We start from the raw sequence: 48043 nt of genomic DNA, 5'->3' as shown, positions 1-48043 counted from the left end.
CTATCCCATGTAAATTAAGGTGTTATAAAATAGAGTATTTGTTACTCATCGCCTTGCCATTAGATTATTTTAATACTGCATTTCACTTTCATTCTAATATTACCTTGAATTGCCAAGATAGTTTAGCTGGATATGGATAATTATGGTATATTGTAATGCGTTTTGCGTTACATTTAAATTACCTATATTCTAAGGCGCTCATGATGACCAAGCAAAAAACCGAATACCTAAATATTAGGCTTTCCCCTGATATCAAAGCTTTAATTAAAACCGCAGCTGAGTCGGAAAGACGAAGTATCTCAAATTTTATAGAATGTCTAGTCGTCGAGTATAGTGAAAAAAAACAGTTAATTAATCCAGAGTCTTCCAGTGAAAAATAATAACTCAGAAATTCAAGCATTATATAAAGCTCCTTTTCCCTCTAAAAGAACAGGTGCTTTATATAATGCCTTTTCCTATGCCACAAAAATTTCTCCGGAAGCAATTGCGTTGTTTATTGCAACTCATTCAAATCCTAACGATGAAATTCTTGATACTTTTGCAGGAAGTGGAACTACTGGCTTAGGTGCTATTTTAGCAGAAAGGCCAACGGAAGAAATGGTTCAAAAAGCTAAAGAACTTGGGCTAAATCCAAAGTGGGGGCCGAGGAAGGTAAAGTTGTATGAACTTAGTGTACTTGGATCATTCATAGCTAACGTGCTTACAAACCCGCCGAATCCAGTTGAATTTAAAAGAGCTTTTGATGATTTTTTAGAGAAGGCGCAAGAAATTGAAAGTGCCTATAAAGTTGAAGATCCTAATGGAGACCTAGGTGTAATAAGGCATGTTATTTGGAGTGATAGTTTAATTTGTTCGAATTGTAGTGAAGAAACTTTATTTTGGAAAGCTGCCGTTTCAAAAGATCCGTTAAAAATGAAGAAACACTTTACTTGTAAGAGTTGTTTTACGGAGCAAGAAATTGAGAAGTTGGAAAGAGTTACGATAAAAAAATATGACCAACTTTTGAAGACGTGCTCTATTCAAAGAAAAAGAACGCCAGTATGGATATATGGAAAAACAAAGAATACTACATGGGATAGAGAGGTAACTAATTCAGATTTATCTCTATTAAAGCAATTTGATAAAGTCAAGTTTCCAGATAATACACCAATTGAAGAACTAAATCTGGGGGATTTATACCGTTCAGGCTACCATACAGGTATCACTCATCTCCATCATTTATATACAAACAGAAATTTCTATGTTATGGCAAAATTGTGGGAACTTGCTGATTCATATACTAATAAGACAATTAAATCTGCATTGAAATTTCTTATACTAAGTTACAATGCAACTCATTCGACACTTATGACTAGAGTTGTGTTGAAAAAATCAGCAAAGGACTTTGTTTTAACAAGTGCTCAATCTGGAGTTCTATACATAAGTAGCCTTCCAGTAGAAAAGAATATTATAGAAGGAATAAAAAGAAAGTTTTCAACAATAATTAAGTCTTTTGAAATTACTTTTGGCGCTAGGACCGAAGTCCAAGTTTTTAATAAAAGTAGCACTAACATAAATCTAGCTGATGCTTCTATTGATTATGTATTCACAGATCCTCCATTTGGCGACTATATTCCTTATTCTGAAATAAATCAGATAAATGAATTTTGGTTAGGTAAAACTACTAATAACAAAAATGAAGTTATTATTAGTAAAAGCCAAAATAAATCTGTCGAACAATACAAGACCTTAATGAGTAAAGTGTTTGGAGAGATATCCAGAGTTCTTTCAAATAAAGGTAAGGCTACAGTTGTCTTTCACTCTGCAAAAGTGAATGTTTGGGATGCATTAGTTTCTTCATACTTAAAGTCAGGAATGGCAGTGGTTGAAACTAGTGTTTTAGATAAAATCCAATCGAGCTTTAAGCAAACTGTTTCGACAGTTTCAGTAAAGGGTGATCCTCTCATTTTGCTTTCAAAAAGTTGTGTTGGTCGCAATAACAGCCCAGACCTTTCTGAATGTCCTGAGCATTTTATAAAGCAAGCTAAAACTATGGAAAAAAGTGTTATTGATGCGCAATCAACGTTTTCAGCGTACATTTCTTATTGCTTGAAAAATGGTTTTTTGCCTAAAGTCGATGCCAATAAGTTTTATGAGTTAGTCTCTCGCTTTAATGAAGAGGGTATTGTCATTGAATAGCGAAGTTTATGCAAAAGTAGAAGGTTTTAGAACGAATGCACACAGGAAAAAAAGATTGGGGCAAGTGTTTTCAGGGCCCCTAGTAGCAAAGTTCTTAGCTTATTTGTCTCAAGCTGAAAGTGCATCTTCAATAATAGATCCAATGGCTGGTAGTGGAGATATGCTTGCGGCTTGCATAGAATCTTCAAATAAGGAAGTTTTAGTCAATGGCATAGAAATTGATCCGATCGCATATAATATTTTTCAAAATCGGTTTCCTTGTGTTAAAGCGGTACTAGGTAGTGCTTTTGATTTGACATCTATTTCAAAGCTAGACTCCCATGTTTATGATTTAGTCATAACTAACCCACCATATGTGCGTTATCAAGAGCTAACAAATAATGTAGGGAAGAGCAGTGTAATTAATTCTTCAGTAGAAATAAGAAAGCAACTTTTACAAATTATTGATTCCAGAAAGGAGTTAGATTCAGAAACCAAAAATGTATTTAAATTACTTGTAGAAGAATATTCGGGTCTTTCTGATCTAGCCGTTCCTTCTTGGTTATTATCATGCTTATTATGTAAAGTCTCAGGAAGAATCGCAGTTGTATTACCAGAGTCGTGGATTAGTCGGGACTATTCTGGTGTCATACATTATTTATTACTTCGTTTGTTTGATATTGAATATATTGTAGAAGATTTGAATTCCGCATGGTTTAAAAATGTACAAGTTAAAACTTCTTTACTGGTGGCAAAAAAGAAGAAAAGCATTTGTTCTTTAAGAGATTATAGTGATTACGCTTTTACAAAAATATCTCTACCAAAAGAAACGCTAACTACTGACGACTTAGTAGGAAATTTATACCCCGATAGCGACAATGCGTCAGCCGATTTTGCTTCCGATTTACATTTTAATAAAACTATTTCAAAGTTTGAAGGGCTAACAATCACACGACAAAGTATAGGGAATGAAATAGCAAAGCTATATTCAAAACATAAAAAGTCTAAGTGGTTTTTAAAGCTTGAGTCTTCAGAACCAATTGTAAATACTAAGAAATATCATTCTCAAGATATAACGTATTTGTTAGAAAATCATGCGTTAAATGAAGAGCTTATAAGTTTGGAAACGTTGGGTGTATCGATTGGACAAGGGCTTAGAACTGGAGCAAATGATTTTTTCTATGTTGATAAAATAAGTTCATCAGAAGATGGCTTCAGAGTTAAGACAAGTAAACGGTTAAATAAATTGGAATTAACGGTTCCTGAAAAGTATGTAAAGCCAGTGTTAAGGTACCAGTCAGAATTAACAGATACTTTAACCGTTAAAACTAATAACCTAAGTAGTTTATTGATTTACATACAAAATTCTGTGACCCATAAGGATTTTACCAGCTCTAACGTTGATCTTTCTGAATTCTACTCAATTTTACCTAGTGAACTTGATTGTTTTATTGAATGTGCTGAAAATACAACTTTTGGATTGGCAGACAAACCAAAGAACATAGTAGAGCTTTCTGCAGTTAAACCAAATATTAGAAAGTTTGACCTGAAGAAAAATACCCCTCCAAGATTTTGGTACATGTTGCCGGCATTAGCAAAGCGCCACCTTCCTGATATATTAATACCTCGAGTAAACAATAACTCTCCTTGTTCTTATTTATGCGAAAACGGTAATGTGGTGGTCGATGCAAATTTTTCTACTATTAAAATTAGTCGAGGTAGCTCATTTAATAAATATTCGTTGTTTGCAATACTTAACAGTAGTTGGGTAAAAGCATACTTTGAACTTAACGCTTCTGTTATGGGGGGGGGAGCACTAAAGCTTGAAGCCTCCCATATTAAAAAAGTACCTATTCCAAGGTTTACAAATGAAGAGTTAATCTCATTGACCAAAGAGGGAAAAGAGCTTGCAATCAGTGTTAGTGACTTAAAAATTAATAAGATCGATGAAATATTAATTAAAAGTCTTCAAAAACAGTTTGTTAGTGATAAATCTATTGCGCAACTGAAAAAAATAGTTTCAAATAGAAGGATGGCTAGAAAAAGAAAATAGGGATATGTATTGTCTTCAGAAATTAACCTTCTATCAGCTCAAAAGTATCTTAAAGAAGCAAAAGAACTAATTAACAATAACACTATTGAAGACGTAATTGTTAAACGATTTAACATCTATTTACCTGACATTTACCCATCCAAACCTTGGTGGGTAAACTATCATTCATTAAATGCTGAAAATAAACTCAATTTTCGTAAATCAGGCAAAAATGGCTATGGATTTGTTGATGCTTTAGTTGGGTTAACAGCAATTGAATATGAAAAGGATTTAACTAATTCTGCTATTTTTTTGCATGGACTTGAGCAAGTTAAAGATTACTGTGCCGGCTTGCTTAATGAAGGAGCGCAATCAGATTTAATTATTGGTGTTTTGTCTGATACTGTTAGGTGGTATGCATACCGTATTTCATTTATTGCTTCCCCCGAAGGAGAGGAAATATATGGTAAAGAACACATAACACTGGAAGAAGTTGACTCTGTAATTCTAGATGCGTGTGAACAAAGAGATGCAGAGAATCTTTGTCTTTTCCTATCCAAGTATTTAGGCCGTGAAGGAGCTAGAATTCTAAGTGCTAAATCTTTAGTACAGGATTTAGGATTCGATTCTTCATTTGCCGGTACTCATGTAAATACTATTACTTCTATCGTAGATGATGCATTCATTAAAAACCCCGAATATTCTGAATTAGTTAAAAATTTGTGGGCTAGATTTATCTCATATCTAGGGGACGGAAAGCAACATGGTCAATTCGATAAAGATCTCTATATAAGAGAGTTATATATACTAACTTTAGCAAAATGTATGTGTGCGAACATCCTATCGGCTGAAGCTCTTAATAGTGATGAATTAGAACTGATAGGGATTTTAGATGGTAGTTTTTTTAAAAATAGAGGCTATCAAAACCTAGTAGAGTATGATTATTTTGGGTGGATGAATGAAACACCTTATATCGAACTTTTTGTTGCACTCGCTATTGAGATTCAACGAGACCTTAGAGCATATAATTTCAGAAGTATACCTAAAGAAGATTTGTTTGGTGCACTAATGGTTCAGCTTTCATCTAAGTCCAATCGTCTATTATTGGGGCAGGAGTGGACCCCTTCTTGGTTAGCTGAAAAAATAGTTAAAAATGTTCATTCAAAGTTTTCAAGTAACAGCCACCCATACTTACTCGATATGTGTTGCGGTTCAGGAGCACTTATTGTCGAAGTTGTAAAAAACAGCATTGTTCGACTAGAGTCAGATGATTCCTTAACCGATGAGCAATTCCTACACTTATTAACGCATTGTGTAACTGGGTTTGATATTGACCCTTTGGCTGTAATGTTATCTAAGGTTGCATGGGTTATTGCCGCTAGGGATAAGATTGAGCTATTAAAAGCAAATGAAATAACAATTCCTATTTATCATGCCGATTCATTTTTTGTGACCACTCCACTTACGGAGCAAGTCATAAATGAAGACGATAGTTTCTATGATATGGCACTAGATGATAAAAACTTAAACTTACCTGTATTTCTTTTAACTCCAGAGGTACAAACATTTTTTGAACACTTATTGGATTCAATTTACTCCTTAGCAATGAGTTTTGCAAAAAAAGAAAGTAGCATTATAGCAGAGGAACAAATAGCTAAATTAGTTTATAGATTACTCTCTTCTGTAGATTTAAAGCTATCTGAGGCTCAAATAAAAGATACTATTAAATTCACTAATGATCTTATTTTGGCATTGGCAGAATTGCAGAGAAAAGGGAAAAATGGGATTTGGAACTTTATTTTAAAGAATGCGTACAGACCTGCCCTGTTAGCGGGACAGTTTGATGGAATTATTTCAAACCCTCCTTGGTTAGCATTAAGTAAAATAGCTGACAACCCTTACAAGAGCGCCCTTAAAGACAGGGCTGAGTATTATAATATAAAGCCAGTTGGTCCATCACACCTTCATGTTGAACTATCAACTCTATTCTTACTGCACTCTATTGATAAGTATCTAAAACCAAAGTTTGCATTTGCGTGCATTATACCTGATTCAGTAATGAGTGGTCATCACCAAAATAAATTTAGAGAAGGTAGATTTGACTGTAATGGTTCAGATCTTAGATTTGAAATTGATGAGCTTTGGAAAATAGAAAAAGGTACTTTTAAAAACGAAGCTGTTGTCTTTTTTGGAAATAATAGTTCCGAGGATATGTTCAAAAGTCCTGTAAATGGAGCTATTATAAATGCTTCAAGTAAAGCAAATGTTGAGTTTAACGTTGTTCAACAGGGTTCTAGGAGTGCCTGGACTGAAAATGCGTTATCTATAAAAAAGCGAAAAGGTTTTTTTATACCTGCGATATTCAACCAAGGAGCAGATATAATGCCCAGAACGGTTGTTTTTCATGAGCTTGAACAAGGAATGGCAGGTAAATGGAATGTTTCAGAAATTAATCGGCAAACGAGTCCGAATAGATATTTAGTTCAGGCACCAAAAAACAATAAAGATTTTAAAATTTCAACGGGTACGATTTCAAATGACTTTGTATTTGATGTTTTACTCTCAAATCATCTATCTCCATTTTTTGTTCATGCACCAGCCAAAGGAATATTACCAATCGAAAGAGGTTGTGATGGAAGTTGGTCGCAAGTTAGTGATTTTAATCTAGCTGCTAACGCTTCATCTAAACGTATTTTTGATTCAATTTTAGGTGAACTAGATATGAACCTAGAAAATTTCTTTAATAAAAAGGTAAATTACAGAAATAAGTTAAGTAATCAAAATATTCCTTCTAATGGGTTTCTTGTAATGACAGGAGCTGGAGGTGATGTAGTTTGTTCTGCTTATAAAAACTTAGAACACTTAGACAGCAGCAAGTTGATAATAGATCAAACTTTATATTGGACTATCGTTGAAAGCGAAGATGAAGCGATATACTTAACGGGGCTTTTCAATAGTCAGGCTATCAATGATATTATCAAAGAGTTTCAGCCAAGAGGTCAGTTTGGTGCTAGACATGTGCATACATTAGCTTTTGGTACTACCCCAAAATTTAATTCGAGTGATGAATTACATAAGAATGTAGTTAACAAGACTAAACAGTTAATGAAGCAGTTTTTTAACTTGTCCGATGAAGTATTAAATAAGTTGTTAGACACAAATTACTACATGCCAACACGACGCAGAAAAATTAGAAATGAACTTGCTTTAACTACTGTTTATTCGGATTATGAAAATGCTTGTGCTGAGCTATATGGTTTAAGGTAAATGTAAATAGTCAAAATATTGCTTAAATTGGTCATTTACTTAAATGAAAGGCACTGTCTACATTAGGCTCACTTATAAAGTATAAGTATGCCTATAAGAGATTTACCTGTAAATACAGAAAGTTAACAGGGGTGAACTGATATATGTTAGGGAAAGTATTAGCGACGTTGGCCTTTTATTAAGGCCAACTTTTAATTTTTGACTAAATGGCTATTTTAGCTCTCAAATAATTCTTTTAATAATTCATTTTCAATGAATTTAGATACTTGGCATAGATCTGGGTTAGCTTGTATCTCCTTCTGCACTAAACCTTTGAGATTACCTAGCACTTTTTTACCGTATCGATATCTTTCAACGTTTGCTTCATATAGTGCCTCTAACTCTTTAAACTTTTTACTATAGGCATCATTTTGGGGCCTTTCTCTTTTAAATGTATAGTCCACAAGCCTACTAAATGATTTATCTTTGGTTGCTATTGTAGCCTGTTCTATAAGCTCTGTTGCCCTTTCAATAGAAATTTGAGGGTGAGTATGATTTAAATGTAATGGGTATAAAAATTCAGCTTCCAAGTCTACATTTTTGGTTATAAACAAATGAAAACCGCTTTTTCGAACTTTTTCATGAATAATCGACACTTCCTCATCATTAAGGTAATCACGATCTCTATGAATTATTACAGTTAAGTTTTTATGTTTTTCCTTCAGGTATTTTCCAATTAGTATTGCCCCACTTATTTGATCTGCTCCGAAATAAGAGATGAATTCAGTTTCAGATAAATTACATCCATGTGCTTCAAAAAATATTTGTAGGTCGGCAAATTTTTCATCTTCAGTTAATACGACAGTTTTTGTACTACCTTTTAGGTTTTCACTCTGCTTTTTTAACTTTTCAATTTCTTGTTGATGTTCATATATTCTTTCGAGATATGGAGTAATTATAGGAAGTAGCCCCATACTTTCGTGTATATCGTCTGTATCGTCATGGGTTACAGGCTTTATGCTAGAACAATTATCATTCCCCCTAGAAACGTAAAATGTGCTTACTCCGTCACCATCCGTTTTATCTAAGGCGTAAAACGCTGGAGAATGCGTTGTAACCAAAATCTGGATCTCTTTTGAGTATTTTCTAAATGCTTCAGCCAATTCAAATGCATACCTCAATTCCAAATTATTTTCAGGCTCTTCGAACCCCCATATTGTGTCGGGCTTTACATACCCTCTTCTAGATATATTTCGCTCTTGTTCAGACATATACTTAAGTATTACCGGTATATGTCTAATTTTTATGCCATCACCTCTTTGTTTGAGGTGATAGGTATTACCATCTAACTTTACTCCGAAATCTAGATTTGAAAATAGTAACCTAAAGTCGGAAGGTACTTGAATAGAGTTTGATATACCAATTTGCTCAAATAATTCACTCGTAATATTTGCAGTAACACTCTGTATCCCCTCGATAAACCCTTCACCCTGTGCACTTAGCACTTCAGCATGAGCTTCGTTTAATACATCATGTAACTCGCCCATAAGGGATGTAAAGTAGCTTTGTCCTTTTATTGCCGGAATGTATCGATATCTTATCTTGTCCAACCATTTCGATACGTTATCTGTCTGCGATAGTATCTTACCAGTTTCTATATACTTTCTTTCTTCTACTACCGAGCCGTCTTTTTTCCAGCGTTTAACCCATCTAAGTGGTTTAGCGTGTTTAAATCTCTGCTTTGGTGGTTCTATCACCAAGTCTATCCTTATCTCTTGGATAGTCCCCTTACCTGTATTAGAGTGATAACAGTAATCTTCTTCAAATCTGAACCTAGACCCAATATCAGTCTCGTTGTTAAAGAACAGATTTAAAGCTCTTAGTATGTTGGACTTTCCCTGATCATTTTGACCTACGAAGATATTCAGACTTGTTAAATCCAATCCTTTGGTAACTGATTTTAAAGACCTAAATTTTCGAATCTGTACGGACTTAATAAACTCCATTTAATACTGCCTTTCCCGTGCGATAAACGCTTTTGAAATTATGATATTTGACAACATGTTATATACAGTTTGAGTGTCATGTCTAGTTAATAACTAATTCATTACCGTTAAAGCCTAGACTCTAGTATTTTTACAAAGATAGTTATTGTAAATTAACTATCTTTGAGAACAAAAATGAATAAACTTGAGTATGATTTACTGGAGAAGTACCTAGAACAACTATCTTTCAGAACCAATAACGCCATACGTGAACTTCAACAAGTCCAACGGCATGTTGAGTCATTTCAATCGCAGATATCTAAACGCTCATTTGTCTCACAATCGATGCCCAAAATTGATTCAAATGAGTTAAATACAAACGCGGATAAATTCGAAAATAAAAACCCCAGTGATCTTATTAGAATGAAAGAAGTGGCTCAAATGACAGGGCTGTCGAGATCTACCCTGTATCGTTTACAACAAATGGAAGAGTTCCCAAAAGCAGTTAAACTAGGATGCAGATTTGTTGCTTGGGTTAGAAGTGATATCAATGATTGGATTAGAGAAAAAATGCAGCAATAGCATGGTACGAGTGAGTAGTAACTTTTGAGGATAACCTCTCTAAAATAACCTTGATTAAGACGTTACCAGTAAATGTGACCACTCAACGATTCACTGGTAACGAAACTCGTAAACTAATGGTCAGAGCCAGCTTCAAAGCTGCATTAACTGAGCGATTACAAACTTGCCAACTGGGCCTCATAATCGTTAGGTCCCCAGTTCGAGTCTGGGAGGGGCCACCACTTTTCAAAGCTTCCCAAGTAAATACCTACTAACAAAAATTACCCTGTGCTACCTCTGTGCTACCTCTGTGCTACTTTAGTATAGTTAATATGATGCAATTAAAATTAGCGCTTAACTAACCAAAGATAATAAATGAAACTTATTTGGTGTCTAGCAAGCTATGGGAAGTCCATATATTAACCTACACAAATCCCATACTGAGGTAAGATATCATCGATAATTGTTAATTTATGCTTTTTTGCTGCATCATGAAAATACTTCCAGTTTGATGTCATAAAGTCTGCAGTAAATTCATATTTATCTTCATCACCATCAGATAAAGTGGTACCTAGAGCTTGATGTTTCCATGAACCTTCCCCTTTAGCGATGTAATCAAGGGTATATGCACCTAAGTTAAATCTATCGTTTTCAATTGCTTCTAGCCAAAGCTTGTGGCGAGCTTCGCCATCGTTCATATCAAACTCTGTAAAGCACATAGATATCTCAAATTTTAACTCATCAGGTAGTCCATTTTCTTCAATATCTAAGTATCTTTGATAGGTTTTACATAACTCATTTGTAGCTATTAAGAAGTCTGCAGTATTATTTCTCACTACTTCTTCTCCTAATCCATTGGTATAGCTCCACTCTTGATGGGGAAGATCTGGATTGGAAAGTGCTTGGCCATGGCCTAGGCTAGGTATATCATCTTGAAAAATACTAGAAAAGAAACCTGAAATTCGTTCCGTAAGTTCAAGCTCTGGATGTCCATTGCGATCTAAGATATTTTCAACTTTATTTACATCATGATTGACTCCTGCAAAGCCCTGATGCCCCCAAGTATCAATAAAAACATGAGAGGTAATTCCTAATCGATGTAAACCATAAGGTCTATTTTTTTCTGCAATACACTCACTAATCATATCTTTAGCAATATAAGATCCAGGTTTACACACCAGCTTTTTAATGAAGGTTCCAGATGGATTTTGACCAGCAGGTAGGCCACCGTTGCCAGGAAGAAAGTGGAATGGTACCCAGACTTTCATATTCTTCAAGCTGTCTAGATTTTTATAATCCAACATTTTATGAGCTGTAGCTATACGTTCATACGCAGCGCCGTTACTGAACTCTATATGGCCATAGTTTGTTGCATCATCCACATATTGAGAGGCGTGAGCAATAATAGTTGCTTCTTCTACCGAAAATCCAGCAGCTCTTGCTATAACCCATGTCATCCCGTGGTGTAAATCAATTTGCATTTTATAATCCTTGTTTGTTGTTTTTTTATCCACTTTTACAGTAAAACATAAATTATCTCAAAGGTTAATCAAGGACTGCCATAGCAGCTATGTTGTTTTGCTTTTACTTTCTCTTTTTTGTCCTCTGGTTGACCTTCCTCAAAGATGTTTTTACCTACCTACAGGCTTGCTCTAAGCAGGTTCAGTGGCGATTTTTGTGCACTTTAGACTTCATTCTTGAATGGGATCCTCACTCAGGCATCCGTTTAGGTAAAATGGGCAGAGGTATCGTTATTCCGTCTAAAACTATCTACTTCGCGGTAGAGGAAACTAGCGTATAGCTGCTTAAAAATTATGTATAAGTAGTTGTTAGAAATGTCACTATCGGACAGTATCACCAATGCAGCCCTTTATTCCCAGGCCCCTAGATCCCTGTTTAATGCTTTTAAATTATCAATATCTAAAATGATTTTGATAAAAATAGAACTTTAAAGTTTGCACTCTCTTGTGCAAGTACAAAACATAATTTTAAGCCAAAGAGCAAATGCAGTAAAAGAAAAAACGCGAAACGGCAGCGCAAGCGTATAAGGTATATTGTGAATTTGAATCACTTGCTAATAGGCACTTAAGTGACATAATGAATAGAGAATAATAAGGCTTTATATGACACCAGAAGAACTAGAGCGACAGGCAATTGCCTATGCTAAAAATAATAGGACTCGTATAGCTCGCGAGTTAACAGATAAAGATCAGTTTCCTCCCGATATTAGACCGGTATCTGTTTTTATGGCAGGTTCGCCTGGTGCTGGAAAAACTGAAGCTTCAAAAGCTTTTTTAGAAGAAATTGGTGCTGATAATGTACTCAGGCTTGATCCGGATGAGTTAAGAGAACTAATACCTGGTTATACAGGTGATAACTCTTATTTATTTCATCGTGCCGTCTCTTTTATTGTTGAGAGAACACTTGATCGGGCTTTTAAAAACAAGCAGTCATTTTTGTTAGATGGTACCTTGGCAAGTTATGATGTTGCAGAAAAAAATATTGAGCGTTCTATTCGTAAAGATCGAAAAGTGCTTATTTTGTTTGTGTATCAAAAGCCAGAGTATGCATGGGAATTTGTTGAAGCAAGAGAGAAGTTAGAAGGGCGTAGAATTTTACCAAATACTTTTATAGATCAATTTTTTGCATCACAAGATGTTATAAAAGAACTTAAATTAAAGTTTGGAAGTCAAATTAAAGTAGATTTATTAGTTAAGAATAATAAGGGGCGAACACGTTTTTATCATGATAACGTTCAGGCAATTGAGCATCATTTAGATGAAAAATTCACTAGAGAAGATCTACAGACCCTGATAAAATCATCTTCCAGCTCAAAAAACGAGCTTTAGGAGTATCTATGTTTTCAAACTTAATAAAGCCAAAGCAAGCTCAAAACTCTAAGCTTTCAGACTTTGTACTTGACTCAAGTTCAAGTGAGAAAAAGCGAGTTTATAATCAAGTTATTGAGCGAGCAATTTCCTCTCAAGTACAGGTAGTAAATAAAGCTCCTGTAGATCAACGGTAATTAATAAAAAGTCCCGTATAGGGACTTTTTTGATTTAGAATAAATTTATAAATATCAACCTAAAAGCACTCATCAACTCAACTTGTTTGTTACTTAGTAAGTTTACTAACAAACTTTCATTTCATTTATTTGATCATCAGGTTTTTGCTCAATCAAGCCTGCATATTTGGCATACATGTTTCAGTGTTTTATAGGATCAGGTAGGTAGCAATCTATTTTTTGTTGATACCCTCTTTTAGTTATAGGCTTAAGGTCGTTCGGGTTTATACCCTCAGCAATATCTGCCATTACTTTACGAGCCATTCGCCTTGCATCATCAAGTGAAATTGATGGGAAGTATCCAAGGATGACATTAATAGGGGTGTCTCGTCCTGGTATCTTTTTATAAACTCTAAATGACTTCTTACCTGCCACGCTCACATCTAAAATGAGCCCTGACAATAGATTGTCATAATAACGAGTGCGTTTACCGTTTGATTCTATCTTTTCAAGCGACAATTCTGTGAATCGAATTTTGGTGTCTGACATATGGTGCTACCTCTGTGCTACTTTGAACGTAAAATTTAACGTTCTGAAATACATAATGATTTATGCATCAGAGGTAGGGTTTATTCAATAACCCTATGATATAGCTATGAAAATTAGTAAATAGTTATATCAAAAAGTAACTCGTAGTAAGTCCTTGTTTTGCAACTCATAATCGTTAGGTCCCCAGTTCGAGTCTGGGAGGGGCTACCACTTTTACACGCTTTCCTAGTAAATACCTACTAAACAAAATTACCCTGTGCGACTTTTAAATTAATGGCTAGTGATATTTTTATATCAATTAGTCTTCAATTAAGGTTTCAATTCCTGTGTTTTCAGGGATGTGGTATTTTTTGTCTAGCAAGTTACCTCGCCAATGCTGTTTGGCGTGTAGGCATGCGCTAATCTCTCTTACTAATTCGAACACAGCCTCTACGGCATTATTGTCGCTGTTTATTGCTTTGATTAAACTGAGCTTTTGCTGCAAATTAGGTTGAATAATTTGTATGCCACGAATTTGCTTGTTTTGTTCTAAGTGATAGGTCGAAGATGATGGGCAAACAACTAACCCTAGCCCCTGAGTTACAAAGTGTAATGTGGTCATCATTTGCCCAAATGCATCTTTGGTTTTTAACTTTATGCCTAGACTTTCGGCGGTTTTAGTCAGTGTTTGCGATAATGCATCTTTTTGGTCGGGCATAAAAATTTTATAATTTTGTAGCTCTTCAAATGCTATATACGAATAGAAGGCAAGCTCACTATATGCTGGATTTTGCGGATGAGTGGAGATATAAAGTAATAAATCTTCGTTTATCAGATCGACTACTTTTAACGATGAAGTGGTTACTTTTTTCGCTTCATAGCATAACGCAATATCCACTTTATTTTCTTGTAACCAGGTATCGACTATATAAGATGGGCCAACACGAAAGGTGAGCTCTATGTTTGGATATCTATGTTCTAGCTGGTTGAGTAGCTCTACCGAGAGTACATTACAAGCCGATTGACTTAATCCCACCACAACTTTGCCAGAAAACTGACTTTGCTTATAGGCGATTTCGGTTTTAGCTTCTTCTATTTGCGCGAGAATTATACGGGCGTGTTTTTGAAACTTTTGCCCGGCGTCTGTTAACACGACTCCTCGAAAATTACGGTCAAATAACTTTACTTTAAGCTCGTGTTCTAAGTTGGCGAGCTGAAGGCTGACTGCGGGCTGGGCTATGTCTAATTTTTTTGCTGCTGCGGTAATGCTTTTTTTTTCAGCTGTCGCTAAAAAATAGTGTAACTGCTTAGTATTCATACGTCTGATTACCTACCTCAATAATTACAGGTAACCTGCCCCTGAGTTAACTCTCAATATATTTATCAAATCCATTATTTTATTTCAATAAAAAAATTTTTTTAATCTGTTAAAACAGCTCTTTAGGCCACGTTTTATCGGAGCTATAAAAATAATATTGTGCCCCCTCTATATTTTGTTTTGTTCTGATGAGCATAGGTTTTATATACGCTCGATTCATGGTCTTAAAGTATTAATCATTCAATTAAGGTTATTTGAGCAATATGAAGAATATCAGTAGAAGGCAATTTCTTACTTATGTAGGTGCAGTTGGCGGTACTTCGGCATTACTGAAAACAAGCATTGCAATGGGATTAATGAAAGAAGACCCATTTAAAGGTCCAGTGAAGGTGACACCAGCACCAATAAAAAATAAACCTTCAGTGCTGATTCTTGGTTCTGGTATAGCTGGGTTAGCAACCGCTTTTGAGCTAGAGCAGGCCGGTTATGATTGTACCATTTTAGAGGCATCATTTAGAGCTGGCGGGCGAAATTTAACCGTACGTAACGGTGATAAAATAGATGAAATGGGCCACACGCAAATTTGTAATTTTGATAAACAAGATAACTTGTTTTTTAATTGTGGTCCGGCACGTATACCGGGTCACCATAAACGTACTTTACATTATTGCAAAGCTCTCAATGTGCCACTTCAAATTAAAGCCAATAGCAGCAAAATGGCTTATTTCCAAGACGATAAATTTCTCGGTGGCAAGCCTAAACGTATTATTGAATACCATACCGATGCACGAGGATTAATGTCGGAATTGTTATGGAAGTCTGCCGATTCAAACACCTTTAATCAAATGTTAAATGCCGAAGATGTAGAGAAGTTAATGGATTTTTCAAAGGCATTTGGCGACTTAACTGAAAATGGCAAATACATTGGCAGTGAAAGAGCAGGTTCGATAACCGACAGAATGCTGGACTATCCACAGCCTCATGCTCCGATGGAGTTAAAAGCCTTGTTAGACAGCCGGTTTTGGTATGGCGGCTTGTTAGGCGCAGAGCTTTACGATTGGTGTGAGCCGCTGATGGAGCCTATAGGTGGAATGGATGCTGTAGTGAAAGGGTTTTTACGCCATTTAAAAAAACCACCGGTACTAAACGCGCAAGTTAAAAAAATATTTAATAAAGCCAATGGTGTTGAAGTGACATATGAACAAGGTGGCGAATTTCACACTGTGACCGCTGATTATTGCTTTAATAATATTCCGGCCTATTTTATGGCGGGAATTGAAAACAACTTTTCTAGTACTTATCAAGCTGGGTTAAACAGCGTGAAACGAGGTCATTTATTCAAAATAGCATACCAAATGAAAAGTCGCTTTTGGGAAGATGATGGGATTTATGGCGGGATTAGTTATTCGGCTGATGCTATTTCACAAATATGGTACCCATCGCACGACATCAATGCACAAAAAGGGATATTGCTTGGCGCTTATACATGGGATCCAAAGCATTCAGCCATGTTTGAGTCTCTTACTCCGCTTGAAAGGTTAAAAGTAGGAGCTATGTCGGGAGAAAAAATTCACCCCGGTTATAGCAAATACATTGAAAACGGTATCAGTATTCCTTGGGCTCGAATGAACCATCAAATGGGGTGTGGTATGCGCATGAATAAAGATGACTTTAAAACCTATTTCCATCTCTTACAAAAGCCCGAAGGTCGTCACTTTATGATAGGTGATCAAATTAGCCACCATAGCGGCTGGCAAGAAGGGGCTTTAGCATCAAGTGAGCAAGCACTTGGGCAGTTTAATCACTTAGTTGCAACAAATAGAACATAAGGGGCGTTGATATGTGGCTTAAAGTTATTTTATCGGTGGGGATGTTAATGAGTGCTGCAAATATGGCACTTGCTAATGAAGCCCATACTCCACAAGGGTTAGAGTACTGTACGGTATGTCATGGTAGTCAATTAAAAGGAAATCAAAATATAGGGGCTCCTCGACTGACTTCATTACCCGCTTGGTATCTCTCTCGCCAATTAAATAATTTTCAACAAGGGGTGCGGGGTAGTCATCCAAAAGACACCACCGGAGGCGAAATGATGTCTATGGTGTCTACATTTTCTGACGAGCAAATAGCAGAAATTGTATCTTGGATTGTTTCTACCGAATCGACAAAGCCTGCGGTGAGTTTATCGGCCGATGCGCACAAAGGAGAGCAACTTTATAAAACTTGTGCAGCATGTCATGGCGTTAATGCACAAGGTAATGAAGCAATGGGGGCACCGAATATAAGCGGCTTAAACGATTGGTATATTCTCACGCAATTAAATCACTTTCGTGATGGTATTCGAGGCGGTGACGCTGAGGATATCTATGGGCAACAAATGAAAGCAGCTAGTGCAATAGTCACTACGAAAGAAGAGGCCGAAAGCCTAGCTGTTTACATCACTCAACTTAAATAAATTTAGGAATATTATTTATGAAAAAATACATTTTACTTTCTGCACTTTCACTACTTTCGGCCAGTACATTTGCCGAAACGACACGACATGCTTTACCAAATAATAGCACTTTTCCTATTTCTCGTGCAGTTGAAGTGACGCCCGATACAACCTTAATTTTTCACAGTGGCATGGTGCCGGGTCCGGTTAATGCCGAAGCAAAAAAAGGCAGCCGTGAATATTATGGTGATACGCAAACTCAGGCACTTAATATTTTTAAGCGTTTTGAGGCGTCATTTAAAGACTTGGGCGTTGATTTTTCAGACGTTATTAAAATGCAGGTGTTTTTAGTTGGTGATCCCACTATGGATGGAAAAATGGACTTTGCCGGCTTTATGAAAGCCTACACCCAATATTTTGGCACTAAAGAGCAGCCTAATAAGCCAGCTCGTTCAGCCTTTCAAATTGCCGGGTTGGCGGGAGGACCCAATATGTTAATCGAAATTGAAATGGTTATTGCAAAGCCAAAATAACGTGTGCTGATAACCGAGTAAATTAAATAATTAAATAATCGAATAATCGAATAAGTGAATAACCGAATAAGTGAATAACCGATACGAGAATTAAACTTTATATCTTATCTAGAGGAATAATAACAATGTTAAAAGATAAACCCCTCAGTAGAGCAATAAAAACAGCACTTATGGCCTGCTCCATAAGCTCCGTTACTTTTTCTTCTGCTTATGCCGCGCAAAGTGAATCTGAAGAAGGTGAAGCTATAGAGCAAATTGTGGTTACTGGTTCACGTGGTGCGCCCCGTTCGGTCGCTGATTCTCCAGTACCTGTCGATGTGTTTAGTGAAGATGATCTTAGCTCTGTTCCTTTTTCTGATACTAATGATGTACTAAAAACCTTAGTTCCATCTTATTCACTGCAAAGGCAACCTATTTCCGATGGCGCTTCGTTTATTCGTCCTGCATCGTTACGGGGGATGCCAACCGATAAAACCTTAGTGCTAGTAAACTCAAAACGTCGTCATCGTTCTGCTTTAGTACAAATTGGGGGCTCTGGCACCCAAGGTCCTGATATTGCAACTATTCCTTCGTCAGCTTTAAAAGGCGTAGAGGTTTTACGTGATGGAGCCGCCGCTCAGTATGGTTCTGATGCTATTGCAGGGGTAATAAACTTTGTGTTAAAAGATAATACTGAAGGGGGATCTATTTCGGTAAATACTGGTCAATATTACGAAGGTGATGGCGAGCAGTTTACGGTTACCGGTAATGTGGGTTTACCGCTAGGTGATAAAGGTTTTATTAGTATTTCGGGCGAATACGCTGACTCAAACTCAACATCGCGTTCTGAGCAGTATTGTGAAAGTTGGGCGTGTGTAGATGCTAATGATCCTGACTTTTTAACCGGATTAGATACGAGCTTATCGGGTTACTCTGAAGAGGCCTTTATTGCAGGTTTGGCCGATGCTAATTTAAATGGTGAAAGTGTAGTGCAGCCATGGGGACAGCCCAATACATCGGCGGCGCGATTATTTTTTAATGCAGGGTATGAAATTAACCAAGATATGAAATTTTACGCTTTTGGTAATTACTCTAAAAGTGAAGGTGATGGCGGTTTCTATTATCGTTACCCAGGCAATGGTACCATTGAGGATATTCGCCAAGAAGATGGCTCATTATACTCACCATTAGAAGAGTTTCCAGGTGGTTTTACGCCTCGATTCTTCGGTGATATTACCGATATTTCTTTAGTAACAGGTATTGAAGGGGTATTTGCAAACGAAATGACTTACGACTTTAGTGGTCGCTTTGGGTCGAATAAAATTGAATATACGTTAAAAAATACCATAAACCCTTCTTTAGGGGCTGATTCGCCGACTTCATTTAGTCCAGGGGATTTGATTAATGAAGAGCTGCAACTCTCTGCTGATTTTACTAAATATGTCGATATGGGATTAAATGCTGATGTATTGTTGGCTTTTGGTGCAACATACATGGAAGAAAGCTATGAAATTGTAGCCGGTGATGAAGCATCGTACACGCCGGGTAGTTATGCGTCACCGGATCCTTGGGGATTTTGTGATGGCGATACTGCAAGCGCAGCGGGATTGGCTGTTATTGCTAATGGTTCAAGCTTAGATTGTGCTGACTCTAGCGATCCTGTGTATACCGCAGTTGGTGTAGGCTCAAATGGCTTCCCTGGTTATTCACCTGAATATTCGGGCACTTATGAGCGCGACATGTTTGGTGTGTACTTTGATGCCAGTACTGATTTAACCGATGCTTTATTTATTCAAGGTGCGGTACGTTATGAAGATTATTCAGATTTTGGCGACGAGTTAGTCGGTAAAGTGGCATTTAAATATGCTCTTTCAGAAGATTTTAACTTACGTGGCTCTATGGGTACAGGCTTTAGAGCACCCACACCGGGACAACAAGGCACAACAAATGTATCGACTCGTTTACCTGATGGCTTACCGGTTGCAACGGGGTTATTCCCAGCATCAAGCCCTGTAGGTGAAGCGTTAGGGGCTGAAGCTCTTTCGCCAGAGAAGTCAGTGAACTATTCATTAGGGGTAACAGGTTCAGTTGACCAGCTCACCTTAACTTTTGATTATTATAGTATTGAACTAGAAGATCGCTTTTATGCGGTATCGACCAAAGAGGTATCGACCGATCCGACTTCGGGTGATGCCTATACCAACTATTTAGCACTTGAAGCCGCTGGAGTGGAAGGCGCAAATACCATTGGTGGAGTAAATTATTTCCAAAATGCATTTGATACAACCACACAAGGCTTTGACTTTGTAGCTACGTATAACTTGGGCGACACTTTGCTAACCGGTTCTGTTAACTATAATAAGACCGAAATTGATAGCTCAAAAACGGATGTATCTGAGTACTTAAATGATGAAGATCAATTTGATCTGGAAAACGCGATTCCAAAATGGCGTGGGGTGCTCTCTGCAAAGCATAACTTTGATGCGTTTTCTATTTTAGTGCGTGGTAATATTTATGGCTCATATGAAAATGCAATCGACTCAAGTGCTATCAATATTCAAAAGTACGACCCAAGTATTTTGGTTGATTTAGAGTTATCGTACGCAGTAAACGAAGCGCTTAACTTGTCTGTAGGGGCACGTAATATTTTCGATACTTATCCAGACGAAGATGGTGTTTATACTGATGATGGTGACTTAACCAAAGATGATTGTTGTGGCAATGTTTACTGGTCGAGCAATATTGTTGATTGGCAAGGGGGCTATTACTACGCACGTTTAAATTATACATTTTAAACGTATTTAAGTTTTACCTGTTTTAAGTGAAAACGGTTTGAGCTGAGTTGCTTTGCAACTCAGCTTTTTTGTGCTTTTGCGAAAAAGTGTCATCGAGCATAGTTTTTTTCATTTAACACTTATATAACGGCTATAAATTTGTTTTACTGGCTCTCATAATTGCGATTTAAGCAAAAAAGGCGGTAAAAAGTGTATTCTAAATTAAAGTTTTTATTTGTGAGTGTTGTTGTAGGGGCACTCAGTGGGTGTTCTGATGATGTGGCTTCGGTGAGTTTAGGGCTATTTACGACCAAAGATGTGGTGGTTAATTCGCAGCGCGATCCTTTAGTCACTGGGGTAACGTGCCATATTAGTCATATTGAGGCTGATTTAGATTTTTCTGACCCCTCAGATATGTCGATAGCTTGTCGGCAAACGGGGCCAATTACGGCCGAACAGTTACAAGCGATAGATCGAAGTAAGTCGGGGGAGGTGGTGTTTAAGTCCTCTAAAAGTATTTTATTTAAATCGTTAAAAGTACGTCGTATTTATGATGCTAAAAATAGTACTTTATTGTATTTGTCTTATTCGACAAAAGAGTCTAGTGGTAGCCACCATCATGCCTTATCAACTGTGCCATTGTATAATACACAAGCGTGGCAGTGGGCTAAATCTGAGCAGGATAAATAACGGATATGTTAGCATTATTTAAATCGGCTCCTTTACTTGATGATCAAGAAAAACAATGGCTGGTAGATACATTTATTTGGGCTGTAGAAAATTTCGATGCGACATTTTTTACTCAGCATACAAAAACGGTATTACCTACAGGAGAATTTTTTCCAGATTCGGTGTCGAGCATTGAACAAATGGCAAGTAAGGTATTTTCTCGTGTGAGCGAATATGCAGGAATGAGTGCTTGGCCTATACAGTTAGTGGCGCCTCAACAGTTGCAACCTCAGGTGTTTCCACATTTTGAGTTTAGTGATGCGCTTCGCGGGCCAAGCTCGCAGCTTATTGTTCCTCCAAGTCATGCGATTCATATTTCTTTTAATCCCAATCAAATTAACCAACCGCAAGATTTAGTGGCCAGTTTTGCAGGAGCGCTAAGTACTATTTTAATTCATCATGTTGGCGTATTGCCCCCAGGCGGAAAAGAATTTTTACCACAAGCGAGTGATGCGCTTGCGTGCTTTTTGGGTTTTGGAGTCATGATGAGCAATACTGTTTATCAATTTAAAGGAGGATGTGGTTCGTGTTATAACCCGTATGCTAATCGCGAAGCTAAGTTAAGCGAAACTCATACCGTGTTTATGCATGCACTGGTGTGTTATTTTAAAAATGATCACCGTTCTAAAAAGCATTTAAAGCCGCATTTGCGAAGCCAGTTTAAAAAAGCACAAAAAGAAATAAAAGCGTTGATAGCGCAAACGGCAAATCCATTATTACTTGCCTATTCGCCCGTTAATTAGGTGTATTTTGAATTATATTGATGAGTTTTTATTAATTGTTGTGGCGCACTTTTTTGCAGTAGCCAGTCCAGGACCTGACTTTGCTATTGTTTTAAAACAAAGTGTTCAACAAGGTCGGCGTAATGCACTTTGGTGCAGTGCTGGTGTTGGAGCTGCCATCTTGCTGCACATTACCTATTGTGTTTTAGGTGTTGCGGTTGTGTTATCACAATCGCCTATGGTATTTACTATTTTAAAGTATATCGCGGCAGCTTACTTAACCTATTTGGGTATACAAGCTCTGCGCAGTGCAAAACCGCAAACTATTGTTGATAATAGTACGCTGCACAAACAAGAACATACAGCCCAAAGTGTGTGGGTTGCATTTCGGCGTGGCTTTTTTACGAATGCATTAAACCCTAAGGCGACTTTGTTTTTTATGTCGTTATTTACATTAATTATTAGCAGCAGTACGCCTACTAGCATACAGATTATGTACGGTATTTATATGGCACTGGCTACTTGGGGTTGGTTTTCAATGCTTTCGTTAGTGTTATCAAAAGCAAGTGTACGTTTGTTTTTTCAACGCAGCGGTTATTGGTTTGATAGGGCTATCGGTGTGGTACTTATTGCGCTAGCTGTGCGTGTTATTATTTAAGTTATGTTTTTAAAATTTTAAAGGTGGACCATGCCAATATATAATTTTTCGTTTGGCTCAAATATGTCGTCCAATAGGTTATTAGCACGCTTACCTCAGGCTAAACGTGTTGGTACTGCTGTTTTATATGGCTATGAGTTAACATTTGATATGTACTTTCAAGATGGCTCAGGTAAGTGCAGTATTAAACCAAGTGATGTAAAAGAGGCTGTGGTATATGGGGTTGTTTATGAGCTTACTCAAGATGAAAAAGCGACCTTAGATAGCATAGAAGGAGATGGGTACGATTGTGTTGATATTACGGTATCACTTTTAACCGGCGAAACCTTTAGTGCTCATTGTTATATTGCCAATACGCATGATGATAAAATTTTGCCTTATGATTGGTATTTACAACATGTTTATCGTGGTGCGCTTGAGGCGGGTGTCCCAAAAGCATACAGCAATGCAATTTTAAATAGGCCTCATAAAATTGATAGCAATACAGAGCGAGCAGAAAAAGAGTTCGCTATTCATAAAAAATAATAATTAAAATCTAAGGATGAATATGAAGTTCACAAAATTAGCCGCTATAGCGATGTTAGCAACGACGTCTTTTGCTAGCTTTGCTGATGTTAATGCAGAAAAAATTGAAGAGGTTATTCATGCCTCTATGGCACGTTTTGATGTGCCAGGTATGGCGGTGGCTATCGTTGAAAACGATGAAGTTGTGTTTGCTAAGGGCTTTGGTATCGCTAATTTAAATACAAAAGCAGCCGTAAACAAAGACACCTTATTTGGTATTGCATCGAACACCAAAGCATTTACTTCTGCGGCTCTTGCAAAGCTTGTTGATGAGGGGAAGATTAGCTGGGACGACCGAGTTATTGATCACCTCCCTGAGTTTAGATTGTACGATGCGTATGTCACGCGTGAAATGCGTATTCGTGATTTATTAAGTCACCGTAGTGGGTTAGGGTTAGGCCAAGGTGATTTAATGATTTGGCCAAGCACCGATAAACCTATTAGTGAGATATTAGCGGGATTAAAGTACTTAAAACCAGCCAGCAGCTTTCGTAGTCAATATGCGTATAACAACTTAATGTTTGTAACCGCTGGAGAAGTTGTTGCCCGTGTTTCGGGCATGAGTTGGAATGACTATATCGAAAAAAATATTTTGCAGCCTTTGCATATGGATAACTCTCGTGCAGGGTTTTCGCGTATACCTAAAAGTAATAAAAACTGGGCGATTGGTCATATTCCGATGGATGGTAAGTTAAATCCATTCTTTGTTAATTATCTCGAAGACTTTAGAGGCGCAGGCGCTATCGCATCGAGTGCCAGCGATATGAGCCAGTGGCTATTAACTCAGCTCGACGGCGGGAAAATGCCAACAGGTGAAACCCTATTTAGCGAAAAGCAGCAAGCACAAATGTGGCACCCTCATATTACCTCAATGGCTTCAAAAAGTGCTTTTGAGGCTTACCATCAACAATTTAGAGGGTATGGCTTAGGCTGGAGTATTGAGGATTACCATGGCTTTAAAAAGCTAGGTCATGGCGGTGGTATTTTAGGTATGGTATCGCAAGTGACATTAGTCCCTGAGAAAAAGCTGGGTATTGTGATTTTATCTAACCAGCAAGCCTTTAGTGCATTATCGGCTATTACTCATGAGGTATTAGAAGATGCACTTAAATTAGATGACAAAGAGTGGGTAGAAGATTTAGCTAAAAAACATTTTGCAGGAAAAAACAAAGCTTATGCTCATGCTAAGCCTGATACTCCTGTAGATTATCAGCCGCAGTTACCTAATATTAATTACACCGGCACTTTACACGATAACTGGTATGGCGATGTCGTTGTAGAGCAGCTTGATGGTAAGTTACGTATCGATTTTACTCACACTAAGCGTTTAAAAGGAACGCTTGAGCATTACACTGGCAATACCTTTATTGTTAAGTGGGATGAAAAACTACTTGAAGCAGATGCGTTTATTCGTTTTGATCTTAACCCCGATAACCGGGTGAAAAGCGCTAAAATGGAAGCCGTGTCTACAGATGTCACCGACTTTAGCTTTGACTTTAGAAATTTAAACTTACTTGCTAAATAGTGGTTATACACCAAAGTCGCAAAGCCACCATTAGGTGGCTTTGTTATAGTGCTGACACTTATTAGTTATTGGGAGCATTTATGCGTACTGCTGTTATTTCACATCCACACTGTCGTAAGCATAAAATGAGCTCAGATCATCCTGAATGCCCACAGCGGTTAGATGCTATTTCAGATAGATTATTAGCCAGTGGTGTTGATATTGGCATTGCTCAATTGCAAGCACCAAAAGCGCAACGAGATCATTATTTATTGGCTCACAGTGAGCAACAAGTAACGCATTTTGAAAACAGCATTCCTAATGAAGGCCTTGAGTCACTCGATGGTGATACATGGTTGTGTCCTGATTCAGGAAATGCCGTAGCGCGAGCGGTTGGGGCTGGTATTTTGGCGGTAGATGAAATACTTGCTGATAAATTAGACGCCGCATTTTGTTCGGTACGCCCGCCGGGGCATCACGCGACAGGCACTGAGTCGTCGGGGTTTTGTGTCTTTAATAATTTAGCGATTGGAGTTAAGTATGCAAAAAGTAAAGGTATTCAACGTATCGCGATAGCCGATTTTGATGTTCACCATGGCAATGGGACACAAGATATCTTTTTTGCTGACGAAGATGTACTTTTTTGTTCGTTATTTCAATATCCATTTTACCCTAATACCGCTGTTGAAAATAATCATCATATTATTAATTCACCGTTAGCGATTGCCAGTGACGGTGATGATTTAAAAGCCGTTTTTTTTCAGCAGTGGCAACAAAAAATAGCCGACTTTAAGCCTGAACTGCTTTTTATTAGCGCCGGCTTTGATGCTCATTTAGAAGATGATATGGGGAGCTTAAAGTTAGTTGACGATGATTATTACTGGATCACCCAGCAGTTATGTAAAGTGGCTATGCAAAATGGCTGTAAAGGTGTTATTTCTTATCTTGAAGGCGGATATGCACTATCTGCACTTGGTCGTAGTGCAGTAGCGCATATAAAAGCTCTAAGCGAAAGTTAAATATCGAGTAAAGTAAATGCTTGGCTAGGTGTTAGTTGAGTAATTTTGCTTAAACAACAATGTCCTTCATTCGCTAAATAACGCGTGACCACGGTGGCTAATTGCACTGGCGTTAATGGCTCAACGTGTTTATTCGCTAAACTGTAATAGTGGCCTTGTGGGGTAAGTACAATAACGTGCTCTATTTCACTTGCTGTTACATTGTGAAGAAACTCGTTGCGTTGTTGTATTGTATCTACTACCTCAAGGTCATCTTGAAGAAACACGATTTGTGGAAACAGTTGATTCATATTACTTGTTCTTGTTTAGCTTAAAGTGACTTCGTACGAGGTGAACTTACGAATATTTATAACACCGGTATCAAATATTAAGTACTGACCTTTTATCCCTTGTAATACCCCAGACACTTCAGGATTTTTATCAAAGTTAAACGAGCTAATTTTAGTTGGGTAGTGATCAACGGGGAAATTTAGATCAACAACGTCTTCATTGAGTTGCTCTATAGCGGTGGCGCCAAATAATTCACTTAATTCGTTTAGTTTATCTGCAATTTGTGGAATTAACTGTGCAGCAGCGGCTTTTAAATCAATGTTTTCATTTTGCCCTTTTAGCATGTTGCGCCAATTTGTTTTATCGGCAATAAATTGCGCTAGCGCAACCTCAACTAAGCCCGACTGTAAACGCGTTTGTACTTTAAAAATAGGCAGTGCTTGCGTTGCGCCCTGATCGACCCAGCGAGTAGGGATTTGTGTATGGCGAGTAATACCCACTTTTAACCCTGATGTATTTGCAAGATACACATAATGAGGGATCATGCAGTTTTCTTCACCCCATTGCGGTTCACGGCATGTCCCTTCGCTGTGATGACAGGTTTCGGGCTTCATAATACACATATCGCAGCTAGCAAGCTTACGCATGCATACAAAGCAATGGCCTTGCGAGTAACTTTTTTTGGTTTTTTTACCACAGTTAGAACATAAGATTGTGCCACTAAAAGTAAGGGTGACTTGTTGCCCTATTAATGCGTTTAAATCAACTAGCTCATTGCCGATAGGTAGGTGATATTGAACGGGTGTAGTTAAGCTTGATTTTAATTTACGTAATGTACCTTGCATCTTCACTTTGCCCCTAAAGATGTTTAAAAGGGTAGTTTATCATGCTTATTGTTATCGTTTTAAAATTTTAAGCTCGATGTGCAAGCAAGGTTAATTGCTATAAAGCGTTAATAGCGATTAACCCATTGTAAATATTGCTCGCGTGAAATCGCTTTAGAATATAAATAACCTTGCCCCTTATCGGCTCCCATTTCTGTTAGCAGGTTATGTATTTCTTCGGTTTCAACCCCTTCAACAGTAATAGATAAGTTTAAGTTATGGGCTAAATCTATAGCTGTTTTAACGATGACCTGGTGGTTAGGGTTATTTGGTAAATCCATAACAAACGATTTATCAATTTTTAATTCACTAAAGTGGTAGTTTATTAAATAACTTAACGAGGCATACCCGGTCCCAAAGTCATCGAGTACCACTTTAACGCCTAGCTCTGCTAAGTCTTTAACCAGTGCAATTAAAGCATCTTGGCTTTCAACGAGCACTGACTCGGTGAGTTCAAATTTAAGTAGATTGGCAGGGATTTGATACTTTAATAATAAGTTTTCTACTTTTTCGGCAAGGTTGTTTATTGATAAGTTACGAGCACTTAAATTTACACTAATACTATGATCGAGCAGGTTTGCTTGCGAAAAATAATGAATGTCTTTACATGCGCGTTCGATCACCCATAAAGAAAGCTCATTAATAACCCCGGTATGCTCTGCAAGCAAAATAAGCTCTTCAATAGATAAACTAGAAAACTCGTCGCTTGGCCAGCGTAACAGTGCTTCAGCCCCCATTACTTGATTATCTGATATATTTATTTGTGGCTGATAATACAGTGCCAGTTCGTCGTGCTTTATGGCCTGCTGTAATCGAGCTGCTAATGTAATATCCATATCTAAATTAGCGTTGTGTGATGACATCGCTATTTTAGACATATTTAATTTAGCATTTTTTAATGCGGAGTAACCTTGTTTTAACCACATTTCAAAATGATTAAATGCAGGGGAGTGACACACCCCGGCTTGATAGCTTAACTGTAAATCTAAACCTTCAATTTCATAGCGTTTAGGCAGGTGTTTTAATATCTTTTTTAGTTGAACTTCAAGTCCTTTAAGGCTTTGTGTTTTTGTTGAAATACAGGCAAATACGCCGCTGCCTAAATCAGCTACACGGGGGCTTTTCTCAAAATCAATATCTAGATTAGTAAACTCACGTTCGTGGCTTAGCAGTTGTTCTAAGTGTTCGGCTATATAGCGTATTAAATTACACCCTTGAGTTGAGGTGATAATTGTATTTAAAGAGTTAAAGTGGCTAATTTTAATTAAGCATAATGTGGTGGCGCGATTTTGTGCTTGTAAGTTCATAAAAGCATGTTTTAGTTTAGCGCTATTGAGTAACTTTGTTTGCTGTGTGTGGGTGGCATGATATAGCGCACGCTCTCGTTGATAACGAACGCGATCAGCCAATGCCATGGCCATAAGCACGACTTCACATAAAATGGCCATTAGAAAAGCGTGGCGAGTTGTAAAGCTATAAGGGATTGCTCCAGTAAGCTCAATAGGTTGTATTGCGGCTCCTAAAATAAGCGGGACCCATGAAATAACATAAAATTTAGCCCACCTAAAGCCACTGCGTAATTTATGGTAAATTAAAATAATACACACAATATATAACAGAACCATGATGACAAAGAAAATAGGTGCGGCAATATATTCAACAATAAATAAACTACTGATTGCCAGTATTACCATCAGCCCTAGTAACGCGAGACTCAGTTTATAACGCCAACATTTATCTTTATGATAGCGTAAAAACATGGTGCAAAAGGCGAGGGTAAAAAAGGCAATGGTATAATTAAAAAATATAATTTGGTGATGAATAAATAACTGCCATTCTAATGGCCATAAGTAAAAGCCATAGCCTAATACTGCACCAAGTAATGTAATCGCACTTAGAATATAACCAATATAAACTAAATAGACGCGGTCTTTTATTCCAAAATACAATACTAAATTATAAAGTGCTGCCATCAACAATACACCGACAAATACGCCCCAAATTCCAGATTGCGAACGCAATAAATCTAAAAATTCTTTATCTCTGTAGAGAATAACGGGAGTTTTACTAATCCCTATGGTATCTACTTTAATCAATAAACTGCGCTGAGCTTTCGCTTTTAAAGCGAGTTCTATATGAGGGACGCTATATTGGAATAACGTTAATTTAGGCTCTTTATCACCAAGATGGTGGGTTTTTATGATCTCGTTGTCGGTATTAAGCTCGTAAACAGTCAGGTGATCAACCATCGGGTTATCAAAATGGCTTACGATATTTTGTGTGTTAGCCCCTCTATTTTTTAAATTTAGCTTTAACCAGTAATTTTGCCTTTCAAAGCCCCAAGGAATTGTTGTAAGAGGTTTTTGAGTAAATTGGTCAAACTGTGAGATTACGTGTTTAACACTGAGCTCTTTTGATGGATCTATAAAGTAAGATGGGATTATATTAATTGGGGTGGTTTTATCTAATGTGTACTTAGTTGGCATGACTAAATAAGGTATAATAGTACCAATTATAAATAGAATAAAAAGTAAAATAACAACAGCGAGTGTGTGAAATTTTAGCGTTTTTATGTCCATTACTAATGTACTCCTTTTAGGTCAGCCCAAATAAGTGTAGCACTAAAAAAGCGCAGATGAACTGCGCTTAAGTTATTAACTTTACTGGTTGTACCAATATTAGAGTATTACTTCTCGCGAGCAATCGCTCTATAAGCTATATCAGTACGGTATTGCATGCCTTCCCAGTTTATTTCATTTACCAGTTCGTAAGCACGTTGTTGAGCTTGTGTTACTGTATTTCCAAGTGCGGTAGCACATAAAACACGGCCACCGGCAGTGAGGACACTATCACCATCTTGTTTTGTCCCAGCATGAAACACTTTTTCATCTGCAGGATAGTTAACTTTAAGACCGCTAATAGCATCGCCTTTAGGGTAGCTATCTGGGTAGCCTTTAGCCGCTAACACAACGCCCACTGCAGCTCGAGGGTCAAATTTAATGATTGTTTTATCTAATTCAACTCGATTTGCGGCTTCAATTAGCTCAACTAAATCTGATTGTAGGCGCAACATCATTGGCTGAGTTTCGGGATCGCCAAAACGACAGTTATATTCAATAACTTTAGGGGTGCCAGAGCTGTCAATCATCAAACCCGCATATAAAAAGCCGGTATATGGATGGCCTTCGCTTGCCATACCTTCTACGGTTGGGTAAATAACTTCGTTCATTATGCGCTGGTGGATTTCATCAGTGACCACTGGGGCAGGAGAATAAGCTCCCATACCACCTGTATTTGGGCCTGCGTCACCATCAAATGCACGTTTATGATCTTGGCTGGTCGCAAAAGGTAATACATTTTTACCATCGACCATTACGATAAACGAAGCTTCTTCGCCTTCTAAAAACTCTTCAATAACAACTCGACTACCCGCTTCACCAAATGCATTGCCAGCAAGCATATCGCGGATTGCATCTTCAGCTTCTTGCTCAGTCATGGCAACGATAACGCCTTTACCTGCTGCTAAGCCATCAGCCTTAATGACAATTGGCGCTCCTTGTTCTTTTAGGTACGCTAATGCAGGCTCAATTTGTTCAAACGTTTGATAGTCTGCAGTTGGAATCGTGTGGCGAGCTAAAAAATCTTTAGTAAAAGATTTAGAGCCTTCTAATTGTGCGGCACCCGCCGTTGGGCCAAATATAGCCAAGCCATGTTCACGGAATTTATCAACTACACCCAATACTAATGGGACTTCAGGGCCAACAATCGTTAACTCAACCTTATTTTGTTGAGCAAAGTTTAGTAAGCCATCTAGGTCTTCTACATTAATAGCGACATTTTCTAATTTTGGCTCAAGGGCTGTACCAGCATTACCTGGTGCAACATATACAGTGTTAACTCTAGTGTTTTGAGCGGCTTTAAACGCAAGTGCGTGTTCGCGGCCGCCGCTGCCAATGATCAATACATTCATGGCGAATATCCTATTTAAAGCGGTTTCTTAAATTTCAGCGTCATTCGGTCACTTTCACCAATCGCTTTATATTTAGCAGCATCTTGCTCGCCAAGTCTTAAGCTAGGTGGTAAGGTCCAAACCCCTTTTGGGTGATCGGCTGTATCTTTTGGATTGGCATTTACTTCACTGCTTGCAACTAATTCAAATCCAGCTTGTTTAGCAAGGTTAACAACATAACTTTGTTTCATATAACCTGACGTTTTTTGATCTTCATCAGCACGAGTTTCGGCTAAACGGTGCTCAACAACGCCAAGTGTACCACCTGGTTTAAGTGCTTTATAAAACGCTTTAAAGGCACTCAATGCGCCCGTTTTATCTTTACCCATGTACCAGTTATGTACATTTCTAAAAGTAAGCACCATATCTGCAGTGCCTGCGGGAGCAATGTCTACATGGGTTAACGGTAGAAATTCAGTTATTTTTACTTTACTAAAACGCGCATCTTCAGCCACTTTACTTTTAAAACCCGCAAGAGAGCGTTGGTAAAAACCAACTGAAGAATCACTTGGGTAATGTGCGGCATAATATAAACCGTGGTCTTTTAAAGTGGGTGCTAAAATTTCGCTATACCAACCACCGCCAGGAGATATCTCTACCACGGTCATTGTTGGCTTTAATCCAAAAAACGAAAGGGTTTCAATAGGGTGACGATATTCATCTCGTGCACTGTTTTTAGCGCTACGTTCGGTTGATTGAACTGCTTGTTCAACGTTTGCGCTATGATTATGGCTGATAGCCATTGTTGAAGTCATAGCAAGTGTAGCTACAAAAAGTGATTTAAGTACAAATTTCATCGATTGTTCCTTCACATTATTAGTTTATAAATTAGCGTAATGAATAGTCAGAATACGTGAATCGGTTGCAAACAAAAAGGGTTAAACATGATGTTTAACCCTTTTTGTGATTAGTGGCGGAAGTGACGCATGGCGGTAAATACCATTGCCATGCCAGCTTCATCAGCTGCGGCAATCACTTCTTCATCGCGCATTGAACCACCTGGTTGAATGACAGCAGTAATACCCGCTTGCGCGGCAGCATCGATACCATCGCGGAATGGGAAAAAGGCATCAGATGCCATTACCGAACCAGGGACTTCTAGATTTTCGTCTGCGGCTTTAATACCTGCTATTTTAGCAGAGTATACGCGACTCATTTGTCCGGCACCGACACCGATCGTCATACCATCACGGGCGTAAACAATCGCATTAGATTTTACAAACTTAGCGACTTTCCAACAAAATAGTAAATCTTTAAGTTCTTGCTCAGAAGGTTGGCGCTTAGAAACAACTTTTAAGTCGCCTTGAGTGACCATGCCTAAATCACGATCTTGAACTAAAACACCTCCATTTACGCGTTTAATATCGTGTCCTGTTGCTTTGCCGTTCCATTGTCCGCATTCTAGTAAACGCACATTCTTTTTCGCTTCTACAATTTTAGCTGCATCGCTTGAAATGCTCGGTGCAATAATCACTTCTACAAATTGACGATCTACAATTGCTTGTGCTGTCGCAGCGTCTAACTCGCGGTTAAAAGCAATAATGCCGCCAAACGCTGAGGTTGGATCGGTTTTAAATGCACGTTCGTAAGCAGTTAAAATGTTATCGCCAATAGATACGCCACACGGGTTTGCATGTTTAACAATTACACATGCTGGTACGTCAAATTCTTTAACACACTCAAGTGCTGCATCGGTATCGGCAATATTATTAAACGAAAGAGCTTTACCTTGTAGCTGAGTTGCTGTTGCAACAGAGGCTTCGCTTACATCGTTTTCAACGTAAAAAGCAGCATCTTGATGCGAGTTTTCACCGTAACGCATATCTTGCTTTTTAGTGAACTGCATATTGATAGTGCGCGGAAATTTAGTGTCTTCAGCGGCATCAGCGGTGTAATCAGGAACCATTTTACCAAAGTAATTGGCAATCATACCGTCGTATTGGGCTGTATGTTCATAGGCTGCAATAGCTAAGTCAAAACGGGTCTTGTAGGTTGTAGAGCCATTATTGCTTTGCATTTCGCTAATCACACGATCGTAATCACTTGCGTTGACCACAATAGTGACATCTTTATGGTTTTTAGCCGCAGCACGTACCATTGTTGGACCGCCAATATCAATATTTTCTATGGCATCTTCAAGGCTGCAGTTTTCTTGAGCGACTGTATTCGCAAAGGGGTATAAGTTAACTACAACAATATCGATAGCTGAGATGTTATGATTTTCCATTACATCTTCATCTTGTCCACGACGTGCTAAAATACCGCCATGAATTTTAGGGTGAAGTGTTTTTACGCGGCCATCCATAATTTCAGGATGCCCCGTGTGATCTGACACTTCAGTCACTTTAATGTTATTTTCTGCAAGTAGTTTGCAAGTACCGCCAGTTGATAAAATATCAACACCTTGCGCTTCAAGAGCACGGGCAAATTCAACAATACCGGTTTTATCAGACACACTTAATAGTGCGCGACGAATAGGACGATGTGTATCCATTGTAGTTTAATTTCCTCAGTTAATGAGCTAGCTTAGAAGCGCATATTTTAACTGAATATTGATGAAAAAACGATGTTTAAAGGGTCTGATGGGGGATTTTTAAGTTGATTTTTTTACATATAAAAAAAGCACCCGTAGGTGCCTTTTTAACATTTACTATTATTAAGTAAATGCGGGTATTAGTTCATACCGTATTTTTTAAGCTTTTTACGTAAAGTACCACGGTTGATACCTAGTAAAATAGCAGCACGAGTTTGGTTGCCACGTGTGTAAGTCATTACTTCTTCAAGTAATGGTGCTTCAAGCTCAGAAAGAACAAGGTCATATACATCTTGCACATCTTGACCGTTAAGCTGTTTCAAATAGTGGTGAACAGCTTTTTTCACTGCATCACGCAATGGCTGCGGTTTCTCGTGTGACTGAACATGAGGGTTAGTGATAAATGGAGAAGTCACGTTTTGTTCGAACATTGTTTATATCTCTTTCTTTCTTAGTTAGCTGCTAGTGTTTTAAAGTATTGCTCTAATGCATCAACCTGTGCTTGTGGGTTATCTAATGCATTAAATACTCGCCTAAACTGACCGTCACTGTCATGGGTTTGCAAATACCAAGTTACATGTTTGCGAGCGATCCGCGCTCCCATTGGTTCACCGTAAAACGCATGGAGATTAGTTAAATGCTCCATTAAAATACTGCGTACCTCTGAAATAGCAGGTGGCTGTAAGTGCTCTCCAGTTCGCAAATAGTGGTCTATCTCCCTAAAAATCCAAGGGCGACCTTGGGCGGCTCGACCAATCATAATGGCATCTGCACCCGTATAGTCCAAAACCTGCTTTGCTTTTTCGGGTGATGTAATATCACCGTTAGCGACAACAGGTATAGACACTGAACGTTTGATATCCCTAATAGTGGCATATTCAGCTTCACCTTTGTACATACACGCACGTGTGCGACCATGTACAGCAAGTGATGCTATGCCATAACGTTCAGCTATGCCCGCAATCTTTACACCATTACGGTTATCCTGATCCCATCCTGTACGGATTTTTAGTGTTACAGGTACATCTACCGCTTCTACAACGGCAGCGAGTATCTCTTCCACAAGTTCAGGAAACTGTAATAAAGCAGAGCCTGCGAGTTTCTTGTTCACTTTTTTAGCTGGGCAGCCCATATTTATATCTATGATCTGCGCGCCATTACTTACATTGAATTGTGCAGCCTGCGCCATTAACTCAGGATCAGCACCTGCAATTTGCACAGAACGTATTCCCGATTCGCCACTGTGATCCATGCGGTTCATCGACTTTTCAGTTTTCCACACTCTAGGGTTTGACGATAGCATTTCAGAGACAGCAAGCCCCGCACCTAAGCGACGACAAAGTTGTCTAAAAGGTCTATCTGTAATGCCCGCCATTGGCGCAACAATTACGTTATTCTCTAGTTGGTAGTTACCTATACGCACTTTATTCAATTGACCTCTTTTCAAGGGGCGCTAAGTTTACGGTTTTTTTAGTAAAAATCAAAGGCTATAAATTGAACAAAAGTGTTTTTTTTTGCTTTTTTCGTATTGACATTTGATAACCGCATGAAGATACACTTAATTTGTTTGAAAATTAAGCATCCTTAATTTGCGTGAGTAAAAAATAAATAATTTATAAACTGTAAAGAAATAGTAAAGCCTGTTAATTACAGGCTTTAGATGCAAGTTTAGAGTTAATACTCTATCTTGGGTTTTTGTTGGCTGTTATTTTTTTACACCACTGACTCGTGTCCAATCACCTTCAACGGCAACTTCATCAAGTACAATATTAGGGGCATAAATATCGGCAACTGACTGTGCTTGTTCAGCTAATATTCCCGACATAGCAATTTTTCCACCGGGTTTAAGTAACCCTAAAATAACATTGTGTAACTCACGCAGCGGTTGTGCAAGAATATTAGCCACTACAATATCAGCACTAAATTCAGGTTGATTTTCAGGTAAATAGACTTCTAATTTATCAGCGACTCCATTGCGCTGTGCATTATCTAAACTTGCTTCGAGTGCTTGTGGGTCTATATCAATACCGATCATACGCTCTGCACCTAATTTAATTGCTGCAATGCCTAAAATTCCAGAGCCACAACCAAAATCAACTACCGTTTTACCGGTTAAGTCTTGGCTTTCAAGCCACTTTAAACACAGTGATGTTGTTGCATGTGTGCCAGTACCAAAAGCAAGGCCAGGGTCAAGTAATACATTCACTGCATCTGGATCAGGAATATCGCGCCAACTTGGACAAATCCATAACCTTTCACCAAATTGAATCGGAAAGAAGTTGTCCATCCACTCACGTTCCCAATCTTTGTCTTCAAGTTGTTCAATTTTATATACTAAAGGCTGCTTTAAGGCATTATTAGCGTTAAGCAATGCTGTTACGCTATTCATATCATGATTCGCCTCAAATAAACCAATAACAATCGTGTCGGCCCACAATTGCACTGTGCCTAACTTAGGTTCGTAGATTGGAGTATCTTTTGCATCCATAAAAGTAACCGAGGCACTTCCTGCCTCCATTAATAAATCACTTATTAAGTCAGCATTGTCAGCGCTAGCATTTATACGAATTTGGATCCAAGCCATGTTTAATTCCTGCAAATAGAAAAAAGGCCGCTTAAGCGGCCTTTTTAGTTTATAAATGGCGCTAAATTATTTAGCGTCTAAAAAGCTTTTAAGTAAATCAGAGCGAGAAGGGTGGCGTAATTTACGCAGTGCTTTCGCTTCTATTTGACGAATACGCTCACGTGTTACGTCAAATTGCTTACCTACTTCTTCCAACGTATGGTCGGTATTCATATCAATACCAAAACGCATACGAAGTACTTTAGCTTCACGAGCTGTTAAGCCAGCTAATACATCGTTGGTTGCCCCACGTAGAGATTCCATCGTTGCAGAATCAATTGGCGAGTCAATCGTTGTATCTTCGATAAAGTCACCTAAGTGCGAATCTTCATCATCACCAATCGGTGTTTCCATAGAGATTGGCTCTTTGGCAATTTTAAGTACCTTACGGATTTTATCCTCAGGCATCATCATGCGCTCTGCTAACTCTTCTGGGTTTGGCTCACGACCCATTTCTTGTAGCATTTGACGAGAAATACGATTAAGTTTGTTAATCGTTTCGATCATATGTACCGGAATACGGATTGTTCTTGCTTGGTCGGCAATAGAGCGAGTGATTGCTTGACGTATCCACCACGTTGCATAAGTTGAGAACTTATAACCACGGCGATATTCAAATTTATCAACGGCTTTCATCAAACCAATATTACCTTCTTGGATTAAGTCCAAGAATTGTAAACCACGGTTTGTGTATTTTTTAGCAATTGAAATTACAAGACGTAAATTCGCTTCTACCATTTCTTTTTTCGCACGACGAGCTTTAGCTTCACCAATACTCATACGACGATTTATATCTTTTATGCGCTCAATGCTTAAGCCTGTGCTTTGCTCAATAATTGATAGCTTATTAATACAACGAATGATTTCAGGTTTAACTTCTTCAAGTTTTGCTGAGTGTTTTTCATTCGCTGAAATTTCAATATCTAACCAAGATGCATCTGTTTCATTATTAGCAAAATGCTTAACAAATGTTTTCTTTGGTAATTTTGAAATTTGAACTGCTTGTTTCATGATCAAACGTTCTTGAACACGAACTCGGTCCATCATTTCACGCATGTTATTAACCATGCGATCAAATTGCTTAGGAACTAATTTAAATGTTCTAAATAGTTCACCGATTTCAAAAATAGCAGCTTTAGAATCTGGGTGAGAACGGCCTTTTGAATCAAAAGTTTCACGTGCTTTATTGTATAAATCACGTAAGTTTTCAAAATGTACACGTGCTTCTTCAGGATCTGGACCTGTATCTACTTCTTCTTCGTCTTCATCATCAGAGTCAGCGTCGTCATCATCTTCATCTTCGTCTTGCTGTTCTTCAGTAAGCTCAGAACCGATATGAGTTGCAGTAATTTGCGCTTCGTCTTCGTTAGGGTCGAAGAAACCAGAAATAATGTCGCTTAAGCGCATTTCTTCGGCTTCGAATTTATCCCATTGTTCTAGCAAATAAGTAATTGCTTCAGGGTATTCTGCTACCGAGATTTGTACTTGGTTAATACCTTCTTCAATGCGCTTTGCAATGACAATCTCGCCTTCGCGAGTAAGTAATTCCACAGTACCCATTTCGCGCATGTACATACGCACTGGATCTGTTGTACGACCGATCTCTTTTTCTACAGTAGCAAGTGCGGCAGCAGCAGCTTCGGCTGCATCTTCATCTGTCGTCGTTTCTTGCATCATTAATTCATCAGCATCAGGCGCGTTTTCGCTAACCTTAATACCCATGTCATTAATCATACTAACGATATCTTCTACTTGATCTGAGTCGATAATGTCTTGTGGAAGGTGATCATTTACTTCTGCAAAAGTTAAGTAGCCTTGCTCTTTACCTTTTTGAATCAGAAGTTTTAATTGTGACTGAGGAGTTGGATCCATAGAGATTTTTTCTTCCACTCTGATAAGTTGATACAACAGGCGCCAAACAAACTGTCGCCGTAAACGCACTACAACAAATGTGACGCAGTGAATAGCGTAGTATAACAGCGAAAATCAAATCTGACTAGCTATTAGTCGTTTTTAACGCTGTCATTATTAATTGATACTCAAGTCGCTCATCGCTATTAAGCCCTTGCGTCTTGTCTTTTATTAATAGGGTCTCTAGTCGATAATTTAAACACTGATCTTCAATAAATTTAAAAGTATTTTTAAATACGGTTTCTAAACGTTCATCATTTATTTGATGTTGCCAGCTTGCAAGCTTGATCAGAGCGTCGTATGAAGGGGTATCACGAAAGTACTCTAATAATTGAGCCGTTGTAATATTGTCATTACTTAATGCGTATTTTTGTAGCTCTATAAACAATTCAATACCCGCAATTTTCATATGTGTTAAATCGGGCAAATAGGGAATGCTTTTTGCCAAATTAGGGTGCTGAATTAAAATACCTATTGCTTGTCGCATAGGCGTTATTTTAAATTTACGCTCTATTGAGTGTTGTTGTTTTGGCGTTTTTAAGCGGTTATTTAATTGTTCTCGTGTACGACCAATTAAGCGTCCTAATTGCTCAAGAATGTTTTCTTGGTAAAATTCACTGGGAATTTTTTCGATTAACGGTAGTGCGGCACTGAGTAATTTTGCTTTACCAGAATCAATTGTTAAATCAACGTCTTGGCTTAGTTTATTAAACAATACCTTACTAAAATCATCAGCTTCGCTTAAACGTTCTTCAAAAACGGTTTTCCCTTCTTTTTGTACTAATGAATCAGGGTCTTCGCCATCAGGTAAAAAAGCAAAATTTAATGCTTTACCATCGGTTAAATAAGGGAGTGCATTTTCTAATGCACGCCATGCTGCATCACGTCCTGCACGGTCACCATCATAACAACAAATCACTTTATCTGTGGTTCTAAATAGGGTGTGCATGTGTTCACTTGTGGTGGCCGTACCTAAAGCGGCAACAGCGTATTCAATGCCTTGTTCACTTAGTGCAACAACATCCATGTAACCTTCAACAATAAGAACATGATCTAATTTTTTATGTGCTTGCTTTGCTTCGTATAAACCATATAACTCAAACCCTTTATGAAAAATGCGAGTTTCTGGCGAGTTTAAGTATTTTGGACCTTGTTCGTTTTGCATTACACGCCCACCAAAGGCAATAACTCGGCCACGCTTATCGCGTATCGGAAACATTAAACGATCGCGAAAAAAATCGAATTGCCTGCCTGGTGTTTTTTCTGAGGCGAGTTTTAACTCAACTAATTGTTGTTTTTGTTCTTTGTTTCGGCCTAATTGATTGCAAAGACCATCCCATTCGCTTGGGGCATATCCAATCATAAATTTTTTGACTGTTTCGCCGCTTAGGCCTCTTCCTTTAACGTAATTGATCACATCAGCAGAATTAGCATGGTGTTTTAACTGGTGTTGATAAAAACGGGCTGAATGAAGCATTAGGTCGTAATCAGAGCGCTTTTGTGCCGCAGTACGTTCTGGGGCTGAGTTCGTGCCTTGCTCCCGTGGGACATCAAGGTTTAATAAACTAGCAAGCTCTTCTATTGCATCAACAAATTCAAGTTTATCGTATTCCATCACAAACGATATGGCATTGCCGTTAGCCCCACAACCAAAACAATGATAAAACTGCTTGTCTTGTGAAACGGTGAAAGAGGGGGATTTTTCGTTATGGAAAGGACAACAGGCTTGGTAATCTTTCCCCGCTTTTTTTAAACCAACTTTTGAGTCAATTAATTCAACGATATCAGTTCTGGCAAGTAAATCATCGATGAAATTGCGTGGGATTTTTCCAGCCATATTTTATAAGATTTCCTAAGCAAAGAGAGAGGTAATTTCAACACAAAGCGAACTGTTATTAAAGCTTTAATATATAAAACGAAGAAACCGAGCACTAGGCTCGGTTTGCTTTAATCATACTTTTTGTATGTGGGTGTACTAGGCTGTTAATCGTTGCTTAATTAAACCAGAGATTTTGCCTAAATCGGCGCGACCTTCAGCTTTGCTTTTGATTATGCCCATTACTTTACCCATGTCTTGCATACCTGCAGCGTTAGTGTCAGCAATTGCTGTATCAATAAGGGCAATGATTTCATCTTCACTCAATTGTTGAGGTAAAAATGTTTCAAGTGCCGTTATTTCACTTGCTTCAACTTCAGCTAAATCTTCACGTCCAGCATCTTTATACTGTTTGTAAGAATCACGGCGTTGTTTTACAAGCTTCACTATAACTGCGGTAATACCGTCGTCATCAAGTGTAATTTGCTCGTCAATTTCACGCTGTTTGATAGCAGCAAGCACCATACGAATAGGGTTAAGACGTTGTTTGTCTTTCGCTCTCATCGCATCTTTTTGCGCATCTTTTAGCTTTATTAAAAGGCTCATTTATACAAGACCTAACTGTATCAGTATAATTTAACGCGGCGTGCGTTATCGCGAGAAAGCTTCTTCATGTGACGCTTAACTGCAGCAGCTTTTTTGCGCTTACGCTCAGCTGTTGGTTTTTCATAGTGCTCGCGACGACGAACTTCTGAAAGGATTCCTGCTTTTTCACATGAACGCTTGAAGCGACGAAGTGCTACGTCAAACGGTTCGTTCTCTCTTACTTTAATTACTGGCATTAAAAATTCACCTACCTAAATAATGAGCGTTGCTCAAGTTGATCAAATAATGATCAAGTGGTTCAAAAATGGTGCGCTATTGTAATCCGAAGCTATAGCGCATGTAAAGCATAAAATTAACCGAAAGTAATAAATTCTAATTGGCTTAGGTAATCGCTCTTTGGTAAAGTTGGCAAAGTACTTGTCCTGCCTTTTTTTCTTTTAATAACAGCCAGTTAGAAGGGGGTGTGAATGATGTTATTTCACTTTCAACTTCAACATATATAAATGCATTATCGCTAAGCCATTGGTTATCTTCTAATAAATGACAGCAGTTTTGGGCTAAGTTTTTACGAAATGGGGGATCAACAAAAACGATGTCAAACGTTTCATCTTGGTCTAATTGCTGCAAATACGATAGGCTATTTGTGTTTTTTACTTGGGCATTTTGTAGTTTTAAAGTACCAATATTTTGTTCTAGTTGAAGTGCGGCACCTTTATCTAACTCTATAAATGTAGCCTTATTAGCATAACGAGAAAGTGCTTCAAAGCCCAATCCCCCAGAGCCAGCAAAACAATCAAGTATTTTGGCATCGTGTGTATCTTGCATTAACCAATTAAATACAGTTTCTTTTATGCGATCAGTGGTCGGGCGTAGACCGAGTACGTCTTTCACAGGTAATTTTCTGCCTCGAAACTGGCCACTAATAATTCTTATAAAACCGCTGCTACTTTTATTTGCTGTTTTATTTACGGTTGTTTTTTTTCTCATTTAACTCACTAATAAATGGTATCTGTGATCTAGCTCAGATAATATTGCTGTTGTTTACGTATAGCTTTATTTTTCAACCGCTCTAAAAGTGTTATTATTTATCACTTAGGTTTTGAACAGTTGTTTACTTAGCAAAAAATGCTGGGTATAGCTAAGCTATTTCAAATTTTAGTTTATCAGATATTTATAAGTGGTTATTAGCAAGTATGGCAAAAAAAAGTAAATTTATGTCTTGGTTTGGTTTTGGCAAGTCAGATAAAAAACAAACCGAACAAGCCGAAGCTGAGCGTTTAGCTGCAGAACAAGCTGAACAAGAGCAATTAGCTGCTGAGCAAGAGAAGTTAGCGATTGAACAAGCAAATGCTGAGCTGTTGGCAAAAGAACATGCCGATGCTGAAAAATTAAAAGCAGAGGAAGCTAAGCAAGCACAATTAGCCGCAGAGCAAGCTGAACAAGAACGTGTAGCGCAGGCACAATTAGCTCAAGAACAAGCTGAGCAAGCGCGTTTAGCGCAAGAACAAGAAAAAATAGCGATTGAACAAGCAAATGCAGAGCTGTTGGCAAAAGAACATGCCGATGCTGAAAAATTAAAAGCAGAGGAAGCTAAGCAAGCACAATTAGCTCAAGAGCAAGCTGAAAAAGAACGTGTAGCGCAGGCACAATTAGCTCAAGAGCAAGCACGTTTAGCGCAAGAAGCACTCGCTGCAGAGGAAGCTGAACAAGCACGTTTGGCGCAAGAGAAACTCGCTGCAGAGCAAGCTGAACAAGCACGTTTGGCGCAAGAGAAACTCGCTGCAGAGCAAGCTGAACAAGCACGTTTAGCGCAAGAGAAACTCGCTGCAGAGCAAGCTGAGCAAGAACGTTTAGCGCAAGAGAAACTCGCTGCAGAGCAAGCTGAACAAGCACGTTTAGCGCAAGAGAAACTCGCTGCAGAGCAAGCTGAGCAAGCACGTTTAGCGCAAGAGAAACTCGCTGCAGAGCAAGCTGAAGAAGAACGTTTAGCGCAAGAGAAACTCGCTGCAGAGCAAGCTGAACAAGCACGTTTAGCGCAAGAGAAACTCGCTGCAGAGGAAGCTGAACAAGCACGTTTAGCACAAGAAAAACTCGCTGCGGAAGAAGCTGAACAAGCACGTTTAGCACAAGAGAAACTCGCTGCAGAGGAAGCTGAACAAGCACGTTTAGCACAAGAGGAACTCGCTGCGGAAGAAGCTGAACAAGTACGTTTAGCACAAGAGGAAACAGCTCAAAAACCTAAAAAAGAAGGCTTTTTCTCTCGTCTGAAAAAAGGTTTATTAAAAACGCGTGTAAATATAGGTTCTGGCTTTGCATCTATTTTTAGCGGTAAAAAAATAGATGACGATTTATTTGAAGAGCTAGAAACGCAATTATTGACGGCTGATCTTGGTGTTGATACCACCATGAAACTCATTGATAACTTAACTGATGCGGCCAATCGAAAGCAGCTGAAAGATGGTGATGCACTTTACGAGCTAATGAAACAAGAAATGGCAACCATGCTCAAAACAGCCGAACAGCCTCTTGAGATGAGTACTAATAAAAAACCATTTGTCATTTTAATGGTTGGTGTAAATGGTGTTGGTAAAACAACCACAATCGGTAAGTTGGCAAAACAGTTTCAAAATGAAGGCAAGTCGGTCATGTTAGCGGCAGGGGATACATTTAGAGCCGCGGCCGTTGAACAACTCCAAGTATGGGGTGAAAGAAATGAAATCCCAGTGATAGCACAACATACAGGAGCAGATAGCGCCTCGGTTGTTTTTGATGCGTTTCAGGCTGCTAAGGCTCGAAATGTTGATGTGCTTATTGCCGATACAGCTGGACGTTTACAAAATAAAGATAACTTAATGCAAGAGCTGGAAAAAATTGCACGAGTAATGAAAAAAATTGATCCCGATGCACCGCACGAAGTGATGTTAACTATTGATGCAGGCACAGGACAAAATGCAATAAGCCAAGTTAACCTATTCAACCAATGTGTTGGCTTAACAGGAATTACCTTATCTAAGCTAGATGGTACTGCTAAAGGTGGTGTTATTTTTGCTGTAGCCGATAAATTTAATATTCCGATTAGGTATATTGGTGTGGGTGAAGGGATTGACGACTTACGCGAATTTAATAGTAATGATTTTATTGAGGCGTTATTCAGTCAGGATGAGGGCGAAGCGTAATAATATGCCCAGCTTTGGGATTTCATATAAATAATTAATACATTCTTAAGGGAGAAAACTCCCTTAAGTTAGCTGGAGTATAATAATGATAAATTTTCAGCAAGTAAGTAAAACCTATTCTGGCGGACACCGTGCGCTAGAAAAAGTAAGTTTTCATATTGAGCCTGGTGAATTGGCATTTTTAACGGGTCATAGTGGGGCTGGTAAAAGTACTTTATTAAAACTCATTAGTTTGATGGAGCGCCCATCAGCCGGAAATGTATTTATAAATGGGACCGATCTTAATAAAGTAAATGCAAGACAAATTCCTTATGCGCGTCGCGATATTGGAATTATATTTCAAAACCATCGATTATTAGAACGTCACACTATTTTTGATAATGTTGCACTACCTTTAATTATTGAAGGTACGCACCATAAACAAATTGCAAAACGGGTGCATGGCGCACTAGATAAAGTGGGCTTACTTGATAAAGTAAAATGCCACCCATCCACTTTGTCAGGTGGTGAACAACAACGTGTTGGTATTGCGCGTGCCATTGTTAACTCTCCCCCTTTACTTCTTGCTGATGAACCTACAGGTAATTTAGACCCTGAGCTATCAATGGAAATACTCAAATTATTTGAAGATTTTAATAAACATGGCACAACCGTATTAATTGCAACCCATGATTTAGGTTTGGTATCGCGCATGAAATACCGTAGCTTAACTTTAAAAGAAGGGCGTATGAGTCAAGACCCCCTAGCGGAAAGTTTATTATGAGTTTGTTATTTAAAGGTCGCCAAAATGCCAACGAGCGAGTAAAAAAATCGAGCCTAGCCAGTGGATATTACTTTATCGTTAATATTTTTCGTCAAGGTGTACATAGTCTTGGTGAGATGTGGCGTACACCACTTGCATCAATGATGACGATTGCGGTGTTAGGCTTGAGTTTAACATTACCAGCAACACTGTACTTAGTGGTGAAAAACGTTCAGCAGGTGAGCAGTGGTTTTGAACAAGCTAGCGAAATATCGTTATTTGTTAAAGACAGTATGAACCCACAACAAACCCAAACATTAGTAAAACGTTTAGCCTTGTATCCTGAGGTTGAAAGTGTGTCTTTTATTTCAAAACAAGATGCACTGAGTGAGTTTGAATCGGTTTCGGGATTTGGGCAGGCGTTACAATATTTAGATTCGAACCCGTTACCGGATGTGGTGCTTGTAACTCCGACTCCTCGTCATCGCATGCCCAATGCAGCACAAACATTACTTGCTAAATTAGAAGCTGAACGTGAAGTTGACTTTGGTAAGTTAGATATTGCGTGGTTAGAGCGTTTAAATGCTTTATTAAGTTTATTAAAAGATAGCGTAATTACAATCGCATTATTATTACTTACGTCTGTGACGCTCATTATCGGTAATACGATTCGTTTATCGATTATGGATAAAAAAGAAGAAATTCAAGTTATGAAGTTAGTCGGTGCGACCAATGCTTTTATCCACGCTCCATTTTTATGGACGGGGGTATGGTATGGTGTCATTGGTGGCTTATTTTCATTCATATGTGTTTCACTTATGATGTGGTGGCTTGGGTCTGCCGTAAGTAGTGTAGCCGATGTATATCAAACCCGTTTTGATTTAATTGGATTGTCATTTTCAGAGCTCGGGTTCTTAATATTACTGGCAACTTTACTCGGCTTTGTCGGTTCATATTTATCAGTTAACAGGTATATAAAAGAAATAGAGCCCGATAAAGTATAGTTAGTACCACTTTACTTAAACATATTAAATTGTTTAGTTGCCTGGCTTTAAAGGTTGGTGACTAATCAATTGCCTAATTAAATTCATTACCTATTCAGACGCTTAGCGTACACTAAATAAATACTAAAAAACCTCTTGCATTAAAAGCAAAAAAAGTTTTTAATTCGAGTTAGCACTCTTGGTTAAAGAGTGCTAAGATGGTTTCAAATGTTTTATCACTGAGGTGAAAAATGAGTAAAGATTTATACGCAATGGCACTAACTGTCGGTCAACAAAGCGCAAGCATGGACGGATACTTACAAGCGGTAAGTACGATACCTATGCTTAAAGCTGAGAAAGAACAAGAGCTAGCAAAACGTCTGCAAGAAGATGGCGATCTTAGCGCTGCAAAGCAACTCATTATGTCGCATTTACGCTTTGTTGCACATATTGCTAAAAGCTACTCAGGTTATGGCTTACCACAAGCTGATTTAATTCAAGAAGGTAATATTGGATTAATGAAAGCGGTAAAGCGTTTTGACCCTACAGTGGGCGTACGTTTAGTCTCGTTTGCTGTACATTGGATTAAAGCAGAGATTCATGAGTTTGTACTTAAAAATTGGCGCATCGTTAAAGTTGCGACCACAAAAGCGCAACGTAAATTATTTTTTAACCTACGCAAAAACAAAAAGCGTTTAGGTTGGTTTAACCAAGCAGAGGTTAGCACTGTTGCTAGCGAGCTAGGTGTAAGTGAAAAAGAAGTTCGTGAAATGGAATCGCGTATGAGCGGTCAAGATATGGGCTTTGATTTAACTGGCGATGATAACGATGATGCGCCAAGCAGTACCTATTCTCCCGTTCAATATTTAACGGATGGTTCTGCTGATTTAGCTGATGATATTGAACAACAGCAATGGCAAGAGCAATCACATACACGTTTATTTAGTGCATTAAAAACGCTAGATGAACGCTCACAAGATATTGTTAGCGCTCGTTGGTTATCTGACGATAAAGCAACACTACAAGAGCTTGCTGAAAAGTACAGTGTATCTGCAGAGCGTGTTCGTCAGCTAGAAAAAACAGCGATGAAAAAGCTACAAGCAGCAATGAGCTAAACGTTCATTAATATAAATTAAAAACGCCTTGCTTAATGCAGGGCTTTTTTGTTTATGGAGTAAGATAAAAACAAAAGGTCAATTAATGTAATTGGCCTTTTATATTTAAGTACTGCCTTGTCTTTAAATGAGGTCGTATTTAAGTTTAGGCATGAAAACACCAAACCAAGTGCATAAAAAAGACCAGCAACAAAAGCGACTGGCCTTCACTTAAAAGCGTCAACGTATTTTAGGACGTGACATACTTTAATTTAACGCACCATTAAATTATTTTTTAATGGTGGCAAATGCAGTGCCTAAGCGAGTGACTGTTTCTGGTAGTTGGTCATCAAGAATATCTGCTTTATCAGCACCCCATGCTAACACAACGGTAGAGCCAAGTTTAAAGCGGCCCATTTCTTCACCTTTTTTAAGTGTTAAAGCGTTTTCGCCTTCGGTTGGGTATTTCCAACTAAATACATCACTACCAGCTGGAGGGGTTACAGTCCCTGCCCACACGGTTTCTATACTCGCTACAATGGTTGCCCCGACTAACACCATGGCTAGTGGGCCAATGTCTGTTTCGAAAATGGCTACAACTCGCTCGTTACGGGCAAATAAATTAGGTACATTTTGCGCGGTAAGAGGGTTTACTGAAAATAAATCACCAGGTACGTAAATCATTTTACTTAATGTACCATCAATAGGCATATGTATACGGTGGTAGTCTTTAGGGGCTAAATAAATAGTTGCAAACTTACCATCTAAAAAGGCCGTGGTATCGTACTCATCACCACCTAATAGAGCTTGTAAGCTATAGTCATGACCTTTAGCCTGAATAAGTTGGCCATCGATAATATCACCTAATTGACTAATTGCACCGTCAACAGGGTGAATGATCACTTGTTCATCATCAACCATAGGGCGTACACCGTCTTTTAAAGGACGTGTGAAAAACTCATTGAAAGTTTTGTAATGAGCTGGATCTGAGTATTTAGCCTCAGTCATGTCTATTTTATATTGCTTAATAAATAACTTTATTAAGTAAGTTGTTAATGCACCAGCTTTTGCTGCTGCTAATTTTCCTACTACGCGCGAAATAAAATGTTTTGGCATTGCGTATTGCATTGCTATTTTAAATTTGTCTAAGCTCACTGATAACTTCCTAATTATACTCTAGGCGCACGTGCGCCGGCTCGGCCATCGGCCATAGTTTCTAAAATTCGATGATAACTCTCATAGCGTAATGTGGAAATATCGCCATCAGCTACCGCTTGTTTAATAATACAACCCGGATCGTTTAAGTGCTTACAATCTCTAAATCGACATCCACCCATAAGTGCTCTAAATTCTTTAAAACACCAAGTAACACGCTCTACTTCTAAATGCCATAAGCCAAACTCACGGATGCCTGGCGAGTCTATTAAATTACCGCCCGAAGGTAGATGGTGCAAACGAGATACTGTTGTTGTATGTTGGCCTAAACCACTGTTTTCAGATACTTCTTTCGTTAATATTTCGGCATCTGGAAGTACTGTATTGACGAGCGTTGATTTACCAACCCCACTTTGACCAACAAAAATATTGTTTTTATCAACGAGTAGTTGCTTGAGCTCATCAATGCCTTCGCCGGATACACTACTGACTAA

General features: G+C 38.3%; 41 protein-coding genes (1 of these 41 only partly in view). 21 read left to right on the top strand and 20 right to left on the bottom strand.

Annotated features, from left to right (window positions below; genetic code table 11):
* Positions 1–155: 155 nt before the first annotated feature.
* Genes J8L70_RS07020 through J8L70_RS07005 form a run of 4 tightly spaced genes read left to right on the top strand, consistent with a single transcriptional unit; the run spans position 156 to position 7456 of the window.
* Positions 156–380, top strand: a complete 225-nt coding sequence (locus tag J8L70_RS07020) for a DUF1778 domain-containing protein (protein WP_348772132.1) — start codon at positions 156–158, stop codon at positions 378–380.
* Entirely contained in the window at positions 370–2178 is a 1809-nt protein-coding gene (locus tag J8L70_RS07015; RefSeq protein ID WP_211054820.1) for a DNA methyltransferase, read from the top strand. Before J8L70_RS07020 ends, J8L70_RS07015 begins: the two co-directional genes overlap by 11 nt.
* Positions 2171–4210, top strand: a complete 2040-nt coding sequence (locus J8L70_RS07010; protein WP_211054819.1) for an N-6 DNA methylase — start codon at positions 2171–2173, stop codon at positions 4208–4210. The genes J8L70_RS07015 and J8L70_RS07010 overlap by 8 nt, the downstream gene beginning before the upstream one ends.
* A 9-nt stretch (positions 4211–4219) precedes the next feature.
* Positions 4220–7456: a hypothetical protein gene (locus J8L70_RS07005; RefSeq protein WP_211054818.1), complete on the top strand. Its 3237-nt coding sequence runs from the start codon at positions 4220–4222 to the stop codon at positions 7454–7456.
* Positions 7457–7671: 215 nt separating this feature from the next.
* Here the strand turns inward: J8L70_RS07005 and J8L70_RS07000 are convergent, their stop codons facing one another.
* A complete protein-coding gene (locus tag J8L70_RS07000; protein ID WP_211054817.1) occupies positions 7672–9441 on the bottom strand; it encodes an AAA family ATPase in 1770 nt (589 codons plus the stop codon).
* A gap of 174 nt (positions 9442–9615) precedes the next feature.
* Between J8L70_RS07000 and J8L70_RS16140 the strand changes: the two genes are divergently transcribed.
* Entirely contained in the window at positions 9616–10002 is a 387-nt protein-coding gene (locus J8L70_RS16140) for an AlpA family transcriptional regulator (protein WP_348772131.1), read from the top strand.
* A 398-nt stretch (positions 10003–10400) separates the two neighbouring features.
* Here the strand turns inward: J8L70_RS16140 and J8L70_RS06990 are convergent, their stop codons facing one another.
* Complete coding sequence (locus J8L70_RS06990; protein WP_211054816.1) at positions 10401–11462, bottom strand: DUF6765 family protein; 1062 nt, start codon at positions 11460–11462, stop codon at positions 10401–10403.
* A gap of 642 nt (positions 11463–12104) precedes the next feature.
* On the opposite strand from J8L70_RS06990, the gene J8L70_RS06985 reads away from it, so the two are divergent.
* On the top strand, positions 12105–12830 hold the full coding sequence (locus J8L70_RS06985; protein ID WP_211054815.1) for a zeta toxin family protein: 726 nt from the start codon (positions 12105–12107) through the stop codon (positions 12828–12830).
* Between the two features lie 8 nt (positions 12831–12838).
* A complete protein-coding gene (locus tag J8L70_RS06980) occupies positions 12839–13006 on the top strand; it encodes a hypothetical protein (protein ID WP_211054814.1) in 168 nt (55 codons plus the stop codon).
* 180 nt (positions 13007–13186) lie between these two features.
* Here J8L70_RS06980 and J8L70_RS06975 read toward each other — a convergent pair whose 3' ends face one another.
* Positions 13187–13534 carry an Arm DNA-binding domain-containing protein gene (locus J8L70_RS06975; RefSeq protein WP_247664718.1) on the bottom strand — a complete coding sequence of 116 codons (348 nt, stop codon included), beginning with the start codon at positions 13532–13534 and terminating at the stop codon, positions 13187–13189.
* A 298-nt stretch (positions 13535–13832) separates the two neighbouring features.
* Complete coding sequence (locus J8L70_RS06970) at positions 13833–14831, bottom strand: LysR family transcriptional regulator (protein WP_211054813.1); 999 nt, start codon at positions 14829–14831, stop codon at positions 13833–13835.
* Between the two features lie 263 nt (positions 14832–15094).
* Here J8L70_RS06970 and J8L70_RS06965 point away from each other — a divergent pair, with 263 nt between their 5' ends.
* The 10 genes from J8L70_RS06965 (at position 15095) to J8L70_RS06920 (ending at position 25747) form a co-directional block, all read left to right on the top strand.
* Positions 15095–16660 (top strand): FAD-dependent oxidoreductase, encoded by a 1566-nt coding sequence (locus tag J8L70_RS06965; protein WP_211054812.1) that lies wholly within the window; start codon positions 15095–15097, stop codon positions 16658–16660.
* Positions 16661–16671: 11 nt separating this feature from the next.
* Complete coding sequence (locus tag J8L70_RS06960; protein ID WP_211054811.1) at positions 16672–17286, top strand: cytochrome c; 615 nt, start codon at positions 16672–16674, stop codon at positions 17284–17286.
* 17 nt (positions 17287–17303) lie between these two features.
* Complete coding sequence (locus tag J8L70_RS06955; RefSeq protein WP_211054810.1) at positions 17304–17798, top strand: RidA family protein; 495 nt, start codon at positions 17304–17306, stop codon at positions 17796–17798.
* Positions 17799–17923: 125 nt separating this feature from the next.
* On the top strand, positions 17924–20572 hold the full coding sequence (locus tag J8L70_RS06950) for a TonB-dependent receptor (RefSeq protein ID WP_211054809.1): 2649 nt from the start codon (positions 17924–17926) through the stop codon (positions 20570–20572).
* A gap of 189 nt (positions 20573–20761) precedes the next feature.
* Positions 20762–21241, top strand: coding sequence for a CreA family protein (locus tag J8L70_RS06945; protein ID WP_211054808.1), 480 nt, complete (start codon positions 20762–20764; stop codon positions 21239–21241).
* A gap of 5 nt (positions 21242–21246) precedes the next feature.
* Positions 21247–22023 (top strand): hypothetical protein, encoded by a 777-nt coding sequence (locus tag J8L70_RS06940; protein WP_211054807.1) that lies wholly within the window; start codon positions 21247–21249, stop codon positions 22021–22023.
* A 7-nt stretch (positions 22024–22030) separates the two neighbouring features.
* On the top strand, positions 22031–22660 hold the full coding sequence (locus J8L70_RS06935; protein ID WP_211054806.1) for a LysE family translocator: 630 nt from the start codon (positions 22031–22033) through the stop codon (positions 22658–22660).
* Between the two features lie 30 nt (positions 22661–22690).
* Positions 22691–23185 carry a gamma-glutamylcyclotransferase family protein gene (locus tag J8L70_RS06930; RefSeq protein WP_211054805.1) on the top strand — a complete coding sequence of 165 codons (495 nt, stop codon included), beginning with the start codon at positions 22691–22693 and terminating at the stop codon, positions 23183–23185.
* 22 nt (positions 23186–23207) lie between these two features.
* A complete protein-coding gene (locus J8L70_RS06925; protein WP_211054804.1) occupies positions 23208–24749 on the top strand; it encodes a serine hydrolase in 1542 nt (513 codons plus the stop codon).
* 80 nt (positions 24750–24829) lie between these two features.
* Entirely contained in the window at positions 24830–25747 is a 918-nt protein-coding gene (locus J8L70_RS06920; RefSeq protein WP_211054803.1) for a histone deacetylase family protein, read from the top strand.
* Here the strand turns inward: J8L70_RS06920 and J8L70_RS06915 are convergent.
* From J8L70_RS06915 to rsmD, 14 genes are all read right to left on the bottom strand, one after another.
* Positions 25744–26037, bottom strand: a complete 294-nt coding sequence (locus J8L70_RS06915; protein WP_211054802.1) for a DUF4144 family protein — start codon at positions 26035–26037, stop codon at positions 25744–25746. The genes J8L70_RS06920 and J8L70_RS06915 overlap by 4 nt on opposite strands.
* 15 nt (positions 26038–26052) lie before the next feature.
* Positions 26053–26862 (bottom strand): DUF2797 domain-containing protein, encoded by an 810-nt coding sequence (locus tag J8L70_RS06910; RefSeq protein ID WP_211054801.1) that lies wholly within the window; start codon positions 26860–26862, stop codon positions 26053–26055.
* Between the two features lie 107 nt (positions 26863–26969).
* Positions 26970–29480, bottom strand: a complete 2511-nt coding sequence (locus tag J8L70_RS06905; RefSeq protein WP_211054800.1) for an EAL domain-containing protein — start codon at positions 29478–29480, stop codon at positions 26970–26972.
* 107 nt (positions 29481–29587) lie between these two features.
* Complete coding sequence (gene purD, locus J8L70_RS06900; RefSeq protein ID WP_211054799.1) at positions 29588–30871, bottom strand: phosphoribosylamine--glycine ligase; 1284 nt, start codon at positions 30869–30871, stop codon at positions 29588–29590.
* A 14-nt stretch (positions 30872–30885) separates the two neighbouring features.
* A complete protein-coding gene (locus J8L70_RS06895; RefSeq protein WP_211054798.1) occupies positions 30886–31707 on the bottom strand; it encodes a class I SAM-dependent methyltransferase in 822 nt (273 codons plus the stop codon).
* 110 nt (positions 31708–31817) lie between these two features.
* On the bottom strand, positions 31818–33404 hold the full coding sequence (gene purH, locus J8L70_RS06890) for a bifunctional phosphoribosylaminoimidazolecarboxamide formyltransferase/IMP cyclohydrolase (protein ID WP_211054797.1): 1587 nt from the start codon (positions 33402–33404) through the stop codon (positions 31818–31820).
* Positions 33405–33583: 179 nt separating this feature from the next.
* Complete coding sequence (fis, locus tag J8L70_RS06885; protein WP_002957804.1) at positions 33584–33874, bottom strand: DNA-binding transcriptional regulator Fis; 291 nt, start codon at positions 33872–33874, stop codon at positions 33584–33586.
* 20 nt (positions 33875–33894) lie between these two features.
* A complete protein-coding gene (dusB, locus tag J8L70_RS06880; RefSeq protein WP_211054829.1) occupies positions 33895–34866 on the bottom strand; it encodes a tRNA dihydrouridine synthase DusB in 972 nt (323 codons plus the stop codon).
* 282 nt (positions 34867–35148) lie between these two features.
* Positions 35149–36027, bottom strand: a complete 879-nt coding sequence (gene prmA, locus J8L70_RS06875) for a 50S ribosomal protein L11 methyltransferase (protein WP_211054796.1) — start codon at positions 36025–36027, stop codon at positions 35149–35151.
* 66 nt (positions 36028–36093) lie between these two features.
* Positions 36094–37938, bottom strand: a complete 1845-nt coding sequence (gene rpoD / locus J8L70_RS06870) for an RNA polymerase sigma factor RpoD (RefSeq protein ID WP_211054795.1) — start codon at positions 37936–37938, stop codon at positions 36094–36096.
* Positions 37939–38062: 124 nt separating this feature from the next.
* Positions 38063–39814, bottom strand: a complete 1752-nt coding sequence (gene dnaG / locus J8L70_RS06865) for a DNA primase (protein WP_211054794.1) — start codon at positions 39812–39814, stop codon at positions 38063–38065.
* A 138-nt stretch (positions 39815–39952) separates the two neighbouring features.
* Positions 39953–40399, bottom strand: a complete 447-nt coding sequence (locus J8L70_RS06860; RefSeq protein WP_211054793.1) for a GatB/YqeY domain-containing protein — start codon at positions 40397–40399, stop codon at positions 39953–39955.
* 20 nt (positions 40400–40419) lie between these two features.
* Positions 40420–40635 carry a 30S ribosomal protein S21 gene (gene rpsU / locus J8L70_RS06855; protein WP_002957797.1) on the bottom strand — a complete coding sequence of 72 codons (216 nt, stop codon included), beginning with the start codon at positions 40633–40635 and terminating at the stop codon, positions 40420–40422.
* Positions 40636–40780: 145 nt separating this feature from the next.
* On the bottom strand, positions 40781–41386 hold the full coding sequence (gene rsmD / locus J8L70_RS06850) for a 16S rRNA (guanine(966)-N(2))-methyltransferase RsmD (protein ID WP_211054792.1): 606 nt from the start codon (positions 41384–41386) through the stop codon (positions 40781–40783).
* A gap of 206 nt (positions 41387–41592) precedes the next feature.
* On the opposite strand from rsmD, the gene ftsY reads away from it, so the two are divergent.
* From ftsY to rpoH, 4 genes are all read left to right on the top strand, one after another.
* A complete protein-coding gene (ftsY, locus tag J8L70_RS06845) occupies positions 41593–43575 on the top strand; it encodes a signal recognition particle-docking protein FtsY (RefSeq protein WP_211054791.1) in 1983 nt (660 codons plus the stop codon).
* 85 nt (positions 43576–43660) lie between these two features.
* Positions 43661–44338 carry a cell division ATP-binding protein FtsE gene (gene ftsE / locus J8L70_RS06840; protein ID WP_211054790.1) on the top strand — a complete coding sequence of 226 codons (678 nt, stop codon included), beginning with the start codon at positions 43661–43663 and terminating at the stop codon, positions 44336–44338.
* A complete protein-coding gene (gene ftsX, locus J8L70_RS06835; protein WP_211054789.1) occupies positions 44335–45321 on the top strand; it encodes a permease-like cell division protein FtsX in 987 nt (328 codons plus the stop codon). The genes ftsE and ftsX overlap by 4 nt, the downstream gene beginning before the upstream one ends.
* A 230-nt stretch (positions 45322–45551) precedes the next feature.
* Positions 45552–46415, top strand: a complete 864-nt coding sequence (gene rpoH, locus J8L70_RS06830) for an RNA polymerase sigma factor RpoH (protein ID WP_211054788.1) — start codon at positions 45552–45554, stop codon at positions 46413–46415.
* Positions 46416–46682: 267 nt separating this feature from the next.
* Here rpoH and asd read toward each other — a convergent pair whose 3' ends face one another.
* Both asd and rsgA read right to left on the bottom strand, forming a co-directional pair.
* Positions 46683–47549 carry an archaetidylserine decarboxylase gene (asd, locus tag J8L70_RS06825; protein WP_211054787.1) on the bottom strand — a complete coding sequence of 289 codons (867 nt, stop codon included), beginning with the start codon at positions 47547–47549 and terminating at the stop codon, positions 46683–46685.
* 14 nt (positions 47550–47563) lie between these two features.
* On the bottom strand, positions 47564–48043 hold the final stretch of the coding sequence (gene rsgA, locus J8L70_RS06820) for a small ribosomal subunit biogenesis GTPase RsgA (protein ID WP_211054786.1). 579 nt of this gene lie beyond the right edge of the window; only the last 480 of its 1059 coding nucleotides appear in the window; the start codon falls outside the window, past its right edge; it ends in the stop codon at positions 47564–47566.

Origin of the sequence: Pseudoalteromonas sp. MMG010, from assembly GCF_018100905.1 — a bacterium.
Lineage (GTDB): Bacteria > Pseudomonadota > Gammaproteobacteria > Enterobacterales > Alteromonadaceae > Pseudoalteromonas.
Note: the sequence above shows the minus strand (reverse complement) of the source record. Positions and strands in the feature narration are given on the sequence as shown.

What these genes read in the sequence shown, in the direction of transcription:
- J8L70_RS06980 (WP_211054814.1), top strand. Translation starts at nt 12,839, where the DNA reads ATGTTTTCAAACTTAATAAAGCCAAAGCAAGCTCAAAACTCTAAGCTT.
- J8L70_RS06915 (WP_211054802.1), bottom strand. Translation starts at nt 26,037, where the DNA reads ATGAATCAACTGTTTCCACAAATCGTGTTTCTTCAAGATGACCTTGAG.
- J8L70_RS06965 (WP_211054812.1), top strand. Translation starts at nt 15,095, where the DNA reads ATGAAGAATATCAGTAGAAGGCAATTTCTTACTTATGTAGGTGCAGTT.
- J8L70_RS06975 (WP_247664718.1), bottom strand. Translation starts at nt 13,534, where the DNA reads ATGTCAGACACCAAAATTCGATTCACAGAATTGTCGCTTGAAAAGATA.
- J8L70_RS06910 (WP_211054801.1), bottom strand. Translation starts at nt 26,862, where the DNA reads ATGCAAGGTACATTACGTAAATTAAAATCAAGCTTAACTACACCCGTT.
- J8L70_RS06950 (WP_211054809.1), top strand. Translation starts at nt 17,924, where the DNA reads ATGTTAAAAGATAAACCCCTCAGTAGAGCAATAAAAACAGCACTTATG.
- dnaG (WP_211054794.1), bottom strand. Translation starts at nt 39,814, where the DNA reads ATGGCTGGAAAAATCCCACGCAATTTCATCGATGATTTACTTGCCAGA.
- J8L70_RS06860 (WP_211054793.1), bottom strand. Translation starts at nt 40,399, where the DNA reads ATGAGCCTTTTAATAAAGCTAAAAGATGCGCAAAAAGATGCGATGAGA.
- J8L70_RS06925 (WP_211054804.1), top strand. Translation starts at nt 23,208, where the DNA reads ATGAAGTTCACAAAATTAGCCGCTATAGCGATGTTAGCAACGACGTCT.
- J8L70_RS06960 (WP_211054811.1), top strand. Translation starts at nt 16,672, where the DNA reads ATGTGGCTTAAAGTTATTTTATCGGTGGGGATGTTAATGAGTGCTGCA.
- fis (WP_002957804.1), bottom strand. Translation starts at nt 33,874, where the DNA reads ATGTTCGAACAAAACGTGACTTCTCCATTTATCACTAACCCTCATGTT.
- rsmD (WP_211054792.1), bottom strand. Translation starts at nt 41,386, where the DNA reads ATGAGAAAAAAAACAACCGTAAATAAAACAGCAAATAAAAGTAGCAGC.
- J8L70_RS06955 (WP_211054810.1), top strand. Translation starts at nt 17,304, where the DNA reads ATGAAAAAATACATTTTACTTTCTGCACTTTCACTACTTTCGGCCAGT.
- rpoH (WP_211054788.1), top strand. Translation starts at nt 45,552, where the DNA reads ATGAGTAAAGATTTATACGCAATGGCACTAACTGTCGGTCAACAAAGC.
- rpsU (WP_002957797.1), bottom strand. Translation starts at nt 40,635, where the DNA reads ATGCCAGTAATTAAAGTAAGAGAGAACGAACCGTTTGACGTAGCACTT.
- ftsE (WP_211054790.1), top strand. Translation starts at nt 43,661, where the DNA reads ATGATAAATTTTCAGCAAGTAAGTAAAACCTATTCTGGCGGACACCGT.
- J8L70_RS07000 (WP_211054817.1), bottom strand. Translation starts at nt 9,441, where the DNA reads ATGGAGTTTATTAAGTCCGTACAGATTCGAAAATTTAGGTCTTTAAAA.
- J8L70_RS06985 (WP_211054815.1), top strand. Translation starts at nt 12,105, where the DNA reads ATGACACCAGAAGAACTAGAGCGACAGGCAATTGCCTATGCTAAAAAT.
- rpoD (WP_211054795.1), bottom strand. Translation starts at nt 37,938, where the DNA reads ATGGATCCAACTCCTCAGTCACAATTAAAACTTCTGATTCAAAAAGGT.
- ftsX (WP_211054789.1), top strand. Translation starts at nt 44,335, where the DNA reads ATGAGTTTGTTATTTAAAGGTCGCCAAAATGCCAACGAGCGAGTAAAA.
- J8L70_RS07020 (WP_348772132.1), top strand. Translation starts at nt 156, where the DNA reads ATGCGTTTTGCGTTACATTTAAATTACCTATATTCTAAGGCGCTCATG.
- J8L70_RS16140 (WP_348772131.1), top strand. Translation starts at nt 9,616, where the DNA reads ATGAATAAACTTGAGTATGATTTACTGGAGAAGTACCTAGAACAACTA.
- J8L70_RS06905 (WP_211054800.1), bottom strand. Translation starts at nt 29,480, where the DNA reads ATGGACATAAAAACGCTAAAATTTCACACACTCGCTGTTGTTATTTTA.
- J8L70_RS06895 (WP_211054798.1), bottom strand. Translation starts at nt 31,707, where the DNA reads ATGAAATTTGTACTTAAATCACTTTTTGTAGCTACACTTGCTATGACT.
- purD (WP_211054799.1), bottom strand. Translation starts at nt 30,871, where the DNA reads ATGAATGTATTGATCATTGGCAGCGGCGGCCGCGAACACGCACTTGCG.
- ftsY (WP_211054791.1), top strand. Translation starts at nt 41,593, where the DNA reads ATGGCAAAAAAAAGTAAATTTATGTCTTGGTTTGGTTTTGGCAAGTCA.
- purH (WP_211054797.1), bottom strand. Translation starts at nt 33,404, where the DNA reads ATGGATACACATCGTCCTATTCGTCGCGCACTATTAAGTGTGTCTGAT.
- J8L70_RS06920 (WP_211054803.1), top strand. Translation starts at nt 24,830, where the DNA reads ATGCGTACTGCTGTTATTTCACATCCACACTGTCGTAAGCATAAAATG.
- J8L70_RS06970 (WP_211054813.1), bottom strand. Translation starts at nt 14,831, where the DNA reads ATGAATACTAAGCAGTTACACTATTTTTTAGCGACAGCTGAAAAAAAA.
- J8L70_RS06940 (WP_211054807.1), top strand. Translation starts at nt 21,247, where the DNA reads ATGTTAGCATTATTTAAATCGGCTCCTTTACTTGATGATCAAGAAAAA.
- prmA (WP_211054796.1), bottom strand. Translation starts at nt 36,027, where the DNA reads ATGGCTTGGATCCAAATTCGTATAAATGCTAGCGCTGACAATGCTGAC.
- J8L70_RS06930 (WP_211054805.1), top strand. Translation starts at nt 22,691, where the DNA reads ATGCCAATATATAATTTTTCGTTTGGCTCAAATATGTCGTCCAATAGG.
- J8L70_RS06990 (WP_211054816.1), bottom strand. Translation starts at nt 11,462, where the DNA reads ATGCAAATTGATTTACACCACGGGATGACATGGGTTATAGCAAGAGCT.